Source organism: Cupriavidus pauculus (genome assembly GCF_002858765.1).
Lineage (GTDB): Bacteria > Pseudomonadota > Gammaproteobacteria > Burkholderiales > Burkholderiaceae > Cupriavidus > Cupriavidus pauculus_B.
On record NZ_PJRP01000025.1, the window covers coordinates 1 to 57,671 of the forward strand.

The 57,671-nt window shown below is 66.4% G+C and carries 47 protein-coding genes (1 of these 47 running past the window's edge); 21 read left to right on the plus strand and 26 right to left on the minus strand.

Annotation, left to right across the window (positions count from 1 at the left end):
- Positions 1-821, minus strand: an 821-nt coding sequence (gene imuA, locus CYJ10_RS31325; protein ID WP_101685392.1) for a translesion DNA synthesis-associated protein ImuA, incomplete at its 3' end; no start/stop codon positions are given.
- A gap of 224 nt (positions 822-1,045) precedes the next feature.
- Between imuA and CYJ10_RS31330 the strand changes: the two genes are divergently transcribed.
- On the plus strand, positions 1,046-1,369 hold the full coding sequence (locus tag CYJ10_RS31330) for a hypothetical protein (protein ID WP_257993616.1): 324 nt from the start codon (positions 1,046-1,048) through the stop codon (positions 1,367-1,369).
- 54 nt (positions 1,370-1,423) lie between these two features.
- Here CYJ10_RS31330 and CYJ10_RS31335 read toward each other — a convergent pair whose 3' ends face one another.
- Positions 1,424-2,026: a nitrogen fixation protein NifQ gene (locus tag CYJ10_RS31335; protein ID WP_101685339.1), complete on the minus strand. Its 603-nt coding sequence runs from the start codon at positions 2,024-2,026 to the stop codon at positions 1,424-1,426.
- Between the two features lie 111 nt (positions 2,027-2,137).
- Complete coding sequence (locus CYJ10_RS31340) at positions 2,138-2,635, minus strand: DUF1579 domain-containing protein (protein ID WP_101685340.1); 498 nt, start codon at positions 2,633-2,635, stop codon at positions 2,138-2,140.
- 259 nt (positions 2,636-2,894) lie between these two features.
- Between CYJ10_RS31340 and tehA the strand changes: the two genes are divergently transcribed.
- Entirely contained in the window at positions 2,895-3,917 is a 1,023-nt protein-coding gene (gene tehA, locus CYJ10_RS31345; protein WP_101685341.1) for a dicarboxylate transporter/tellurite-resistance protein TehA, read from the plus strand.
- A gap of 18 nt (positions 3,918-3,935) precedes the next feature.
- On the opposite strand, the gene CYJ10_RS31350 is transcribed toward tehA, so the two are convergent.
- The 10 genes from CYJ10_RS31350 to CYJ10_RS31395 all read right to left on the minus strand — a co-directional run bounded on the left by CYJ10_RS31350 (position 3,936) and on the right by CYJ10_RS31395 (position 17,936).
- Positions 3,936-4,301, minus strand: coding sequence for a DUF2880 domain-containing protein (locus CYJ10_RS31350; RefSeq protein WP_257993617.1), 366 nt, complete (start codon positions 4,299-4,301; stop codon positions 3,936-3,938).
- Positions 4,302-4,395: 94 nt separating this feature from the next.
- Entirely contained in the window at positions 4,396-7,512 is a 3,117-nt protein-coding gene (locus CYJ10_RS31355; RefSeq protein WP_101685343.1) for an efflux RND transporter permease subunit, read from the minus strand.
- Positions 7,513-7,518: 6 nt separating this feature from the next.
- Entirely contained in the window at positions 7,519-8,676 is a 1,158-nt protein-coding gene (locus CYJ10_RS31360; protein WP_101685344.1) for an efflux RND transporter periplasmic adaptor subunit, read from the minus strand.
- 2 nt (positions 8,677-8,678) lie between these two features.
- Positions 8,679-10,061 carry a TolC family protein gene (locus CYJ10_RS31365; protein WP_101685345.1) on the minus strand — a complete coding sequence of 461 codons (1,383 nt, stop codon included), beginning with the start codon at positions 10,059-10,061 and terminating at the stop codon, positions 8,679-8,681.
- Positions 10,062-10,254: 193 nt separating this feature from the next.
- Positions 10,255-10,701 (minus strand): auxiliary protein of the heavy metal cation-transporting efflux system HmyCBA, encoded by a 447-nt coding sequence (locus CYJ10_RS31370; protein WP_101685393.1) that lies wholly within the window; start codon positions 10,699-10,701, stop codon positions 10,255-10,257.
- Positions 10,702-10,947: 246 nt separating this feature from the next.
- Positions 10,948-11,919: a cyclase family protein gene (locus CYJ10_RS31375; RefSeq protein ID WP_101685346.1), complete on the minus strand. Its 972-nt coding sequence runs from the start codon at positions 11,917-11,919 to the stop codon at positions 10,948-10,950.
- Positions 11,920-11,937: 18 nt separating this feature from the next.
- Positions 11,938-13,074: an alkene reductase gene (locus tag CYJ10_RS31380; RefSeq protein WP_101685347.1), complete on the minus strand. Its 1,137-nt coding sequence runs from the start codon at positions 13,072-13,074 to the stop codon at positions 11,938-11,940.
- A gap of 201 nt (positions 13,075-13,275) precedes the next feature.
- A complete protein-coding gene (locus CYJ10_RS31385) occupies positions 13,276-15,099 on the minus strand; it encodes a tannase/feruloyl esterase family alpha/beta hydrolase (protein ID WP_101685348.1) in 1,824 nt (607 codons plus the stop codon).
- 227 nt (positions 15,100-15,326) lie between these two features.
- On the minus strand, positions 15,327-16,130 hold the full coding sequence (gene dkgB / locus CYJ10_RS31390; RefSeq protein ID WP_101685349.1) for a 2,5-didehydrogluconate reductase DkgB: 804 nt from the start codon (positions 16,128-16,130) through the stop codon (positions 15,327-15,329).
- 126 nt (positions 16,131-16,256) lie between these two features.
- A complete protein-coding gene (locus CYJ10_RS31395; protein WP_101685394.1) occupies positions 16,257-17,936 on the minus strand; it encodes a long-chain fatty acid--CoA ligase in 1,680 nt (559 codons plus the stop codon).
- Positions 17,937-18,138: 202 nt separating this feature from the next.
- Here CYJ10_RS31395 and CYJ10_RS31400 point away from each other — a divergent pair, with 202 nt between their 5' ends.
- Complete coding sequence (locus CYJ10_RS31400; protein ID WP_257993619.1) at positions 18,139-20,910, plus strand: LuxR C-terminal-related transcriptional regulator; 2,772 nt, start codon at positions 18,139-18,141, stop codon at positions 20,908-20,910.
- A gap of 78 nt (positions 20,911-20,988) precedes the next feature.
- Here CYJ10_RS31400 and CYJ10_RS31405 read toward each other — a convergent pair whose 3' ends face one another.
- Genes CYJ10_RS31405 through CYJ10_RS31430 form a run of 6 tightly spaced genes read right to left on the minus strand, consistent with a single transcriptional unit; the run spans position 20,989 to position 26,694 of the window.
- Entirely contained in the window at positions 20,989-22,137 is a 1,149-nt protein-coding gene (locus tag CYJ10_RS31405; RefSeq protein ID WP_101685350.1) for an acyl-CoA dehydrogenase family protein, read from the minus strand.
- Between the two features lie 28 nt (positions 22,138-22,165).
- Positions 22,166-22,996, minus strand: a complete 831-nt coding sequence (locus CYJ10_RS31410) for an SDR family NAD(P)-dependent oxidoreductase (RefSeq protein WP_101685351.1) — start codon at positions 22,994-22,996, stop codon at positions 22,166-22,168.
- Positions 22,997-23,015: 19 nt separating this feature from the next.
- A complete protein-coding gene (locus tag CYJ10_RS31415; RefSeq protein WP_101685352.1) occupies positions 23,016-23,432 on the minus strand; it encodes a MaoC family dehydratase in 417 nt (138 codons plus the stop codon).
- Positions 23,429-23,884, minus strand: coding sequence for a MaoC family dehydratase N-terminal domain-containing protein (locus tag CYJ10_RS31420; RefSeq protein ID WP_101685353.1), 456 nt, complete (start codon positions 23,882-23,884; stop codon positions 23,429-23,431). The genes CYJ10_RS31415 and CYJ10_RS31420 overlap by 4 nt, the downstream gene beginning before the upstream one ends.
- Positions 23,885-23,895: 11 nt before the next feature.
- Positions 23,896-25,080 carry a lipid-transfer protein gene (locus tag CYJ10_RS31425; RefSeq protein ID WP_101685354.1) on the minus strand — a complete coding sequence of 395 codons (1,185 nt, stop codon included), beginning with the start codon at positions 25,078-25,080 and terminating at the stop codon, positions 23,896-23,898.
- 54 nt (positions 25,081-25,134) lie between these two features.
- A complete protein-coding gene (locus tag CYJ10_RS31430; RefSeq protein WP_101685355.1) occupies positions 25,135-26,694 on the minus strand; it encodes a long-chain-fatty-acid--CoA ligase in 1,560 nt (519 codons plus the stop codon).
- A 213-nt stretch (positions 26,695-26,907) separates the two neighbouring features.
- Between CYJ10_RS31430 and CYJ10_RS31435 the strand changes: the two genes are divergently transcribed.
- The 4 genes from CYJ10_RS31435 (at position 26,908) to CYJ10_RS31450 (ending at position 31,948) form a co-directional block, all read left to right on the plus strand.
- Positions 26,908-28,107 (plus strand): CaiB/BaiF CoA transferase family protein, encoded by a 1,200-nt coding sequence (locus CYJ10_RS31435; protein ID WP_101685396.1) that lies wholly within the window; start codon positions 26,908-26,910, stop codon positions 28,105-28,107.
- A 23-nt stretch (positions 28,108-28,130) separates the two neighbouring features.
- On the plus strand, positions 28,131-29,117 hold the full coding sequence (locus CYJ10_RS31440) for a tripartite tricarboxylate transporter substrate binding protein (protein ID WP_101685356.1): 987 nt from the start codon (positions 28,131-28,133) through the stop codon (positions 29,115-29,117).
- 170 nt (positions 29,118-29,287) lie between these two features.
- Entirely contained in the window at positions 29,288-30,250 is a 963-nt protein-coding gene (locus CYJ10_RS31445; protein WP_101685357.1) for a Bug family tripartite tricarboxylate transporter substrate binding protein, read from the plus strand.
- 165 nt (positions 30,251-30,415) lie between these two features.
- A complete protein-coding gene (locus CYJ10_RS31450) occupies positions 30,416-31,948 on the plus strand; it encodes a class I adenylate-forming enzyme family protein (RefSeq protein ID WP_101685397.1) in 1,533 nt (510 codons plus the stop codon).
- A 42-nt stretch (positions 31,949-31,990) separates the two neighbouring features.
- Here the strand turns inward: CYJ10_RS31450 and CYJ10_RS31455 are convergent, their stop codons facing one another.
- Complete coding sequence (locus CYJ10_RS31455) at positions 31,991-32,893, minus strand: LysR family transcriptional regulator (protein ID WP_101685358.1); 903 nt, start codon at positions 32,891-32,893, stop codon at positions 31,991-31,993.
- Between the two features lie 173 nt (positions 32,894-33,066).
- On the opposite strand from CYJ10_RS31455, the gene CYJ10_RS31460 reads away from it, so the two are divergent.
- The gene (locus CYJ10_RS31460) at positions 33,067-33,861 is read left to right on the plus strand and encodes an enoyl-CoA hydratase/isomerase family protein (protein WP_101685359.1); all 795 of its coding nucleotides are present in this window, start codon (positions 33,067-33,069) and stop codon (positions 33,859-33,861) included.
- An 86-nt stretch (positions 33,862-33,947) separates the two neighbouring features.
- On the opposite strand, the gene CYJ10_RS31465 is transcribed toward CYJ10_RS31460, so the two are convergent.
- Together CYJ10_RS31465 and CYJ10_RS31470 are read right to left on the minus strand one after the other, a co-directional pair.
- On the minus strand, positions 33,948-34,931 hold the full coding sequence (locus CYJ10_RS31465) for a tripartite tricarboxylate transporter substrate binding protein (protein ID WP_374703327.1): 984 nt from the start codon (positions 34,929-34,931) through the stop codon (positions 33,948-33,950).
- On the minus strand, positions 34,928-36,457 hold the full coding sequence (locus CYJ10_RS31470; RefSeq protein WP_101685360.1) for a class I adenylate-forming enzyme family protein: 1,530 nt from the start codon (positions 36,455-36,457) through the stop codon (positions 34,928-34,930). Before CYJ10_RS31470 ends, CYJ10_RS31465 begins: the two co-directional genes overlap by 4 nt.
- Before the next feature lie 221 nt (positions 36,458-36,678).
- Here CYJ10_RS31470 and CYJ10_RS31475 point away from each other — a divergent pair, with 221 nt between their 5' ends.
- The 8 genes from CYJ10_RS31475 to CYJ10_RS31510 all read left to right on the plus strand — a co-directional run bounded on the left by CYJ10_RS31475 (position 36,679) and on the right by CYJ10_RS31510 (position 43,862).
- Positions 36,679-37,872, plus strand: coding sequence for an acyl-CoA dehydrogenase family protein (locus CYJ10_RS31475; protein WP_101685361.1), 1,194 nt, complete (start codon positions 36,679-36,681; stop codon positions 37,870-37,872).
- A gap of 17 nt (positions 37,873-37,889) precedes the next feature.
- Complete coding sequence (locus CYJ10_RS31480) at positions 37,890-39,005, plus strand: acyl-CoA dehydrogenase family protein (protein ID WP_101685362.1); 1,116 nt, start codon at positions 37,890-37,892, stop codon at positions 39,003-39,005.
- 37 nt (positions 39,006-39,042) lie between these two features.
- Complete coding sequence (locus CYJ10_RS31485; protein ID WP_101685363.1) at positions 39,043-40,209, plus strand: thiolase domain-containing protein; 1,167 nt, start codon at positions 39,043-39,045, stop codon at positions 40,207-40,209.
- Positions 40,210-40,223: 14 nt separating this feature from the next.
- Positions 40,224-40,631: a Zn-ribbon domain-containing OB-fold protein gene (locus CYJ10_RS31490; protein WP_101685364.1), complete on the plus strand. Its 408-nt coding sequence runs from the start codon at positions 40,224-40,226 to the stop codon at positions 40,629-40,631.
- A 13-nt stretch (positions 40,632-40,644) separates the two neighbouring features.
- The gene (locus CYJ10_RS31495; RefSeq protein WP_101685365.1) at positions 40,645-41,538 is read left to right on the plus strand and encodes a MaoC family dehydratase; all 894 of its coding nucleotides are present in this window, start codon (positions 40,645-40,647) and stop codon (positions 41,536-41,538) included.
- A 39-nt stretch (positions 41,539-41,577) separates the two neighbouring features.
- Positions 41,578-42,870 carry a CaiB/BaiF CoA transferase family protein gene (locus CYJ10_RS31500; protein WP_101685366.1) on the plus strand — a complete coding sequence of 431 codons (1,293 nt, stop codon included), beginning with the start codon at positions 41,578-41,580 and terminating at the stop codon, positions 42,868-42,870.
- Between the two features lie 12 nt (positions 42,871-42,882).
- On the plus strand, positions 42,883-43,551 hold the full coding sequence (locus CYJ10_RS31505; RefSeq protein WP_101685367.1) for an AraC family transcriptional regulator: 669 nt from the start codon (positions 42,883-42,885) through the stop codon (positions 43,549-43,551).
- Between the two features lie 77 nt (positions 43,552-43,628).
- On the plus strand, positions 43,629-43,862 hold the full coding sequence (locus tag CYJ10_RS31510; protein WP_101685368.1) for a hypothetical protein: 234 nt from the start codon (positions 43,629-43,631) through the stop codon (positions 43,860-43,862).
- A gap of 26 nt (positions 43,863-43,888) precedes the next feature.
- Here the strand turns inward: CYJ10_RS31510 and CYJ10_RS31515 are convergent, their stop codons facing one another.
- From CYJ10_RS31515 to CYJ10_RS31525, 3 genes are all read right to left on the minus strand, one after another.
- Positions 43,889-44,797, minus strand: a complete 909-nt coding sequence (locus CYJ10_RS31515) for a LysR family transcriptional regulator (protein WP_101685369.1) — start codon at positions 44,795-44,797, stop codon at positions 43,889-43,891.
- A gap of 298 nt (positions 44,798-45,095) precedes the next feature.
- Positions 45,096-47,294 (minus strand): metallophosphoesterase, encoded by a 2,199-nt coding sequence (locus CYJ10_RS31520; RefSeq protein WP_101685370.1) that lies wholly within the window; start codon positions 47,292-47,294, stop codon positions 45,096-45,098.
- 202 nt (positions 47,295-47,496) lie between these two features.
- Positions 47,497-49,479, minus strand: coding sequence for a PhoX family protein (locus CYJ10_RS31525; protein WP_101685399.1), 1,983 nt, complete (start codon positions 49,477-49,479; stop codon positions 47,497-47,499).
- Positions 49,480-50,446: 967 nt separating this feature from the next.
- Here CYJ10_RS31525 and CYJ10_RS31530 point away from each other — a divergent pair.
- The 4 genes from CYJ10_RS31530 to CYJ10_RS31545 all read left to right on the plus strand — a co-directional run bounded on the left by CYJ10_RS31530 (position 50,447) and on the right by CYJ10_RS31545 (position 54,432).
- Positions 50,447-51,874, plus strand: a complete 1,428-nt coding sequence (locus tag CYJ10_RS31530; protein ID WP_101685371.1) for an L-lactate MFS transporter — start codon at positions 50,447-50,449, stop codon at positions 51,872-51,874.
- A 15-nt stretch (positions 51,875-51,889) separates the two neighbouring features.
- Complete coding sequence (locus CYJ10_RS31535) at positions 51,890-52,021, plus strand: MFS transporter small subunit (RefSeq protein WP_101685372.1); 132 nt, start codon at positions 51,890-51,892, stop codon at positions 52,019-52,021.
- Positions 52,022-52,107: 86 nt separating this feature from the next.
- Positions 52,108-53,477 (plus strand): IS3 family transposase gene (locus CYJ10_RS31540; RefSeq protein ID WP_374703210.1). Its coding sequence is split into 2 segments (ribosomal slippage): positions 52,108-52,576 and positions 52,576-53,477, totalling 1,371 coding nucleotides; the frame shifts between segments, so codons are not numbered across the junction.
- Positions 53,478-53,637: 160 nt separating this feature from the next.
- Entirely contained in the window at positions 53,638-54,432 is a 795-nt protein-coding gene (locus CYJ10_RS31545) for an SDR family NAD(P)-dependent oxidoreductase (protein ID WP_101685373.1), read from the plus strand.
- A 14-nt stretch (positions 54,433-54,446) separates the two neighbouring features.
- Here CYJ10_RS31545 and CYJ10_RS31550 read toward each other — a convergent pair whose 3' ends face one another.
- Positions 54,447-55,448 (minus strand): SDR family oxidoreductase, encoded by a 1,002-nt coding sequence (locus CYJ10_RS31550; RefSeq protein ID WP_180863127.1) that lies wholly within the window; start codon positions 55,446-55,448, stop codon positions 54,447-54,449.
- Positions 55,449-55,696: 248 nt separating this feature from the next.
- On the opposite strand from CYJ10_RS31550, the gene ligD reads away from it, so the two are divergent.
- Positions 55,697-57,671, plus strand: the 5' portion of a protein-coding gene (gene ligD / locus CYJ10_RS31555) for a DNA ligase D (RefSeq protein WP_101685375.1). The gene runs 764 nt beyond the window's last position; 1,975 of the gene's 2,739 nt are visible here — the first part of the coding sequence; the start codon lies at positions 55,697-55,699; the stop codon falls past the right edge of the window.

Consider the following 57,671-nt stretch of genomic DNA (forward strand, 5'->3'; position numbering starts at 1 on the left):
ATACCCGCCGGCACGGCGGGTGTGGGAACGGCAGGCATGCCCGTGCGCCGGGGCACATGGGCCATGCCTTCGAGTGGCAACAGCAACGGCGTATCGCGCACCGGGCCGCGCCGCTTGTGGAAGACGATCGACATCAGGTTGCCGGGCTGCGGCGACAACGCCAGCCGCAGCACTGCCGGCGACGAGTCGTGCAGCACCCGCATGGGCCGCAGCACCCACACCACGGTATCGCCGGCCTGCGCCAGCACCTGCAGGCGCCGCAGCGCCTCGGGCCGCGCGCCGGCCAGCCAGACCAGCACCGCGCCGAACGCCTGGCTGCGCAGCATCTGCTCGGCGGCCCAGAGCATGTCCGTGCGCTGCGAGGCCATCGTGGCGGCCACCGGCGGCCGCACCCAGTAGAGCTGCCGCGCGGGCAGGCGGCCATCGTCCAGTCCGCCCGCCGATCCGCTCGCCAATTCGCCAGCATTCGGCAGGCAAGGCGGATTGACCAGCGCGATGCGCCGCCCACCGGCCGCCAGCGTGCGCAGCGCCGGCATCAGCAGACGCAACTCGCCCGCCCCGTCCTGCGTCAGCAGCAGTTCCGTCACCGCACCGGCTGGCCAGCCGCCACCCGGCAACTCGGCGGTCAGCGCGTCATAGCCGGTCGGGCAGACGGGCAGCCGGCCGGCACGGCCCAGCTGGCCCGCACGCCACAGGCCAGGATACCGCTGTTCGAGTTCGCGCACCGATTCGCGGGGCGGCTCGGCGAGCGCAGGGGATAGGGATGGGGGCGCATGGTCCTCTGCCAGAAGCGAAGGCTGCCCATGCGGGGCTGGAATCATGGTCGGATCGTCGGCCCACGCCAGCATCGGCGCGGACATAGGTATTCATTGAATACTGTATGTTTATACAGTATCGAGACCGACGCAAGGGGTACGCTATCCAGGTGTCTAAATCGACGCTTCCGAGGGGATTTTTGCGTCCTTGCCACAGTTGCAAGCGAAGGATTGCAAACAAGTGTCAAGTGTCATTGTGAAGTGTCAGGCAGTACGGAAAAATGCGCAGCATGAAAAGGAATACGCGCGAATGCGTGCATCTGCTGATCGAAGGCTTGCAACGTCAGGGCCCGCTGCGCCGTGACGGGCTGGCCGACGCCTGCGGCTTGTCCGCCGAGGAGACCACGCGCGCCCTGAAAGCCGCGCGGCAGATGAGCGTGATCGACCATGTGCCCTACGGCCCCGGCACACCGCCGGCCGCCGTCTTCTATCAGCTGACCGGACGCCAGTTGCCGGCAGCGCGCAAGAGCACGCGGATTGCGCCGGCCCCCGACGACCGTTTCCAGCCACTGCTGGAAGCCTGGTGGAACAGCAGCGAACTGGACCGCGCCTGACCTATCAGCCGTAGCTGACGCGGTGAACGCGGCGAGCGCCTGGCGCCAGCAAGCTCAGGCCTGACGCAAACTGACCGGCTGCATCAACACGATGGGCGCCTCGGCGCCATGGCACGCCGCGTAGTGGTCGCACCCCTCGCACGACGGCTCGGGACACGGATGAATGTCCAGCCGCTCGCAAACCCGGTGGTAGAAGAACTTCTTCCACTTCATTTCCGTGGTGTTGGCCGCGAACACCGGTGCGAAAACCTGCTGCAGCAGCGCCGACACATCGTCGCGCCCCGACAGTCCCATGTCCTGCCACAGATGCGTATGGCCGAAGCAGCCCGACGCCAGTGCATGCGCGGCCCAATGGACGTCCGGGCCATACTGGCCCGGCGTGTGGCCGTCTTCCAGCATATCGACCAGATCGGCGAATTCGCACGGCAGCGCGTCGGCATCCTGCGGGGGTGCGTCGGGCTCCCAGCCAGCGGCCGCGGCGCCTGGGAAATGACGATCGAGCATGCGCCGGAACTCCGCCGGCGGCAGACCCAGCCACTGCGCAAAGCGCGGCAGGCGCCCCGCGCAGGCACTTTCCAGCACGCCTGCCAGGGCCCGCGTGACGGGGTCTCCGGGCTGGGCGGCAAACGCATCGAGCAACAGTAACGAGCGGTTCATCTTGGGACGGCAAGTGTGGCGCGCCCGCCCGGACGGCGGGCTTCGCAACGCAATATAGTCCCGTATATAGCGATGGGTCAAACCGCCCGGCTGTGCGGGCAGATGGCCGGGCTACCTGTCCCGCCGGTAGCGGGCCTGCATGATCTGGATCCACTCGCCGTTGTCGGCCTGCATGAACGATGTCAGTGTGCGGTTATCGTCACCCTGGAACGCAACCACATCGCGATATTTCGCCATCTTGCCCGGCACCACGGTGCCATCCGGGCCGAACGCCGGGCCATCGGCGCGCAGGGTCAGCGTCTTGCCGTCGGCTTCCAGGTCGCCCTCGTAGACCCACATGTGGGTCATCATCGAGCCGACGAAGGTGCCCACAAAGTGCTTGCGGGCGGGGTCGTAGCCCAGCGTCATGACCGTCACGGCCGGCCCGCAGCCAGGGAATTCCCCTTCTGAGCGGGTCTGCACCCAGGTATCGCCAATCTTGCTCACCTGTTCGGGAATCTTCCACTTCTCGGTGGGGCCGTCCGGGCCCATCTGCGCTTCGCCTTCCGCCGTCCAGTTGCCAACCAGTCTGTGCAGCCAGCGGTGTTCGTGGGTGGTTTCGACATGCATGCCTAAGTCTCCTGTTGATACGTTCAGATCGTGTCGCTGCATTGTGTACATCGTACACAAATCCTAGGAGATGAACGGATCGATGTCCACATCGGCTTGGCTGCATGACAGAAACTTAATCTTGAGGCGCCTGCATCACCTCATACGGCGCCGGACGTGTTGAGACGGACGAGCAAGACATTGCGCCGCCCGCGTCTGCGGCCCCGCCCAGGTGTGCGTACTATTCGATACATCAACCCAAACCGAATACGAGCCGATCATGGGCGCCCCCACCCTATCCTCTCCCCCATCCACCACGGTCCGGACCATTCCGCTGTCGTTCTTCGGCATGGCCGTCGGCGCGCTGGCGCTGGCCAATGTCTGGCGCGGCGCCATTCACGTATGGGCCCTGCCCGCGCTGCCGGCCACGGTTCTGGCCTGGCTGGGCCTGGGCATCTGGGGGGTGCTGCTGGGTGCCTATGCGCGCAAATGGCTGGTGACACCGGCGGCTGCCCGCGCGGAAATGGCCGATCCGGTGCAATCGTCGTTCGCGGCGCTGATTCCGACTTCCACGCTGCTGGCCACGCAACTGGTGCATCCCTATGCGCCGCAGCTGGCGGTTGCGCTGTTCGTCTCGGCGACGGTCGGGCAACTGGCGCTGGGCGCCGTGCTGCATGGCCGGCTCTGGCAGGGCGGCATGCGGCCCGAAGCCGTGACACCGGCCGCCTACCTGCCGGCCGTCGCACCGGGGTTCGTGGGCGCCACATCGGCCGCGCTGCTTGGATGGCAGACCATCGGGATGCTGCTGTTCGGCGCGAGCCTGCTGTCGTGGATCGCCATCGAATCGGTGCTGCTGAACCGCACGGCCGTCAACGCGCCGCTGCCCGAGGCACGTCGCGCGCTGCTGGGCATCCAGATTGCGCCGCCCGTGGTGGGCGGCACGGCCTACCTGGCGCTGACGCACGGTCAGCCCGACCTGTTCGTGTACGCGCTGCTGGGCTATGGGCTGTACCAGGCGCTGCTGATGCTGCGGTTGCTGCCGTGGATCGGCACGCAGCGTTTCTCGCCGGGCTACTGGGCGTTCAGCTTTGGCGTGGCCGCCCTGCCCGGCATGGCGATCCGCATGATCACCCGGGGCGCTGGCGACCTGGATGGCGCCGCGTTCGCGCTGTTCGTCGCGGCCAACGCGATCATCGGCCTGCTGGCCTGGAAGACCGTGGCGCTGCTGCTGCGTGGCACGCTGCTGCCCACGCCGGCGGTGCCCGCCGCCCCCGCGCCCGTGCGGGCCACCGAGACGGCCTGACCGACCCCTGCCTGCCGATTACTGCGGCAGACGGACCTTCGGCACGATGAACTGGTTGCCCGGTGCGCGCATCACGTCACACTGGGCTTCGCCCTTGCGCGCCTCGCCGGCCTGGTTCACGAACTCGATGCTGCCCACCACGCTATAGACGTCTTCCGCCACGCGGCGCGAGGTGCCCTGCACCCAGCGGAACTTGTCGGGATTCGGCAGCTTGGCCTTGACGGCCTCCATGCAGGCCACCGGCGCCTCGGGCGCTTCCGGCCGGCCGCCACGCTGGCCCATTTCGACGTTGACCGGCGCATCGGCGGCGGCTGCCACCATCGGCAGCCCGATGGCCACGCAGGCCAGGGACGTCACGAGCTTGCGGCGCATGTGTGTTGTCACAGGTGTACTCCAGAACGAAAACGGCCGGCACGCGCGATGCATGCCGGCCGGTTGCCATTGTACTGCGGCGTAAATCCCTTACGCGCTCACGCCATTACACGGACATGTCGCGCGGTTCGGGCTTGCGGTCGTCGAACCAGCGGTACAGCGTCGGCACCATCACCAGCGTCAGCAGCGTCGACGTAATCAGCCCGCCGATCACCACCACGGCCAGCGGCCGCTGCACCTCGGAGCCCGGGCCGTCCGAGAACAGGAACGGCACCAGGCCCAGCATGGCGATGGTGGCGGTCATCATCACCGGCCGGAAGCGCTGCGTGGCGCCACGCACCACCGCGTTGCGCAGCGACATGCCCGATTCACGCAACGTGCGGATGTACGACACCAGCACCACCCCGTTCAGCACCGCCATGCCCCACAGCGCGATGAAGCCCACCGATGCCGGCACCGACAGGTATTCGCCGGTGACAAACAGCCCGATGATGCCGCCGATCGATGCAAACGGCAGCACCGTGATGATCAGCGTGGCAAAGCGCAGCGAGTTGAACAGCAGGAACAGCAGGAAAAAGATTGCGGCGATGGTGATCGGCACGATCAGCTTCAGGTGGCCCATGGCGCGCTCCATGTTCTGGAACTGGCCGCCCCACTCGTAGTAGTAGCCCTCCGGCAGCTTGACCTTGGCCTCCGTGGCCGACTGCAGTTCGGCCACGAAGCCGCCCAGGTCGCGGTCCTTCACGTTGATCATCACCACCACGCGGCGCTTGGCCATTTCGCGGCTGATCTGCGCGGGGCCGTCGCTGACCTCGATCTTCGCCACGCTCTGCAGCGGCACCTGCACGCCATCGGGCGCCTGCACCAGCAGCTGCCGGATGGCCTGCACGTTGCCGCGGAACTCCTCCGGCAGGCGCACCGCCGCCGCAAAGCGGCGCTCGCCCTCGAAGATGTCCGTGGCGCGCTTGCCGCCGATGGCAATCTCGATGATGTCGTGGATGTCCGACACGTTCAGCCCGTAGCGCGCAATCGCCTGGCGATCGATCTCGATCGACAGGTACTGCTGGCCCGAGATCCGCTCGATACGCACATCCTCGGCGCCCTTGATGCCGCCCGCCACGCGGGCAATCTCGCCGGCCAGCCCGCGCAGCTTGTCGAGATCGTCGCCAAAGATCTTCACGGCGATGTCCGACCGCACGCCGCTGACCATCTCGTCCACACGATCCGAAATCGGCTGCGCCATCACGACCTGCACGCCCGGAATGGCCTTGAGCTTGTCGCGGATGGCGTTGGCGATGTCGTCCTGCGTCCAGCCGTCGGGCCACTCGTCGCGATCCTTGAGGCTGGCGATCGGCGTCGACTCGTTCTGGCCCTGCGGGTCGGCCGGGCTTTCGCCACGACCCACGCCGGACACCACCGACTTCACGCCCGGCACCTCCAGCACCAGCTTGTTGGCCTGGCGTTCGAGCTTGATCGACTCTTCCAGCGAGATGTTCGGCACGCGATCCAGCGCCGGCACGATCGAGCCTTCCTTCATTTCCGGAATGAACGACGTTCCGAGCATCGGTACGATCATCACCGTGGCCACGAACAGGCCCACCGCCGATAGCACCGTCTTCTTGCTGTTGAGCAGGGACCAGTGCAGCATGCGCAGGTAGTGACGCTTCATGAACGCGATCACGCGCGTGTCATGCTCGGCGCCGCCCTTGAGCAGGTACGACGACAGCACCGGCGACAGCGTCAGCGACAGGAACAGCGAGATCGCCAGCGCAATCGAGATCGTGACGGCCAGCGGCGCGAACATCTTGCCTTCCATGCCCTGCAGCGTCATCAGCGGCAGGAACACCAGGATGATGATGCCCACGCCCACGATCACCGGCGTGGCCACTTCCTGCACGGCCTTGACCAGGATCTGGTTGCGGGTCAGCCCCGACTTGTCCGCATGACCCAGTCGCTCGAACGCGTTTTCGACGACCACCACCGAGCCGTCCACCATCAGGCCAATGGCGATGGCCAGCCCCCCCAGCGACATCAGGTTGGCCGACAGGCCAATGCGGTTCATCACCATGAACGTCAGCAATGGCGTCAGCACCAGCGTGGCCAGCACGATGACCGACGAACGCACGTCGCCCAGGAACAGGAACAGCACGATCACCACCAGCACCACGCCTTCGAGCAGCACCTTGGTGACCGTCCACAACGCGGCGTCCACCAGTTCGCTGCGGTCGTAGTACGGCACGATCTGCAGGCCGCCGGGGATCATGCCCTTCCCGTTGATCTCCGCCACGCGCGCCTTGACCCGGCTCACCACTTCCTTGGCGTTGCCGGCGCGCATCATCATCACGATGCCGCCCACGGCTTCGGTCTGGCCGTTCTTGACCACGGCTCCCTGGCGCACCTCGTGGCCGATCGTCACCTGCGCCACGTCGCGCACGTAGACCGGCGTGCCGTTGACCTCCTTGAGCACGATGCTGCCGATATCGTCCACGCCCTTGGCCAGGCCCACACCGCGGATCAGGTACTGCTCCGCGTAGTGCGGCAGCACGCCGCCGCCCGAGTTGGCGTTGTTGCGCGCCAGCGCCTGGTACACCTGCTGCAGGCTGACCCCGTAGTGACGCATCCGCTCCGGGTTGACCAGTGCCTGGTACTGCCGCACGTAGCCACCCTGCGAGTTGATTTCGGCCACGCCCGGGATCGAACGCAGCAGCGGGCGCACCACCCAGTCCTGCGCGATGCGGCGCTCGGCCAGCTCATCCTGCGTCAGTTCGCGGTTACCGTCGTCGGGGCGGTCCAGCGTGTACTGGTAGACCTCGCCCAGGCCGGTGGACACCGGCCCCAGCACCGGCGTCACGCCTTCGGGCATGCGGCCGGACACCTCGATCAGCCGCTCCATGACGAGCTGCCGCGCGAAGTAGACGTCGGTCTTGTCGGTGAACACGAGCGTGATCAGCGACAGCCCGGCCTTGTTCAGCGAGCGCATCTCCTCGAGTCCGGGCAGGCCCGTCATCGACATTTCGATGGGCACGGTGACAAAGCGCTCCACCTCTTCGGGCGAGCGGCCGGTGGCTTCGGTGGCGATCTGCACCTGGACGTTGGTCACGTCCGGGAAGGCATCGACCGACAGCTTGCCAGCCGCGCGCAGGCCAAAGAAGAACAGCACCACCGCCACCACGCACACCACCAGCCGCTGCTTGATCGCGGCTTCCACAAGCGATGTCATCATGGCGGCTTACCCCTGTTCCAGGCGCTTGCGCTCGTTGTCGAGGTGGAACGCGCCCTCCACGACCACGCGGTCGCCCGCCTTGATACCGCTCTGCACCACTCGCATGCCGTCGCTTTCCGATCCCAGCTTCACCTTGGTCAGGCGATACTGGCCGGGCGCGGTTTCCACGTAGACCTGCTCGTCGTTGCCGTCGCGCACCACGGCGGAACCGGGCACCACCAGCGTATCGATGGGCTTGCCCGCAATCAGCATGCTGGCCAGCATGGCCGGCTTCAGGCGCCCTTCCTTGTTCTCCAGTTCGGTACGGACCAGCACCGTGCGCGATTGCGGATTCACGGTGCGGCCCACGTAGATCAGCTTGCCCGTGATGCGGCCGTTGGTGTTGGCCAGCGACGGCACCTCGATGTCGACGGCCTGGCCTTCGGCCACCTGGGCGGCCTGCTGCTCGGGCACCTCGGCCACCACCCAGACACGCGACAGGTCTGCCACGGTGTACAGCGCGTCGGCCGGCTGCACCACCTGGCCTTGCGCCACGTTGCGCTCCACCACCGTGCCGCTGATGCTGGAAAACACCGGCGAGTACGACTCGATGCTGCCGTTTTTCGCCAGCGTGGAAATGGCCTGCGCCGACATGCCCAGCACACGCAGCTGGTCGCGGTAGGCGCGCATTTCGGCGGCGGCAATCGCGTATTCGCTCTGGCGGCGCTGCAGTTCGGCACGGCCGATCACGTCGGCGTCGAACAGCTGGCGCGCGCGCTCGGCATTGCGGGCCTGCAGGTCGTTCTGGGCTTCGGCCTTCAGGAAGGCCATCTGTGCGGCACCAAGTTCGCTGCTGTGCAGGCGGGCCAGCACCTGGCCGGCCTTCACTTCGTCGCCCAGGATGGCGTAGAGATCGGTCACACGGCCGGTGACCGTGGCGCCGATGCGCGACACGCGCTGTTCATCGAAATCGATACGGCCCGACACGCGCAACATCTCGCTGAACGGAGACGTAGCCAGGGTTGCCACCTTGAGGGTCTTCTGCAGGTTTTCTTCGGCCTTGACGATGCCGGGCGGCAGCTTGGGCGCCTCGGCAGCGGCTTCGGGTTCCTTGGAACAGCCGGCCAGCGACATCGCCAACACGGCGGCAGCGGCAATGGAAAGCAGGGAATGAGAGGGACGCATGTTCAGTTCAGATTCTGGGAGACGGGCCGGGAAGGCACGACGGCGGCAGCACCAGGCGTGGCCGACATGAGCTTTTCGATCTGGATGGCGGCGATCTGCAGTTCGTACTGCGCGTTGATCAGTTCGCTGCGCGCATTGCGCAGCACGCGCTGGGCGTCGAGATAGTCGAGAATGCCGCGCTCGCCAAAGCGGTAGGCGGCTTCCGCCACGCCCAGCGCCGACTCGGCTTCGCGCACGATGCCCGATTCCAGCGCGGTGACCTGTGCCTGGGTGATCTCGTACTGCTGGTAGGCGGTATCCAGTTCCTGCGCGAGCTCGAACTCGCGCGCCTCCAGCGCGGTACGCGCCTGCGTGGCCTGTGCCGTGGCTTCGCCCACCGGGCCGCTGCGGCGGTCCCACAACGGGATCGTCATCACCAGGCCGATCTGCGAGACGTTGTTGTCCGGCTGGCGGTCGGTGCTGGCGCGCAGCGACACCTCGGGCCAGCGCAGCGAGCGCTGGTAGTCCACGCCAAGGCGGGCGCGTTCCAGTTCGCTGCGGCGCTGGTTCAGCTCGGCGTTGTTGGCCTGCATGCCGTCGCGCAGCACGGCCAGGTTCGGCACGTCGGGCGTATTGGCCAGGCTGCCCGTCAGCCCGAAGCGCGCCGGCATGGCGCCGCCCACCTGCTGGCGCAGCGTGGCCTTCGACTGGTCGACGCGCAGTTCGGCCGTCTGCAGCGTCTTCTGTGCGGCCAGCAGTTCGGTATCGGCCTTGATCAGCTCGTAGCGTGGCGCCTCGCCCACATCCACGCGCACCTTGGCGCGCTCCTGGATCTGGCGCATCAGGTTCAAATCCTCACGCGCGGCGGCCAGTTCGGTCTCGCGCCGCAGCACCTGGAAGTACGCCGTCTTGACCCGCGCGGCCAGTTCGGCCCGGAAGGTCTGGCGCTGGGCCTCGGATGCCTCCAGACCACGCCCGGCCATCTGCTGGCGCAGGTTGCGCTGGTTGGGATAGTCGAACTTCTGCACGACGGCGTATGACGGCGCGTTGCCGCTGGTCACGCCTGGCTGCTTGCCGGACAGCCGCCCGTACATCACTTCCACCTGCGGGTTCGGGTACGCACGGGCGCTGCTGATCGCGGCAGTGGCCGCGTCCACATTGGCCTGCGCGGCCTCGGTGCCCTTGTTGGTCGATTGCGCGATTTCCAGCAACTGCGACAACTCGAAGGATTCGGCCGCGGGCGTGGTGGCGCGCGGCATGGCCTTGGCCGCCAGCTTCATGCCCGGCGCGGCAGCGGTCGTGGTGGGTGTCGCGGTCGCGCTGGCCGGCATGGGCTGGGCAGCCCAGGCCGGTGCCGTCACCAACGACAGCGACGCGACCCAGGTCAACGATTTCTTGGTCTTCATGTCTGAATGGTTCAAACGGTACGGCTGCCCGGCAACCCACGACACGCGCGCCGCATGCCGGCCGGCATCGGAACACCGGGGGCAAACGGCAAACGCTTTCAGCCGCGACACAGGGCGGTCGCGGGCAGTACGGGGCGCAAGGGCAAGGAATGAGCGCACCGTCCGGCGTCAGCCGGGACGGTGGCGTGGAGACTCAGACGAGGAGATTGGGCGGCCGGAACAGGCCTTCGGACTCGAACGTCGTACGCGCCGTGGGCGCCTGGAACAGGTCGCTCACCGATTGGGCGAGTGCGAAATTGGGCAGGACAAAGAGTGCGCTGGTTTCATCGACCGCATCGAACAGATCGAGCGGATCAAGCAGGTCAGCCGACCAGATATTGCAGTAACCGGGTGGCGGGCCGTCGTCGGCGACCTCATCGTCGGCACCGAAGTCGGGGTCGCCGGGCAGCACCAGCTGGGCGAGGTCGTCGCCGTTGGCCAGCATTGCATAGTCGGGGGCTTCGGTCGCCTGGGACGCCTGCGCCGCTTGGGCGCTTTCGGCCGTATGTGCCGCATTCGACACCTTCATCACCCGCTCCGCCTTCGGCACGGCCGCACGCACGTTCGCCGCTGCCGAAAACGACAGCGCGGACAGGCACATGGCAGTCAGCAGGAAGAGGACGAAACGTAACAAGATGGGGGCGCGATTGCAGACATTTGGCAGACAATGCCGACGGCATTGCTGCGGTACAGCATTGTAACCGAACGCAACAATTGACTCGGGAAACGGCTATGAGTTCCTTTCAATCCGCCTGCGCTCCCCGGCGGCGCCTAACATCAGCCGCCTGCTGGACGCCTGCCATGCCCCGCCGGCATGCCCATCAAGCCACGTCGCCGTGCGCCGGCCTCACCGCACCGCCACCGGATTCACATTCACCTGCGTCGACCCCACATACAGCGGCTGGCCCAGCACAAACAGGAATTCCCAGGCCTTGTCGCGCACCAGGGCGCGGCTGTCGATCAATTCCAGGTTGTAGATGCCCCGCTTGGCCAGCATGAACTGGTTGACCGGAAACTCGTCCTTGCCGTGCGGGTTCGGGTAGACCTCCGACGCCCAGGTGTCGCCCCCGAAGGCGACGATGCCCTGGTCGGCCAGCCACCTGGCCGCTTCCATGCCGATGCCCGGTTCCACCTCCAGGAATTGCTGGTTGTCCTTGCCGATCAGTTCGAGCCAGCCCGTGTTGAACAGCACCACGTCGCCTTTGCGCAGCGTCAGGCCCTGCTTCCGGAGCACCGCCTGGATGTCGGCTACCGTGAACTCGGTGCCGCCCGGCACGATGGCCTTGCCATAGTGCGCGGTCATGTCCAGCACCACGCCACGCGTGACCATCGGGGGCACCTTCTCCACGCCAAGCTTCTTCACGCCGTCGACCGTGACGAAATCGGCGGCCTTGTTGCCGTTGTAGTAGACGTTGTCGATGCCGATATGGCCGATGCCGTTGAGCTGGGTGCCCACGCCCGTCCACGCGTTCACCAGTTCGTCATTGAACGTGAACTTGTTCGGCCCCAGCGACTTGCCGGCCTGCTGGCCGACCTGCACGTTATAGAGCCGGAAGCTGCGGTGCCGGAACGCCGGCAGGTTCTTGTTGACGGGCACGGCCAGCGGATAGGTCCTGCCGGTCTTGACCAGCGTCACCGCCTGCCTGACCACCTCTGGTGTGAGCAGGTTCGCAGCGCCGATCTCGTCATTGGCGCCGTACACCGACGGGCTCCAGTCAGCGGCCGGGGCGGCCGGCTCGGCGGAAGCAGCCGAAGCCGCGGCGGCGTGGATGGCAAACGGCAATGCGGCGGCCAGGGCAAGTGTCTTCAGTGATGTCATCGTCAGTGTCCCGGTGTCTCAGGCGGCCTTGGCAGCCAGCGCGGGATAGTCGGTCAGCCCCTGCGCCCCGCCGCCGAACAGTGTGTTGCGGTCGTGGGGGGTGAGCGGGGCGCCGGCGCGCAGGCGCTCGGGCAGGTCAGGATTGGCCACGAACGGGCGGCCGAAGGCGATCAGGTCGGCCCATCCTTCGCCCAGCGCGGCGTTGGCGCGTTCGGCGGTGTACTTGCCGGCATAGATCAGCGTGCCAGGAAACACGTCGCGCAGGCGCTGCTTGAACGCCAGCGGCATGTGCGGGGCATCGTCCCAGTCGGCCTCGGCAATGTGGATGTAGCCCACGCCCAGTTCGCCCAGCAGTTTTGCTGCTGCCGTATAGGTGGTTTCCGGATCGGCGTCGACGCAGCCGTTCAGCGTGGTCAGCGGCGCCAGGCGAATGCCGACGCGGTCCTTGCTGCCCGTGCCGTCGATCAGCGCCTGGGCCACTTCGCCCAGGAAGCGCAGGCGGTTGTCCAGCGATCCGCCGTATTGGTCCGTGCGGGTGTTCGCGCCGGAATCGATGAACTGGTTCACCAGGTAGCCATTGGCCGCGTGCAGTTCCACGCCGTCAAACCCGGCCGCCATCGCGTTGCGCGCGGCCTGGCGGTATTCGTCGACGATTGCGTGGATCTCGTCCACGGACAGCGCGCGCGGCTGCGATGCCTGCACGAAGCCTGGCGTGCCGTCACGCTCGGCCACGAAGACATTGACGCCCGCCGCCTGGATGGCCGACGACGATACCGGCGACTGGCCGTCGAGCAGGCTGATATGGCTGAGCCGCCCCACATGCCAGAGCTGCGCAAAGATGCGGCCGCCGGCGGCATGCACGGCGCGCGTCACCTTGCGCCAGCCCGCCACCTGCTCGGGCGTGTGAATGCCCGGCGTCCATGCATAGCCCTTGCCCAGCGGTGAAATCCACGTGCCTTCGCTGACGATCAGGCCGGCACCGGCGCGCTGCGCGTAGTACTCGGCCATCAGGTCGTTGGGCACATCACCGGGCTGGCTGGCGCGCGAACGCGTCATCGGCGGCATCACGATGCGGTTGGGCAGTGTCAGGTCGCCCAGCGCCCAGGGCTGGAACAGCGGTGCTTGCGAAGCGGTGTCGATCGAAGGATTGCTCATCGGAAACTCCTGTGTGGATCGATCGGAAGGATCGGAATGGACACAGTGTGCCGATTTGTCGTTTGCAGATTAAGCCGTGAATCGACGAAATACCTTTGAACTGGAATCAACAATTAAACGACGATTCGACCGGCAGAAATGACAAGGCGCGGCACCGGAAACCGGCGCCGCGCCTGCTGGCTTGCCGTTACGGTTACCGGGTCAGGGTGCCGCTACCCCCCGCGTCTGCGCCGCGTACGGCGTGTAGAAGCTCGACCCCGCCCACGGCGCGGTGGCCACGTTGTACAGCGCGGCGCCCTGCGTGTAGTTGGCGCCGTCGTGCCAGTCGCCCGAGCCCTTGTATTTGGCAACCGCCGGGTACGGATACACGGGCCGCGACGCGGTGACCGCGCTGGTCATCGCATCGGTCTGGTACGTCATCACGTCGTTGGGTGCCGTGCCCTGCTCCACCCAGGCGGTGACACGCGACACCAGGTCGATATTGGGATTGCCCTCGCCGCCGCCGCAGTGGCTGACACCGGGAATCAGGTACATGCGCGCAAACCCGTCGACCGCCGATGCCCCCATCGTGCTCTGCATCGCCTCGTAGTAGGCAATGGTGAACAGCGGCGAGATGTGCTGGTCGGCCCAGCCGTGCCACAGGATCAGCTTGCCGCCGGCCTTCTGGAATGCAGACAGGTCGGGGTTGGTCGCGTCGTTCAGCGAATGGTTGGCCAGCAGGTAGTCGGTGAAGAAGTTGGCATCGTGATAGCCGAACGTGTTGATGTTCGGCATGGTGGGCGCGCCCGTAAAGATCAGGTTGTAGGCACCCGTCACGATCATGTTGCTGAACAGGCCCGTCACCGGCACGGCGGGGTCGGTCGAATTCGAGCTGGGCACTTCCACGCCGATCCAGTTGGCTTCCGAGCCGAATTGCGGCGAGCCGGCCAGCATGCGCTTGCCGTTGGTGGTATCGAACGGGCCGCTGTAGATCTGGTTCGCGGTGGCCACCTCGGCGGCCGTCAGGCACTTGCTCGTGTCGGCGGCGCCTGGCGCGCACTGGATCGAGACCGGATTGAAGTGGCATACGCGCGGGTCGGCCAGCAGCCCGTCGGGCGCACCGCTGGTGCCGCCGCACGCGGCCACCACGGCCTGATGCAACACCTTGGCCTTGTCGGCATAGAGCACGACATTGCCGGTGTTGTCGCCGGTGGTGCTGTTCGAGATCACGTTCCAGCCGTGATAGAGCGAGTTCTGCGTCTGGAAGTGGGCGGCCGGCGCGCCGGCGATGATGCCGTTGTAGTCCGTCGGATACCGTTGCGCGGCCATCAGTGCCTCGCGGCCGCCATCGGAGCAGCCCACGAAGTACGCGTATTTCTGCGGCTGGCCGTAGTAGGTCTGAATCAGCTTCTTGGCCGCCAGCGTGGTGATGTGCTGGCCGCGATAGGCAAAGTCGGCCTGCTTCTGCGGGTCTGACGACCATGTGGCATCCGCGCCGGTGTGGCCCATGTCGGTCGCCGCCGTGGCAAAGCCGCCCTGCTGCACCAGCGGGCAGTTGTAGCTGAAGCTGAATGCACTCTGCTTGGTCGGATCGCTGAGGTTGCCGCACAGGCCGCCGCAGCCCAGTTCGGCAAAGCGCTGCGTCCAGGTGCTGACCGGCAGTGCCACCTCGAACGTGTTGGCCGGCGCCAGCGTGCCCTTGACCGTGCAGAACTGCACCGATGCGCCGTTGACGGTTGCGGTGGTGACCGTGGCCGATGCGATGGTGCTGCCCGTGCCGCCGATGTCCGTCAGGTCTACCGCCGCCAGCTTCGCGCAGTCCACCACGGGTGCCACCACCTGCAATGTGGTCGTGGGCGTTGCCCCCGTGCCCGGCGATGTGGTGGCCGTGCTGCTGCCCGATGACGCGGTGGAACTGCCGTCGCCGCCGCAGCCTGCCAGGCCCACGGTTGCCACGCAGAGGGTAAGCCACGCCAGCAATGACGTGGCCGATGAACGAGCGAATGGGGCGAGCGCGAGCCGCCCGGCACGAAGCCGATTTCTCATGGATGTCTCCTGGAACGGTCGCCTCTTATTGAGGCGGGGCCGGCAACCAGCGCCGCCTCGCCACGACAGTGGGCGATGAGTGAGGTGTCGGCGTCGAACCTGCACCACGGCACGCACCAACGAGACGAAGGATGCGCGGAACCGACTCGCGCGCGGTTGCAATGTGACGCACCCTCCGTTGCCGTTCGCTTATTGGAGACGACGGCCCTTGTGTAACCGCTACGGGATCAGTCCCACGCCGGCGCCAGCCCGTCGGGGCTGACCTCGCGGCCGTTGCGCTCCAGCGCGGCGATGGCCGCCATGTCGTCGGCATCGAGCTTCAGGTCGCGCGCCAGCAGGTTGCTGGCCAGGTTCTCGCGCTTGGTCGACGACGGAATCACCGCATAGCCCAGTTGCAGCGCCCAGGCCAGCGTCACCTGGGCCACCGTGGCGTTGTGCCTGGCGGCAATGCGCGCCAGCACCGGGTCCTTCAGCACCTTGCCGTAGGCCAGCGTCATGTACGACGTCACGGCGACGCCCTGCTCTTTCAAGAACGCGGTGAGCTTGCGGTTCTGCAGGTACGGGCTCAGTTCGATCTGGTTGGTCGCGATCTCGCCCTGGCCCACCACGTCGATGGCCTGCTGCGTCAGCGCGATATTGAAGTTCGACACGCCGATCTGGCGGGTCAGGCCACGTGCCTTGGCCTCGGCCAGCGCGGCCATGAACTCGGGCAACGACACGCCGTTGTCCGGGGCCGGCCAGTGGATCAGCGTCAGGTCCACGTAGTCGGTGCGCAGCTTGTCCAGGCTCTCGCGCAGGCTCGGCACGAGCTTGTCGGCGGCGTAGTTCGCGGTCCAGATCTTGGTGGTCACGAACAGCGCGTCGCGCTTGACGCCGCTTGCCTCGATAGCCTGGCCCACATCGGCCTCGTTGCCATAGATCTGCGCGGTATCGACAGCCCGGTAGTCCAGATCCAGCGCGTTACGCACCGAATCCACGGCGGCCTGGCCAGTCAGACGAAACGTGCCAACACCAAAAGACGGGATGCTCATCGGGTAACTCCAGTGAAATTGCGAACTCGGTCCTGTTCGGAATGACCGCAGTATGCCGAAGCTACCTTTGCCGATTAAGCCGTGTATTGGCGAATAACTGTTGATCTGAAATCAATAGTATACCGATCAGTCATCCATCTCCTGCAGCACCCGCCACTGGATCTTGCCGGTACCGGACTTGGGCAACGCATCCACGAAGCGCACGATACGGGGCACCTTGTAGGTCGCCATGTGCTCTCTGCACCATGCGATGATCGCCGCCTCGTCGGTGCCGGGCACACCGTGCCGCCCCGGTTTCAGTACCACTACCGCCTTGACCGTCTCGCCCCGGCGCGCGTCCTGTGCGGCCACCACGCAGGCCTCGTGGATGGCCGGATGCCCGTAGAGCAGGCTCTCCACTTCGGCCGGCCACACCTTGTAGCCGTTGGCGTTGATCATGCGCTTGAGCCGGTCGCGCATGAAGAAGTAGCCCTCGTCGTCCACGTAGCCAAGATCGCCCGTACGCAGGAAGCGCTTGCCGTCCATCTCGATGAAGGTTTCGGCATCGGCCTCGGCATTGCGCCAGTAGCCGTGCATGATCTGCCCGCCGTGCAGCACGATCTCGCCCGTCTCGCCGGCCGGCAGCACCGCGAACGTGGCCGGGTCCACCACGCGGGCGTCCACGCCGAAGGTGGCCACGCCCAGACACTCGCGCTTGGCGCGATGGCGCGGATTCGACAGGATGAACGCGGCCGTCTCGGTCATGCCATACGCTTCCACATAGGGCAGGCCGAAGCGCGTTTGCAGCGTGGTAGCCACCGCTTCGGGCATGGCCGCGCCACCGCCGCCCAGGAACGCCAGGCTCGACAGGTCGCGGCCATCGATACCGGGCTGCGCGAAGAAATCCACCAGCATCGCCGGCGGCGCATTCCAGTTGCTGACCCGGAAGCGCTCGATCAGCGCCGCCGCCAGCGCCGCATCCCAGCGCGGCATCAGGACGATGGTCGCGCCCAGATACAGCGGCGCGTGCATGCCGTTCTGCAGCCCGAGCATGTGGAACATCGGCGCCACGGCTAGGAACACGCTTTCCGGCCCGTTCGCGCGCCAGACCTGCGAGCCGGCCGCCGCGCACATCAGCGAGCGATGCGTATGCATGCAACCCTTCGGCCGTCCGGTGGTGCCCGATGTATAGGCCAGCAGCGCCAGCGTTTCCGGGCCGGCCTGATGCGCCGACGGCGACCGCTGCGCTGCCATCGCCGCCATCCAGGTCGCGGCCGGGCCAGTCATGGCGGACGCGGGCAGCGGCGTGCGTTCGCGCGCCCAGCCGGGCACCGGCAGGCCGCCGTCGTCATCCAGCGCGTCCGCATAGGCAAAGGTGACGACCCGCTCGATGGCCCGGCCATGCAGCGGCGCCACCTGCGCGTAGAGGTCTTCGGCAACGATGGCCACGCGTGCGCCGCTATCGTCCACCACATGTTCGATCTCGCCGGTGAGCCACATCGGGTTGGCCGGCACCAGCACGGCCTCGGCACGCAGAATTGCGTAACTGGCAATGATGTATTGCGGGCAGTTCTGCGCGCACAGCAGCACGCGGTCGCCCGGTTGAACGCCGCAGTCCTGCTGCAGGTAGCCGGCCAGCCGCTCGATCTCTTCCAGCAGCCGCGCATACGCGATGGCGGTGCCGAAGTACTGGATCGCCGTCTTGCCGGGGTAGCGGCGTGCCGCGTGTTCGACGTTGTAGACCAGGCTGGTGGCCGGTACTTGGATGGCGCGCGGCAGGCCGGCGGGCCAGTGCGGCGGGACGGAGGATGTCGATGCGGGCACCATGGATGCAAGGGTCATCGTGGAGTCTGGAAGTCATCGGGAAACACGGCGACCAACGATAGTACGGGGGCGCCGCATTGCGTATTTGCGATTTGCGAATCGGGCCTTCGCCTGCCGCAAACCGGGGCCGCCCCGGGTATCCATGCGCGCAAAACCCATGTAACAATCGCGTCCACAAGAACATCGAATCAGGAGACTTTCCGCCATGCAGCCCAGCCCGCCGGGTGCGCGGCGGCACGACGCCGATGGCACCACGAGGCCGCTGGCGATGCCGACGATGCCGACGATCGTTGTGTCGAAACTGGTGCCACCGGCCAGTGCCGATTCCCACCTGGCGCGACCGCATCTGGTCGACAGCATGCTGACCGCGCACAGCGCGCGACTGCTGCTGATCCGGGCGCCGGCCGGTTTCGGCAAGACCACCCTGATGCAGCAATACGTGGCCGCGCGACAGGCGCTGGGACACACCACGGCGTGGCTGCGGCTGGACGCCGCCGACAACGACCTGCCGCGTTTTCTGGGGCATCTCGGCGCCGGGCTGCGCGCACTGGTGCCCGACACCCCGCAGGCATCGGCATCGGCCGAACGGCTGGCAGCCAGCGTCATCGCGACCGTGGCATCGCAGAAGACGCCGTTCGCGATCCTACTGGACGACTTTGAAACGATCCAGAGCGAATCGGTGCTGAACTTCGTGCAGTTGCTGCTGGAGTCGCTGCCGCCCATCGGCACGCTGGTGGTGGCGTCGCGCACCACGCCTGCGCTGGGCCTTGGCCGCCTCCGCGCCCGTGGCCAGCTGCTCGAACTCCATCCCGGCGCACTGCGCTTCACCTTGCCCGAGGCCACGGTGTTCATCCGGGAGAAATGCGGCATTCCGCTGGGCGATGCCGAAATCTCCAGGCTGCACCGCTACACCGAAGGCTGGGCCACCGCCATCTTCCTGGCCACGTTGTCGCTGCGCCAGCGCACCGACTACGGCCGCTTTGTCTCGTCGTTCTCGGGCTCGAATACCGAACTGGCCGAGTATCTTGCCGAGGACATCCTGGGCGGGCAGAGCGACGCGGTGCGCAGCTTCCTGCTCGAAACCAGCATCCTGTCGCAACTGTCGGCGCCGCTCTGCGATGCCATCCTGGGGCGCACCGACAGCCAGGCCATGCTGTCCACGCTGGAGCGCAACAACCTGTTCCTGTTCCCGCTCAACGGCGAACTCGACGAATACCGCTACCACAGCCTGTTCGCCAGTTTCCTGCAGCACCGGCTGCACGCCCTTGACCCGGTCCGCGAAACCGCGCTGCACGCCGCCGCCGCACGCTGGTATCTGGCGGCCGATCGCCCCGTCCCCGCCATCGATCATCTGCTGCGTGCCGGCCTGCACCACGAAGCCATCGGGCTGATGGCGCTGCACGCCGACGCGCTGCTCAACAACGGGCGCGTCAGGCTGCTGTCCCGCTGGTTCGATCTGGTCCGCGACAAGCTGCGTACCGCCGACCCGCGCGTACGCATCAGCGCCGCATGGGCCCTGCTGCTGAACCGCCGCTTCGACGAAGCCATGGCCACCGTGCAGCAGATTGCCGACGATACCGTTGCCGACGCCGCGCGCGAGGCCGTGCTGCTGCAGGCCGAGACGCTGCGCTGCGTGCTGTTCGCCATGACCGACCAGATCGATGCCTGCCGCCGCACCGGCCTGCCGCTGCTTGATCGTCTGCCACCCGACGACTCGTTCCAGTACTGGATGCTGGCCAACTCGGTGGCGTACGGCCTGGTGTCCGCACGCCGGCACGACGAAGCGCGTCAGGTGCTGGCCCAGGCCGGCGCCAGGGAGCGGCACGGGCCAGCACCCGGTGCCGCATTGCTGCGCAGCGTGGCCGACTGCCTGGAGAGCATCATCGATCTGATCCACGGCCGGCTTGGCCGTTCGATGGCCCGGCTGCGCACCGCGCAGCAGGCGTGGCAAGAACGCCCGGACGCAGTCACCGGTGGTCGCGCCGCAGCCGGCGTGATCCTGGGCCTGCTGCTCTATGAATCGGACCAGATCGATGAAGCCGCGCGCTTTGTCAACGACACGCTGCCGTTTGCCAAGATGACGGGCCCGGTCGATTCGATGACGACCTGCCACATCCTCAGCGCGCGGATTGCCCTGGTGCGCGGCGACCGCGATCTCTGGCACCGCCGCCTGCACGAACTCGATGAACTGGGTCGCCAGGTGCAATCGCCCCGCGCGATCTGCTCGGCGTGGCTCGAACGCGCACGCGTCGCCACGCTCGACGGCGCACTCGATGCCGCCGCACAGGCCCTGGATGCCGCACAGGCGCACAGCGCGTGGGAAGCCCTCGATGACGCAGGCTACGGCAATGAGGTCGATACTCCGACGGTTGCGCGCTGGCGGCTCGACATTGCCCGCGGCGCCGATCGCGCGGTGTGCGATGCGCTGGCCACGGCCATCGCCATGGCCGCCGCGCAGCAGCGCCATTGGCGCCTGGTCAAGCTGCGGTTTCTGCATGCCATGGCACTCGATTCGGTGGGCGAGGCGCGCGCCGCCTTCGAGGCGCTGACCGCAGCATTGCGCCTGGCCAGCCACGAGGGACTGGTCCGCACCTTCCTCGACGAAGGTGACCGGCCTGCCAGCCTGCTGCAGCGGTGGATGGCCACGCAACGCGCCAACGCGGCATCCGGCGTGGCCGTGGCGTTCGTGCCCGCGCTGCTGGCCCGCATGGGGGTGTCGGCGGGCACTGCCACGCCCGCCCCATTGCCAGTCGAAAACCATGCCTCGCCGGACGGTGGCCTGGACGCCCTGACGGCCCGCGAACTCGATGTCCTGCGCATGCTGTCGCACGGTCACCGCAATCGCGCCATTGCCGAAAAGCTGTTCGTATCCGAGCTGACCGTGAAGTCGCATCTGCGCCGTATCAGTGCCAAACTCGGCGCGCAAAGCCGCACCGAGGTGGTGGCGATTGCGCGGGCAAAGGGGTTGCTGGATTGAGCGGATGGCGAATCCAGGCATCACCGGGTGGGCTCCCCTCTCCCATTGCATGGGAGAGGGGAGAAAAGCCAAGCCCACCTACAACGTCCGCGCAATCAATTCTTTCATGATCTCGTTCGAGCCGCCGTAGATCTTGCCTACCCGGGCGTTGACGTAGAGCCGGGCGATCGGGTACTCAGCCATGTAGCCGTAGCCGCCGTGCAGTTGCAGGCATTCGTCGATGATCTCGCAGCTCTTCTGCGTACACCACCACTTCGCCATGGCAGCGGTCTCGGCGGTCAGCTCGCCGCGCAGCACCTTGCCCATGCAGTCATCGACAAAGGCGCGCGCCACGATCGCATGCGTCTTGCACTCGGCCAGCTTGAAACGCGTGTTCTGCATCTCCAGCAGCGGCGCGCCGAAGACCTGGCGATCGCGCACATAGTCCACGGTAGTCTCCAACGCGCGCTCCATCGACCCCAGCGCACCCAGCGCGATGACCATGCGTTCCTGCGGCAACTGCTGCATCAGCTGGTAGAAGCCGCGCCCCTCCTCGTCGCCCAGCAGGTTCTCGCAGGGCACGCGGACGTTGTCGAAGAACAGCTCGGCCGTGTCCTGCCCCTTCTGGCCGATCTTCTCCAGCACGCGGCCGCGCCGGAAGCCCTCCAGCCCCGCCGTCTCCACCACCACGATCGACACGCCCTTGGCGCCTTTGTCCGGGGCAGTCTTGACCACCACCAGGATCAGGTCGGCCAGCAGGCCGTTCGAGATGAACGTCTTCGAGCCATTGATGACGTAGTGCGCGCCATCGCGCACCGCCCGCGTCTTGACGCTCTTGAGATCCGAACCCGCGCCGGGCTCGGACATCGCAATGGCGCCCACCATTTCCCCCGTAGCCATCTTCGGCAGCCACCGCTGCTTCTGTGCCTCGGAGCCATAGCGCAGGAGGTAGTGCGCCACGATGGCGCTATGGACGTTGGTGCCCAGGCTGGTGGCCATGGCGCGAGCCTGCTCGTAGGCAATGATCGCCTCGTGCGCGAACGACCCGCCCCCGCCGCCATAGGCTTCGGGGATGCTGGCGCAGAGCATGCCGACCTCGCCCGCCTTGCGCCAGGTTTCGCGGTCCACATGCTGCTGCTTCCACCAACGCTCCTCGTGCGGCACGAGTTCGCGCTCGATGAACTTGCGGATCGCGTCCTGGAATATCGAAAGATCGTCCGTGATCCACGGGCTCTGGCTTGTCGGCATGTCCGTGCTCCTTTGGATGTCGTGCGGTTCAGGGACGGCCGCCGCCCACGACCAGCACCTGCCCGCTGATGTAGTTCGACTCCGGAATGCACAGCAGGTAGACCGCGCCGGCGGCCTCGGCCGGCGTGCCACCGCGCCCCACCGGGATCATCGCCTCGACGTTCTTCATCAGCTGGGCGTTGACGCCCACCTTGATTTCCTTGCCCGCGATGTCGATCGTCGCACTGTTGCCGTCACCGGCCACGGCTTCGGTCAGACGCGTCTTGATCAGGCCAAAGGCCACGCTGTTGACGTTGACCTTATATCGGCCCCACTCCTTGGCCAGCGCGCGGGTCAGCCCGTTGATGGCAGCCTTGGCAGCCGAATAGTTGGCCTGCCCCGCGTTGCCCATCACGCCCGACACCGACGAGATATTGACGACCTTGCGGAAAATCTCCTGCCCGGTCTCGGCCTCCGCCTTGGCGGTCTCCTTGAAATGGTCGGCCGCGGCACGCAGGATGCGGAACGGGGCCGTCACGTGTACGTCCATGATCGACGACCATTGCTCGTCGGTCATCTTCTGGATCACGTTGTCCCACGTATAGCCGGCGTTATTGACGATGATGTCGAGCGCGCCGAACGACTGCAGCGCGGTCTGCACGAAACGCTGCCCGAAATCGGCCTCGGTGACGCTGCCCGTGCAGGCCACGGCCCGCCCGCCAGCCGCCACGATCTCGCGCACCACGGCATTCGCCGGCTCGGCGTCCAGGTCGTTCACCACGACCGCAGCGCCTTCGCTCGCCAGCTTCAGCGCAATCTCGCGCCCAATGCCCCGGCCCGAACCCGATACGATGGCGACCTTGCCATTCAACTTGCTCATTGTGTTGTCTCCTTGATGTTCAGCGGTCGGGCGCGATCAGCGCCTCGCCCGTCAATTTGATGTCGCCCTGCTGGTTGCGCGTGGACAGCGCGATGCGCACCGTCCCCGCCGCCTCGTCCTTCTCCGTGACCACGCCCGTGCACGAGACCGCATCGCCCACCTGCGTGATGGCCGCGAAACGCACCGAGAACTCGCGGATCGCGTGCTGCGGCGCCCAGTTGGTCAACAGGCGGCCCAGGTAGGCCATCGACAGCATGCCGTGCGCAAACACGTCGGGCATGCCGGCGCGTCGGGCAAAGTCCGTGTCGACGTGGATCGGGTTGTGGTCGCCGGATGCCCCCGCATAGAGCGCCAGCGTGAGCCGGCTCAGCGGCTCGGCGGTGAACGGCGGCAGCGTGCTGCCCACCTCCAGCGCCTCGAATCGAATCGGATTCATGCGGTCTCCAGGCTGTTGCGCACGACAACCACGCTGCGCAGGTCTGCCACGGCGGCGCCATCGGCATCGGTCACGCGGGTCTCGCGCACCACGAAGCCCAGGGCCCCACCCTTCTTCTCGTAGATGTCGGCGATGCGAATCTCGAAGTGCAACCGCTCGCCGGCGAATGCCATGCGGTGATAACGGAAGGCCTGCTCGCCATGCAGGACGCGGCCGATGTTGATGCCCAGCAGGTCCAGCGTGGCGCGCGGGTTCGGCGCCTCCATTTCCAGGCAGAACAGGAATGTGGGGGGCACCGGCAGCGCCGGATATCCCGCTGCCCTGGCCGCCTCGGCATCGATATAGCTGGCGTCTGCCTGCCCCGTGGCCTTGGCGAAGAAGCGCAGGCGGCCGGCCTCCACCTCTGCCACGTGGCGCGACACCACGGTGCCAATGTGTTTCGTGTCCAGCATCGGCGTGCTCCTCACTGCCGCTCGTACAGCGTCACCACGCAGGCGCCGCCGAGACCGAGGTTGTGTTGCAGCGCCAGCCGCGCGCCCGGCACCTGCCGGTCCTGCGCCTGGCCGCGCAGTTGCCAGACCAGTTCGGCACATTGCGCCAGGCCGGTGGCGCCAAGCGGATGCCCCTTCGACAGCAGGCCGCCGGACGGATTGGTCACCACGCGGCCGCCATACGTGTTGTCGCCGTCGACGATGAACTTCTCGGCGGTGCCTTCGGCGGTCAGGCCGAGCCCTTCATAGGTAATCAGTTCGTTGGCGGTAAAGCAGTCGTGCAGCTCCACCACGTCGATGTCGGTGGGTGCCACGCCGGATGCCTCGTACACCGCCTGCGCCGCCGCGTGGGTCATGTCGTAGCCCACGACCTTGCGCATGTCGCCTTCGTCGAACGTGCTGTTGCGGTCCGTGGTCATCGACTGGGCGCGAATCGCCACGCGGGTATCCAGGCCGTGCCGCTTCGCAAATTCCTCCGAGCACAGGATGGCCGCCGCCGCGCCGCAGGTGGGCGGGCAGCATTGCAGGCGCGTCAGCGGATCGAACACGGCCGGCGACGCCATCACCTCTTCCAGCGTGACCGTGTTGCGGAATACCGCGAACGGATTGCGCGCGGCGTGCTGGCGGGCCTTGACCGAGATGCGGCCGAACGTGTCCGGCCGGATGTCGTACTCCTTGATGTAGTCGCGGGCCGCTCCGCCAAAGAACTGGGTGGCGCGGGGCGCGGCGTCGTCGAAGCCCTGGATGTCGCGCATGGCGTCGACAAAGCGGGCCATTGGCGATGGGCGGTCGGTGTAGGCGCCCTTCAGCGCGCCGGGCACCATCTGCTCGAAGCCCACCGCGATGGCGCACTCGATGGCGCCGCTGGCCACCGCCTGGCGCGCCAGGAACAGCGCCGTCGACCCGGTGGCGCAGTTGTTGTTGACGTTGATGACCGGGATGCCGGTCAGCCCCACGCCGTAGATGGCAGCCTGCCCGGCCGTGGAATCGCCGTACACATAGCCCACGTAGGCCTGCTCCACCAGCGCGTAGTCGACGCGCGCATCGGCCAGCGCCGCGCGGGCGGCGTTGGCGCCCATGACCGGGTAGTCATCGCTGGCACCGGGCTTGGTGAACGGAATCATGCCGACACCTGCAACCAACACTTTCCTGCTCATGTTCGTTTCCTTGAAGATTGGGGGACTTGGGGAATTGGGAATTTGGGAACGGATTCAGCTCACCTGGCGGCCCTGGCCGCGCCAGTACTGCTCGCGCAGATCGCGCTTGAGGATCTTTCCGGCGGCCGACAGCGGCAGCGTCGGCCGGAACTCGAAACTCTTGGGGCACTTGTAGCTGGCCAGCGCGGCGCGGCAGTGCTCGCGCAGCGCCACATCGGACGGCGACTTCCCGGCGCGCGGCACCACCACCGCATGCACGGCCTCGCCCCAGCGTTCGTCGGGAATGCCGATCACCGCGCAGCTGGCCACGTCCGGGTGCAGCGACAGCACGCTCTCCACTTCGGCCGAATACACGTTCTCGCCACCGGTGACGATCATGTCCTTGAGCCTGTCGACGATAAACAGGTAGCCGTCGTCATCCATGTAGCCGCCGTCGCCGGTGTAGAGCCAGCCGTCGCGCAGCGCCTGCGCGGTCTCTTGCGGGCGGTTCCAGTAGCCGCGCGTGATATTGGCGCCGCGCACGGTGATCTCGCCCACGGTGTTGCGCGGCACCTCGTTGCCCAGCGGATCGACGATGCGCATCGTCACGCCGAAGCCGGCGCGGCCAGCCGATCGGTACAGGCCGCTGGCGCGGCCCGCCGTGCCATGGTTGTCGGGCGGATTGACGCTGATGACCGGCGATGCCTCGGTCATGCCATAGGCGTGATAGAACGCGACGTGCGGCATGGTCGCCAGCGCGCGGTCCAGCACCCCGGCTGCAATGGGCGAGGCGCCGTAGTAAATGCGCTGCAGGCTCGACAGGTCGTGGTCGCCAAAGGCCGGATCGTCGAGCACGGCCTGCAGCATCGTCGGCACCATCATCAGTTCCTCGATGCGCTCGCGCTCGATGGCCTGCAGCACCGCCGCCGGGGCAAAGCCCGGATGAATCACCTGCACGTCGCCGGCCACGATATGCCCGACCGCCCGCGCCATCGCGGCGGTATGGAACAGCGGTGCCACATGCAGCGACACGAAAGTGCCATGCCCGGCGCGAAACTCGGCCATGCGCGAGACCGCCGACGCCCATAGATTCAGGTGCGACTGCATGACGCCCTTGGGCTTGCCGGTGGTGCCACCGGTGTACATGATCGTGGCCAGGTCCTCGCCGCCACGGAACACGTCGGCCACCGGCGCGGCCCCGGCGATCAGCGCCTCGTAGTCGAGCATGCCGTCCGGCGCTTCCTGCTCGCCGGCGTAGAGGATGCGCGGCGGCCGCTTGGCGGTGGCCACGATGCCGGCCACCATCGGCACGAACTGGTCGTCGACGATCAGGATGCCGGTATCGCAGTCGTCCAGCGAGTAGACGATTTCCGGCACGCTCCAGCGGATATTGACCGGGTTCAGCACGCCGCCGCCCCACCACACCGCCAGCATGTATTCGATATAGCGGTCCGAGTTCAGCGCCAGCATGCCCACGCGATCGCCGGGCGCCATGCCCAGTGCCCGCAGCGCCCCGGCCAGCCGGGCCACGCGCTCGTGCAATGCCCGGAACGTGCGGGTGCGGCCGCCAAAGACGGTGGCACGGCTGTCCGGCGTCTGCTGCATGCAGCGATGCAGCCCCTGCGTCAGATACATGTCTCGTCTCCTTGATGTGATGCGAACGCCTGGTGCATTGCCGGGCGATGGGTGCCATGTCTCGGGAGTCGACTGTACGGACGCCCCCGCGCCGTGTCGTGCTCCGAACGAACCAATTTGCATGCTGCAGTGCGATTGGTCCGAACGGACCAAGACAGCCCCCGGCCCCGATGAAAGAATCGGCCGGACTTCAACACCACGGGTGACATGGGCATGAGCGGACCGCTGGCAGGACTGAGGATTCTCGATTTTTCGACGCTGCTGCCCGGGCCGTTCGCCACCCTGGCGCTGGCAGACCTGGGGGCCGACGTGATCCGGATCGAGGCGCCCACGCGTGCCGATCCCGTGCGGCGGCTGGCGCCGCAACGCCATGGCGTTGCGGCCGTTCACGCCTGGCTCAACCGGAACAAGCGTTCGCTGGCGCTGGATCTCAAGCAGCCGGAGGCCATCGGCATCGTGCATCGGCTGCTGCGCACGCATGACGTCGTGGTCGAGCAGTTCCGTCCCGGCGTCATGGCGCGCCTGGGCCTGGGCTACGACCAGCTGCGCGCCATCAACCCGGCGCTGATCTACTGCTCCATCACCGGCTACGGCCAGGACGGCCCCTACCGCGACCGGGCCGGCCACGACATCAACTACCTGGCCATAGCCGGCGCGGCCAGCTACAACGGCCACGACAAACCCGCCCCGCTGGGCATCCAGGTGGCCGATATCGCTGGCGGCAGCCTGCACGCCAGCGTGGCCATCTTGGCGGCACTGGCGCACCGTCACCGCACCGGCGAGGGCCAGCATGTGGATGTCAGCATGACCGACGCCGCATTCAGCCTGAACGCCATGTCGGGCGCCGCCTACCTGGCCGGCGGCCGCGCGCCGCGCCCGGGGTCCGAACGGCTCAACGGCGGTGCCTTCTATGACTACTACGCCACCGCCGACGGCCGGCATTTCTCGGTCGGCAGCCTGGAACCGCAGTTCCTGCAGCGCTTCTGCGATGCAATGGGGCACCCCGAATGGTTCGCGCTGGCGCAGTCCGACATGCCGCGCCTGAAGCACGAGATCGCCAGCGCGTTCGCCAGCCAGCCCTTTGCACACTGGTGCGCGCTGTTTGCCGAGGCGGACTGCTGCGTGGAGCCCGTGCTCACGCTGGAGGAATCGGCCTGCCATCCGCAGTTGCGCGCGCGCCGCATGGTGATCGACGTGCCGGTGGCCGGCACGGCCGACGGCGGAAACCCAGCCGACACGCTGCCCCAGATCGCCCATCCCGTGCGCTACTCGGCAACGCCGCCGGCATACCGGCACGCCGGAGAGACGCTAGGCCGACAAAGCCGGACGATCCTGGCCGAACTGGGCTACGGCGATGCCGATGTGGCGGCACTGGCCGCAGCAGGCGTGATCGCGTCGGGCGAAACCCCATGACAGACCAGACCAAGGAGACTGACATGCAGCACAGCAGGAGACACTGGCTCGGCCAGGCCGCGGCATTGGGTGGCGCGGCGGCGCTGGCAAGCTGGCCCGCGCGGGGCGACAGCGCCTATCCGGGCCGGCCGTTGCGGCTGGTGGTGCCCTATCCGGCGGGTGGCGGCACCGACACCATCGCGCGCCTGATCGGGCAGCAGCTGGCGCAGGCCTGGAAGCAGCCCGTGGTGGTGGACAACAAGCCCGGCGCCAGCGGCATCCTTGGCAACGATATCGTCGCCAAGGCCGCGCCCGACGGCTACACGCTGCTGCTGGCCATCACCGCGATGATCCAGTCGCCCAGCCTGTACCGGAAGATGCCCTACAACGTGGAGCGCGACTTCCTGCCCGTGTCGCTGGTGGCGCGCTCGTCCGACCTGTTCGTGGTGCCAACCCGCGTGCCGGCCCACACGCTGGCCGAATTCATCGCGCTGGCCAAGGCAAGCCCCGGCAAGCTCAGCTATGGTTCATACGGCAACGGCACGTCGTCGCACCTGCATGGCGAGCAGTTCAAGATCCAGGCCGGCATCGACATCGTCCATATCCCGTACAAGGGCGCGGCGCCGCTGGTCAGCGACATTCTTGGCGGACAGGTGGATTCCGCGTTTGTCGACGTCACCTCGGCCAACAGCTACCTGGCCGGTGGCAAGTTCCGCGTGCTGGGCATCACGGGCACGCAGCGGCACGCGGCGCTGCCGGCCGTCCCCACGTTCTCGGAAGCCGGCCTGCGCGGATTCGAGCCCAATGGCTGGTTCGGCATCTTCTTGCCCGCCGGCACACCGCGCCCGATCGCCGACCGGCTGGCCGCCGAGATCGGGCGGATCGTGAAGCAGCCCGAGGTGTCGCAGCGACTTGCCGCCATGGGCCTGCAGCCGGTGGCCTCCAGCCCGGCCGAACTGGCCACGGTGGTCAGCAGCGACACCCCGAAATGGGCGGAGATCGTCCGCACCGCGCGCATCCAGCTCGACTGAAGGCCCGACTGAAGGCTCGGCTAAGGGCTTGACGGGCAAGGCAGGACGGGGGTCGGCGCCCCCGCTATCGCTTCAACAAAGCCCACCTTCAACAAATGCAAATTGCCTGACCGGCGGGCGTGTCGCAAAGTCTCTCCAACAACAGCCTGATACAGAAACAGGAGGAGACGATGCTGCGAATCATGCTTGCCGGCGCGGTGCTGGCGCTGGCCCACGGAGCGGCCCTGGCCGACACCTATCCCTCGCGCCCGGTGCGCCTGCTGGTCGGCTATGCGCCGGGCGGCCCCGTGGACACCGCCGCGCGCATCTACGCGGACTACATGGGCCGCGTGCTCAAGCAGCCGGTCATCGTCGACAACCGCGCCGGTGCCAGCGGCGCTATCGCGGCCGGCATGACCACCAGCGCCAAGCCGGACGGCTACACGCTCTATTTCGTGGCCAGCCCCACGATGACGATGACGCCGCTGATCCAGAAATCGGTCAGCTTCAAGCCGGCGCAGGACTTCAGCTACGTGGGCCTGATCACCGACTACACCAACGTCCTGCTGATCAACAAGGATTTCCCGGCCAAGAACGTGGACGAACTGGTGTCGTACGCGCGCAAGCATCCGGGCGACGTGAGCTTCGGCTCGGCCGGCATCGGGGCGTCGAACCACCTGTCCGCCGAACTGCTGGCGCAGATGACCGGCGTAAAGATGCTGCATGTGCCGTACAAGGGCAACGCGCCGGCCATGGCCGACGTCATCAGCGGCAAGGTCACGTTCATGTTCGATATCACCGGCACGGCCATCGGCCATATCCAGGGCGGCAAGGTGCGCGCGCTGGCCGTGACGTCCAAGACCCGCAACGCTGCGCTGCCGACGGTGCCCACGCTGATCGAATCTGGGCTCAAGCAATATGACCTGACAGGCTGGTACGGCCTGGTGGGTCCGCTCGGCATGCCCGCCGATGTCACCGACCGGCTGGTCAAGGCCCAGCAGACCGTTGGGCAGGACCCCGCGTTCCGCGCCCGCATGACCGATGGCGGCTACGACCTCAACATTACAGGCCCGGCGCCGCTGCAAGACCGCATCAAGAAGGAACTGGCCCTGTGGGGCAACGTGGTCAAGACGGCCAATATCGAGGTGGAATAAGCCGGCCGGCCCGGGCAGCACCGTTCCGCCCGGGCGAAGTACCGCTTTCCCGATGACGAATTGCGCAGCCTTCGGGCTGGCCATACACTGCGACGAGCCGGTATCCGCCTGACGGCGAAGCCGGCGCCACTCCGAAATCCACTCTCTGCAAAGGACTTGAGCGAGATGCCGCAGGACCGAGCCATCGCGAATCGCATCAGCGACATTCCCCGCCATTGGGCAGCCCATGCGCCCGACCACGTGGCCGTGCATGAAGGCGAGCGCACGGTGAGCTTTGCGCAACTCTGGGAAGGCGTCGGGCTGGCGCGGCAGTATCTGGAATCCCAGGGGGTTGGCACCGGCGACCGCGTCATGATTACCGGCGAGAACTGCCTGGCCGTCATCACGCTGGTCTTTGCGCTGTCCGAACTGGGCGCGTGGCCGGTGGTGACCAATGCCCGGTTGACGGCCCGCGAGATCGAGGAAATCCGCGCGCACTGTACGCCCCGGCTGATGCTGTTCACGCACGCGGCGTCCCCCGATGCCCTGCGCCACGGCCTGCGCTACCGCGCCCGCGAGATCGCGCCGCCGGGGCTGGGCCCGCTGATGGCCGCCGATGTGGACGACCGCAGCGAGCGCGAGCCGCAGGCGCTGGCGCACGAGGTGGCCGCGCTGATCTACACGTCCGGCACCACGGGCCAGCCCAAGGGCGTGATGGTCACGCATCGCGGCCTGCTGCACTATGCGCGCGTCACGGCCGACACCCGCAAGATCGGGCCGGGCGACTGCGCCTACGCCGTGATGCCGATGTCCCATATTTTCGGGCTCGCCACGCTGCTGCTGGCCACCTTCCAGGGCGGCGGCAGCCTGTACCTGGTGGCCCGGTTCAACGTCACCGACGCGTGCGCCGCGCTGCAACGCGAGGCCATCTCGATCCTGCAGGGCGTGCCGGCCATGTTCAGCCGTATCCTGGCGCACCTGCAGAAGCAGGGCATCGCCACCCTGCACCCCAAACGCCTGCGCTATCTCTATACCGGTGGCGGGCCGCTGGAGCCCACGCTCAAGCGCAACGTCGAAGCCGTGTTCGGCCAGCCGCTGCACCATGGCTATGGCATGACCGAATACGCGGGCTCGCTGTTCATCACCCGCATGGACCGCCCGCGCAGCGACTGCTCCGCCGGCGAGATTGTCGAAGGGGCCGAACTGCGCATCGTGGGCGCCAACGGCGAAACAGTGCCGCCGGGCACGGCTGGCGAACTGTGGGTGAAAGGCCCCGGGGTCATGCGCGGCTACTATCGCGATCCGGCGCAGACGGCGGAAGCCCTGCGCCCGGAAGGCTGGCTCAACACGGGCGATATTGGCCGACTGGGGCCCGATGGCGCGCTGTATATCGTCGGGCGCACGCGCGACCTGATCATCCGCTCAGGCTTCAGCGTCTATCCGATCGAGGTGGAATCGGTCATCAACACGCACCCGGCGGTGCGGCTGTCCGCCGTGGTCGGCAGGCCGGCGGCCGATGGCAACGAGGAGATCGTGGCGTTCGTGGAGCTTCGAGAGGGCGAGACGTTCGATGCTGGCGAACTGCACGCCTATCTTGCGGAGCGGCTGTCGCCCTACAAGCGCCCCGTGCAGATCGTGCGCGTACCGGCCATTCCCACGACCGCCAGCGGCAAGCTGCACAAGCACCAGTTGCGCGGCATCGTCGCCGAGATGGCCTAGGGTTCAGGCATTCGGGCATTCGGGCACCCAGGCACCCGGCCATCAGGCCGGGTTGCCGGTGCCGTCTTCCACCAGCAGGTCCACCAGCTTGCGTGCGAACACCGGCAGCGCGTCCAGGTCCGCCACGCAAATCTGCAGCTTGCGCTCGGCCCAATCGTCCTCGATCTGCACGATATTGAGCGCCATGGTCTGCGCATGGCGGCGCGCCGTGCTCTCCGGCAGCACGCCGATGCCAACGTTGGCCTCGATCATGCGCCCCGCCGTCTCGAAATTGCTGACCTGGATGCGCCAATGCAACTGGCGCTGCAGGTCGGAGGCCGCGCGTTTCAGGAAGTTGTGGATCGCGCTGTCCTCGGGCAGGCCGATGAAGTCGTAGTCGAGCGTCTCGACAAACCGCACGCGCTTGCGCTGGGCCAACGGGTGGCTCAACGCCGTGGCCAGTACCAGGCGGTCCAGCCGGTAGGGCATCACTTCGAGTCCTTCCATGTTGACGCCGCTGGCAGCGATGCCGATATCGACCATGCCTTCCTGCACGGCCCGTACGATGTCCGGGCTGAGCCGCTCGCGGATGTCGACGGTCACGTCGGGATGATTGACCAGGTACGTACGCAGCACCCCCGGCAGGAACTCGCTCATGGCCGTGGTGTTGGCGAATACGCGCACATGCCCCTTGATGCCCGACGCATACTCCTGCAGGTCGCCGCTCAGTTGCTCGATCTGCCGCAGCACGCGGCGCGCGTGGGCCAGCAGCGTCTCGCCGGCGGGCGTGACCTTGACGCCCTGGCTGCTGCGGCTCAGCAGCTTGACGCCCACCTGCTCTTCCAGGTTCTTGATGCGCGTGCTGGCCGCCGGCAGCGACAGGTGGCAACGTTCTGCACCGCGGGTCAGGCTGCTGGCTTCCGCAATATGCGTGAAGAGATTCAGATCGACCAGATCGAAGCGCATTGTCGTTGTCTCCAGGGTAGCCGACGATTATCCCCCGAACGCCGGCATTTTTTCCATTCTCGCAATTACGGAGGTGTCTTCACTGCCGGCGAATGCCGGATTCAAAACATGCAAATTGCCGCGCGGCCGCGCATGGGTCAAGCTGTGCCATCGAACCCTCATGGAGACACCCGATGGCAGAAGAACAGACCCTGCTGGTGGACATCGCGGACGGCATTGCCACGCTGACGCTGAACCGCCCCCAGTACAAGAACGCGCTGAACGGGCCGATGCGCGACGCCCTGCGCGAAGCCGTGCAGCAGATCCGCGCCGACCGTACGGTACGCGCCGTGGTGCTGCGCGGTGCCGGCACCGACTTCTGCTCGGGTGGCGATATCCGCGCCATGAACGTCACCGATGCCGCATCCGGCCGCAACCGCATGGACGACCTGCACGGCTGGATCGCCCTGCTCGTCGACCTGGACCGCCCGGTCGTGGCGGCGGTGGATGGCGTGGCGTACGGTGCCGGCTTCAGCCTGGCACTGTTGGCCGATTTCATCGTGGCCACGCCGCGCGCACGCTTCTGCATGCCGTTCATGAAGGTTGGCCTGGTGCCCGATTGCGGCGCGCTGTACACGCTGCCACGCGTGGTGGGCATGGCGCGCGCCCGGGACCTGGTCTTCAGCGCGCGCGAAGTGGGCGCGGAAGAAGCCAGGCAGATCGGGGCGGTGTTCGAGATCGTCGAGCAGGAGCAGCTTTACGCCCGCGCCGACCAGCTCGCACGCGGCCTGGCGGGCGCGTCGCCCGTGGCGTTCGCGCTCACCAAGCGTGCGCTGAACCAGTCGAATGCCGCCGACTTGCGCACCATGCTGGAACTGGAATCGCTCGGTCAGGGCATCGCGTTCACCACCGACTACCACCACGAGGCCGTGCGCCGCTTCAAGGAAAAGGAAACGCCACTGTTCCAGTGGCCAACTTCGGCAGACTGAGGATTGCTCCCCTCTCCCGCCCGATGGTGTGCGCCCTTCTCCCACTTCATGGGAGAAGGCTGCGCATGGTCACGGCCTTCGCTCTCTCAACCCGCCGTAATCCCTGCCGTCTGGATCACCTTGCGCCACTTCTCGATTTCGCTGTGCAGGCGCTGGCGCATCTGCTCCTGCGTGCCGGCATCCGCCTCGGCGCCAGCCTGCAGCAGCCGTTGCTTGACGCCGGCGTCCTTCATGGCGACGTTGAAGTCGGCATTGATCTTGTCGAGGATCGGCTTCGGCGTCTGGGCCGGCGCGAACAGCGCGGCCCAGGAATAGGCCTCGTAGCCGGGCAGTCCCGATTCGGCGACGGTCGGCACGTCGGGCAGCATGCCCGAGCGCTTGCGGCTGGCCACGCCCAGCACCTTGATACGTCCCGACTTGATATGTTGCAGCGCGGTAGGCGCGTCGCTGAACATCAACTGCACCTGGCCGCCCAGCAGGTCGTTCATGGCCGGGCCGCTGCCCTTGTACGGCACATGCTGCAGCTTGGTGCCCGCCTCCATGTTGAACAGTTCGCCCGCCAGGTGCGTGCCGCCGCCGTTGCCGGACGACCCGTAGGCCAGCGTGTGGCCGCTCTTGGCGTAGGCGATCAGCTCCTTGATGCTGCTGGCCGGCACCGAGGGATGGGCGACGACGAACACCGGGAACATCGCGGCAAAACTGACCGGCGCGAAGTCCTTTTCGATGTCGTACGGCAGCTTGCCCATCAGCGACGGGTTGACCGCGTGATGGATCGACCCCAGGAACAGCGTGTAGCCGTCGGGCGCTTCCTTGGCCGCGATGGTGGCGCCAATGGTGCCGCCCGCGCCAGCGCGGTTGTCGATGACGATCGGGTTCTTCCAGATCTCGCCCAGCTTCTGGCTGAAGATGCGCGCCGTGCTGTCCACCGGACCGCCAGGCGGAAATGGCACGATCAGGCGCACGGGCTTGGTCGGCCACGTTTCCGTGGCAAACGACGCAAACGGATACGCTGCGGCGCCGAACAGGCCGGCGGCCAACAGGCGCCTGCGCATGGCGGACGATGGGTTCATGCTGGGTCTCCTTGGGTCGACATCGAACCGGCCTGCTCCTGCAGCACACGCTTGAGGATCTTGCCGTTGTTATTGGTAGGCAGTTCGGCCAGCGCCACAATGCGGGCCGGGCGCTTGTACGGGGCCAGGCGGCTGTGCAGGTGGCTGCGCAGCGCCTCCGGTTCCAGCGCCGCGCCGGGGCGCAACTCGACGAAGGCGACGATTTCCTCGTTGCCGTCGCCCTCGGCCACGCCAACCACGGCAGACCGCTGGATGCTCGGATGCGTGTTGAGCGCCCCCTCCACCTCGGCCGGATAGACGTTGAAGCCCGAGCGGATGATCATCTCCTTGAGGCGGCCGACCACGAACAGCGCGCCATCGGCGTGCATCTCGCCCAGGTCGCCGCTGGCGTACCAGCCGCCCTCGCGCATCACGGCTTCCGTCGCCGCGGCATCGCGGAAGTAGCCCGGCATCAGCCCCCTGCCCCGCAGCCAGAGTTCGCCGCGCTGGCCCAGCGGCAAAGGCTGACCGGTCATGGGATCGGTCACCTGCACCTCGGCCTCGGCCACGGCATAGCCGGCGCTGGTATCGGGGCGCTGATCGCCCAGGCGCGTGACGTGGACCGATCCGGCGTATTCGGATAGCCCATAGCCATGGTGCAGCGTCAGGCCGAACGTAGCCTCCACGCGCGTCTTCAGCGACAGGTCGAGCGGACCCGCGCCGGTGTAGAGGTAGCGCAACGCCGGCGCCACCGGCTGCGCGATGCCCTGCTCCTGCAGATAGGCCAGCAGCCGCGAGAACAGCGTGGGCGGCCCCTGCAACTGCGATACGCCGTGATGGGCCAGCGCGTCGAGCAGATCGGCGGGATCGAACTGCGGCCGCATCACCAGCTGAGCGCCAGCCAGCAGCGAACTGAGCAGCACCGTGCCAAGGCCGAAGATATGGGTCATCGGCACGAAGGCATAGCTGCGGTCGGTCGGGCCCAGTGCACGGGCCTCACGGGTCACCCGCGCGAAATGGATCAGCGCGTCGTGCGTCAGCATCACGCCCTTTGGCTCGCCCGTGGTGCCGGACGTGAAGATCAGGGCGGCCACCTGGTCGCGCAACGGCGCCGGTTCCTGCATCGCATCGGCTCGCACGGCAGAACGATGCATGCCGGGCAGCGCCGATGGCGCGGCCCTGAAGCGTTCGGCGTGCCCGGCGGCGGCGCGCGACGCCGTGGCGGTGAAGTACACCACCCTGGCATCGGCCCGGGCGGCGAAGGCGTCGATTTCGCCCGCGGCCATGCGCGCATTGACGCCACACGACCATGCGCCCACGCGGCTGCAGGCCAGGATCAGCGCGGCGTGCTCGGGACAGTTCTCGGCCACCACCATCACGCGGTCACCGGGCCGCACATCAAGCTCGCGCAGTTCCGCTTCGGCCGTATCCGTCAGCGCGCCCAGCGCGGCAAAGCTGACGCTGCGGCCGTCCGGCAGGTGGAGAAACGGTTGATCGGGGGCCTCGGCCAACCAATGGTCAAGCAGCTCATGAATCCGGGTGGTCACGCTAGCCGTCCTTGCTGAATGCGGTGAAGAGGTCCGCGCAGCATGGCGCCAAAGCCGGGCCGGCGCCATTCGTAAATCACAAGGGTCGGCTTCGCTGGCCTGAAACCGCGCTGCGGAATGCGGCGCCGTGCATTTCGGTATCCGGAAGGCTGGATTCGGCAATCTCGAACCAGCGTGGCGTGCACGCCCATAGAATCGTTTTCACTGACCGGAGACAGTTCATGGACCTGCGTTTCACAAGAGAAGAAGAATCCTTCCGCGAGGAAGTCGGCGCCTTTGTGCGGGCCAGCCTGCCCGCCGACATTCGCGACAAGGTGCTGGGCCATCGCCGCGTGGAGAAGGACGACTACGTGCGCTGGCACCGTATCCTGCACGCCCAGGGCTGGGGTGCCCCGACGTGGCCCACGGAATGGGGCGGCACCGGCTGGAAAGCGCTGCAACGCCTGATCTTCGAGATCGAGACATTCCGCGCCGGCGCGCCGCGCATGCTGCCGTTCGGGCTGACGATGATCGGCCCGGTGCTGATGAAATACGCCAGCGCCGAGCACAAGGCGCGCTTCCTGCCGCGCATCCCGACCGTGGACGACTTCTGGTGCCAGGGATACTCCGAGCCGGGCGCCGGTTCCGACCTGGCGTCGCTGCGGACCCGCGCAGTGCGCAAGGGCGACAAGTACATCGTGAACGGCCAGAAGACCTGGACCACGATGGCGCACTTTGCCGACTGGATCTTCTGCCTCGTGCGCACGGACACCGAGGTCAAGCCGCAGGAAGGCATCTCGATGCTGCTGATCGACATGAAGTCGCCCGGCGTGACGGTGCGGCCGATCAAGACGCTGGACGGCGGCCACGACGTGAACGAGACCTGGTTCGAGGACGTGGAAGTGCCGGTGGAAAACCTGCTGGGCGAGGAAAACAAGGGCTGGACGTACGCCAAGTACCTGCTGGGCCACGAGCGCACCGGCATTGCCGGCATCGGCCACTGCTATCGCGAGCTGCGCCAGCTGCGGCACTACGCGGCCGAGACCACCGACGGCCGGGGCCGCCCGCTGATCGAGGACGTGCGCATGCGCGACAAGATCGCCCGCGTGGAAATGGATCTGCTGGCGCTGGAGATGCTGCTGTTGCGTGTGGCGACCCAGGCCGCCGGCACGCCGGGCCCCGAGGCCTCCATGGTCAAGATTCGCGGCTCCGAACTGCAGCAGGACATCGCGATGCTGCAGATGGAAGTGGCCGGCCCCAATGGTTGGCCGTACTCGCCGGACTGGATGGAGCCCGGCGCGCCGCAACCCGTGAGCGGCCCGGACTGGGCCGCCCCTGCGGCATCGACCTACTATGACATGCGCAAGACCACGATCTACGGCGGCTCGACCGAGGTCCAGAAAAACATCATCTCGAAGATGATCATCGGTTTCTAACGCAGGGGACGACAGGCATGGATTTCACCTACAGCGAAGAACAGCAGATGCTGGCCGACAGCCTGCGCCGCTTTGTCGCATCCGAGTATGCGTTCGAGCATCGCCGCCGCAATGCGCGCGAACAGGGCGGCTTCGACCGCGCCACGTGGCGGCAACTGGCGGAGATGGGCGTGCTGGGCCTGACCGTGCCGGCCGACCATGGCGGCTTTGGCGAAGGCCCGACCAGCCAGGTGGTGGTGCAACGCGAACTGGGCCGTGGGCTGGTGCAGGAGCCGGTGATTCCGGCGGCCATCGCCGCGGCCATCCTGGCGCACCATGCGCCGGTCGCGCAGCAGGCCGAATGGCTGCCGGCCATCGCCGATGGCAGCAAGATCGTGGCACTGGCTTACCTGGAACCCGCCACGCGCTATCGCCTGGACACCGCCCAGACCGTGGCGCGCCAGCGCGAGCCGAATGGCTACGTGCTGCGCGGCACGAAATCGGTGGTGTGGCATGGCGGGGCCGCCGACACCTATCTGGTCTCGGCCATGCTCGACGGCACGCTGGCACTGTTCCTGGTCAGCCACGACGCCCCGGGGCTGAGCGTGACCACCTATCCCACCATCGACCGCCTGTCCGGCGCCGACCTGCAACTGGCCGACGTGCCGGCCACGCTGGTGACCGTCGACGGGCTCCGGGCGCTGGAACTGGGCATCGACCACGGCATTGCCGCGCAATGTGCGGCGGCGGCCGGCGCGATGGAGCGGCTGATCGAGATCACCGCCGAATACCTGGGCGCGCGCAAGCAGTTCGGCAAGCCGCTGGCATCGTTCCAGGCGCTGCAGCACCGCATGGCCGACATGCTGGTGCAGAAGGAACTGGCGCTGTCGATGGCCTACGTGGCCGCGCAGGGGCTGGACGCCACCGATGCCGACGAACGCCGCCGCAAGGTAGCGGCCGCAAAGGTCGTCACGGCGCGGGCGGCACGCTTTGTCGGCCAGCAGGCCGTGCAATTGCACGGCGGCATGGGCATGACCGACGAACTCGAGGTGGGCGACTACTTCAAGGCCCTGGCCATGACCGATGTGCTGCTCGGCGACACCGACCTGCACATGGAGCGCTACACCGCCACCATGGCCGCGATCGCGGCCTGACGAACACCATACGGAACACCAGACGGAAGACACACCGATGACAATCAATGGCAAGGCATATATCGTCGGGGCCTACGAGCACCCGACCCGCAAGGCACCGGACAAGACCGTGCCGCAACTGCACGCCGAATGCGCCCGTGGCGCGCTGGAAGACGCCGGCCTGACACTGGCCGACGTGGACGGCTATTTCTGCGCCGGCGACGCACCCGGCCTGGGCATGGTCAACATGGTCGACTACCTGGGCCTGAACGCACGCCATGTGGATTCGAGCGAAATGGGCGGCTCGTCCTATATCGCGCACGTCTCGCACGCAGCCCAGGCGATTGCCGCCGGCAAGTGCAATGTGGCGTTGATCACGCTGGCCGGGCGCCCGCGCTCGGAGGGTTCCAGCGGCACGCAGGCCCGCAACTGGGGCGCGAACCTGCCCGACCAGCCGTTCGAGGCGCCGTTCAGCCCGGTGACGGTCAACCTGTATGCGATGGTGGCGCAGCGCCACATGTACGAGTTTGGCACCACGCCCGAGCAGCTTGCGTGGATCAAGGTGGCTGCCTCGCACCACGCCCAGCACAACCCGAACGCAATGCTGCGCGAGCTGGTAACGGTGGAAGACGTGCTGAATTCGCCGATGATCTCCGACCCGCTGCACCGGCTGGACTGCTGCGTGGTGTCCGACGGTGGCGGCGCGCTGATCGTGGCGCGCCCCGAGATCGCGGCGAAGCTGAACCGGCCGAAGATCAAGGTGCTGGGCGCGGGCGAACACGTGAAGGGCCTGCTGGGCGGCCAGGTGGATCTGTCATGGTCCGCCGCGCGCGTGTCCGGCGCGGCGGCGTTCGCAGAGGCGGGCGTTACGCCATCCGACATCCAGTACGCGTCGATCTACGACAGCTTCACCATCACCGTGCTGATGCAGCTGGAAGACCTGGGCTTCTGCAAGAAGGGCGAAGGCGGCAAGTTCGTGATGGACGGCAACCTGATTGCGGGCGTGGGCAAGCTGCCGATCAACACCGACGGCGGCGGCCTGTGCAACAACCATCCGGCCAATCGCGGCGGCATCACCAAGGTGATCGAGGCCGTGCGCCAGTTGCGTGGCGAGGCCAACCCGGCCGTGCAGGTCAAGAACTGCCAGCTTGCGCTGGCCCAGGGGACCGGCGGCTACATGGGGTCGCGCCATGGCTCGGCCACCCTGATCCTGGAACGCGAATAAGCGCGAGGCTACCGATGACCACTCCCTACGTTCCCACCGTTTTCAAGGCCCCGGACGAACTGCCCGACAACGCGCCGTTCTGGCAAGCCGCCCGCGAAGGCCGCCTGCTGGTGCGCCACTGCAAGTCGTGCGGCAAACCCCACTGGTACCCGCGCGCACTGTGCCCGTTCTGCATGGGCGACACCGACTGGAAAGACGCCAGCGGCCTGGGCGAGATCTATTCGTTCAGCATCACGCGCCGTGCCGGCCCCCATCCGTTCTGCATCGCCTATGTGAAGCTCGATGAAGGCGTAACCATGCTGACCCATATCGTCGATACCGACCTGGACAGCGTGCGCATTGGCCAGCGCGTGAAGGTGCGCTTTGCCGAGACCGAGGGCGGCGCGCCAGTGCCTGTCTTCGCGCCGGCCGAAGCGGCCTGAAGCGGAGCACCCGATGGCGATCCGCTACCAGCACCTGCGCAACCGCGACTTTTCCCCGGTGCGCCAGCACTACACCCTGCGCGACACCATGCTGTACGCGCTAAGCCTGGGCCTGGGCAACGACCCGATGGATGCGTCGGCCCTGCCCTTCGTCTACGAAGGCACGCCGGGCGGCCTGCGCGCACTGCCGTCGCAGGCCGTGGTGCTGGGCTATCCCGGCTTCTGGGCCCGCGAGCCCGATACCGGCATCGACTGGGTCAAGCTGCTGCACGGCGAGCAGCGGCTGCGGCTGCATCGCCCGCTGCCCGCCGATGCCGAGGTGGTGGGCCACAACCGCATTACCCACCTGACCGACAAGGGCGCGGGCAAGGGAGCCATCATGGTCACCGAGCGCCGGCTGGAAACCGTGCAGGGCGAACTGCTGGCGACGATCCAGCAGGTGTCGTTCCTGCGCGGCGACGGCGGCTACAGCCAGCAGGACGGCGGCCAGCCCAGCGACGAACCGTTGCCGGCGCTGCGCCCGGTGCCCGAAGACCGTCCGCCCGATTTCGTCGATACCCAGCCCACGCGCCCCGAAGCGGCGCTGCTGTACCGGCTTATGGGCGACTTCAATCCGCTGCACGCCGATCCGGCCGTGGCCAGCGCCGCCGGGTTCGAGCGACCGATCCTGCACGGCCTGGCCAGCTACGGGCTGGTGGCCCACGCGCTGCTGCGGCAATGCGCGGGCCATGACCCGGCACGGCTGCGCGCGTTCGATATCCGCTTTACCGCGCCGGTCTTTCCCGGTGAAACGCTGGTGACCGAGATCTGGCGTGATCCGCAGCATGCCGGCCAGTTCCAGTTGCGTGCCAGGGTGCTGGAACGCGACAAGGTCGTGCTCAGCCATGGCTGGGCCGAGATTGCGTGAACGCCCTCCCCCTGATTCGCTTCGCCTGATTCCTTTGCTATGACCGCTTCCCACGAATCCACCCCCGGCCTGCCGCCGCCGTCGCGGCAGACGGGCGCACTCAGCCATCTGCGCGTGCTCGACCTTTCCCGCGTGCTGGCGGGCCCATGGTGTACGCAGAACCTGGCCGACATGGGCGCCGACGTCATCAAGATCGAGAAGCCCGGCGCCGGCGACGACACCCGGCACTGGGGGCCACCGTACCTGGATGGCGACGACGGCCCGACGCGCCAGGCCAGCTACTTCGCGGCGTGCAACCGCAACAAGCGCTCGGTGACCGTGGACATTGCCACGGCCGAAGGACAGAAGCTGGTGCGCGAGCTGGCGCAGCAGAGCGACGTGGTCATCGAGAACTACAAGACCGGCAGCCTCAAGCGCTACGGGCTCGACTACGAGACGCTCAGCGCGCTGAACCCGCGCCTGGTCTACTGCTCGATTACGGGCTTCGGCCAGACCGGACCCTACGCGGCCCGGCCCGGCTATGACCTGCTGGTGCAGGCCATGAGCGGGCTGATGAGCATCACGGGCCAGCCCGATGGCGAACCCGGTGGCGGGCCGCTGCGCGTGGGCGTGGCGGTGATCGATCTATTCACGGGCATGTATGCCACCACCGCCATCCTTGGCGCGATCGAGGCCCGGCATCACACCGGGCGCGGCCAGCGGATCGACATTGCGCTGCTCGACGTGGCCATGGCGGTACTGGCCAACCAGGGTGCCGGCTATCTGAATGCCGGCGTGGTGCCGACGCGCCAGGGCAATGTGCATCCCAGCGTGGTGCCATATCAGGACTTCCCGACCCGGGACGGCAACATGCTGCTGGCCATCGGCAACGACGGCCAGTTCGCGCGCTTCTGCGAGGTGGCCGATGTCGACTGGGCACGCGACGAGCGCTACGCCACCAACAGTGCCCGCGTGACCCATCGCGACACGCTGATTCCGATGATGAGCGACGTCACTCGCGCGAAGTCGACCCACGAATGGATCGGCCTGCTTGAGGCGGCTTCGGTGCCATGCGGCCCGATCAACAACATCGGGCAGGCATTTGCCGACGAGCACGTCCAGCATCGCGGGCTGCGCGTGGAGCAGTACCGCTATGCGACGGCCGACCGCCCGGCAGAGGATACCGTCAACCGGATCTGCTCCACGGCCAGCCCGCTGCGATTGTCCGACACGCCGCCCACGCTGCGCCACGCGCCGCCCGCGCTGGGCCAGCACACGGACGAAGTGCTGCGGGATTGCCTGGGTCTCGGTCCGCAAGCCGTAGCGGACCTGCGGACCAAGGGCGTGCTGTAGCCGGCTGCCGACATGCGGCTCAGCATCGAGTCGGCATCGCATCTGCGCCTGGCGCGGCTCGTGCCGGCGTTTCCGATGACGGTGACGGCCACGCGCGGCACGGCCGTGATGCGGCGTAACGGCTTCGCGCGCACGCTGGTGCCCGGGCTGCCCTGCATCGTCGAGCCATTCCATGGCGTCGACCTGCTGGTGACCGGTTGCGCGGGGCAGCCGGCCGGATGTCGGATCGAGATCGCGCCGGCCAGCGACACGGGCGACCACCGTCTGCTGCATCGCGCGCTGTCGCGGCGAATCTTCCTGCAGCCGGACTTGCCCTGGAGCGCCGATTTCGCGGCCGAATTGCTTGGGGAGTCGCCCAGGCAAATCCGGCGCACGCTGTTTGCGGAGGGCGCAGCCTTCGGCGACCTGTGCCGGACACAGCGCCTGATGCGGCTGCTGTTTGAGTCCACGCACGGGCATCGCGGGCATGCCAGCCTGGGTTCGCTGAAGCGCCGCATGGGATGGCCGGCGAGCCATGATCTGGAATCGTCGTTTTATGACCGGTTTGGCATCACGCTCGACGTGCTCCGGCACGTGACAGATGGCGGCGACGCTTCGCCCGGCACCGGCGCCCGCGCCAACCCTTCCGCCCGGCTTGTGCCTCCAATCGCGCACTATTGGCCCAGCCTATCCCCCGCATAACAAACCGGTCTTGGACGCTATACCCGGAAACGGGGATCATCGGCAGCAACGGTTTCCCCCACCCACCGGAGTCTTCAATGAAGTCCGCCCTGCTCGCCCTGTGTGGCGCAGCCTCCCTCCTTGCCTCGCTGTCCGCCGTTGCCGGTCCCGACTTTGCCGTGATCGAACGCGCGCGTGCCAACGCCCACCAGCGTCAGCAGGTCAAGCCCGCCGCATGCCATTGCGACACCGCAACAGGCCCCGGCACCGCCACGGGCATCCCGTCGGCCAGCGCGCCGAAGGCCGCCCTGGCGCCGATTCATACCAGCTGAGTTGGCCCGGCGAGCAGATTCGCTGCTCAGACGTCGGTCAGCCCCGCCACGCGTCCCGCTTCGGCCACGAAATCGATGAACCGACGTACGCGCACCGGAATATGGGTGCGGTGCGGGTAGTACATATAGAGGCCGACGTTGTGGCTGTCGAACTGCCGCAGGATCGGTATCAGGCGGCCAGCAGCCACGTCGTCACGAATCAGGAACATCGATAGCTGGCCGATGCCCATGCCGGCCCGCACGGCGGCGATCTCGGTCTGCACGTCGTTGAACGTGGCCACGGCCGGCACATCCTGGAACACCAGGTCGCCGTCGATGCCCAGTTCCCAGGGCACCATGCGGCCCGTCACGGGCCGCCGGAACCCGGTGCAGGCGTGCTGCAGCAGTTCGTCCAGCGTGCGGGGCTCGCCATGGCGCTCCAGGTAGGCGGGCGCCGCGCAGATCCCCATCGGCAGATCGCAAAGCCGGCGCGCCACCAGGTTCTGGCCCGGGCTCGTACCCGAACGGAAGCCAATGTCGATGCGTGACTCGACCAGATCCGTGAAGAGATCACTCAATTGCAGGTCGAAGGTAATGCCCGGGTAGATGGCGCGGAACTGATGCATCAGCGGCACCAGCACGTGCGTGCCGACCGATGGCGGCGCGGTCAGCCGGATCAGGCCATCGTCCTCGCTTTTGGCAATGCGCACCTGCGCCAGAGCCTCGTCCAACTGACGCAGCCCGGGGTCGGCCAGCTCGAACAGGCGGGCGCCTTCGTCCGTCAGGCTCAACTTGCGGGTCGTGCGATGCAACAGCCGCACGCCCAGATCCTCTTCCAGCGTCCGCACGGCCTTGCTGACGGCCTGTGGCGTCACGCCGGCCTCCACCGCGGCGCGGGCGAAACTCCTGGCCCGCACCACGCCCAGAAACAGTGTCAAGACGCGTGCCCTGTCCATGATCCTTGTGTTGTATTCACAACCGTTGGTTGGCAATGGCGCAAGGATAACTGAGCGGCAAGCCGCCGCGGACGTCTGAATGTCCGCGGTCGCTTTACGAGAGCATTCACTTCGGCGCTGGCGGGCCATCGGGGAACATCGGTGCCATCCGCATCAATCTCTAGGAATCCAGCGCCATGTCCGCCTGCGGCAGCCAGCAGCCTACAAGGCGTAGCGCGGGCCATCATTCGCCACGGCAGGATGCAAAACGCCACTCCCGTGGCGGGAGTGGCGCGGTGACCAGCGGCAGGGATGCCCGTCAGAACTTCGACGGCTCGTTCGTCAAATCGGTCAACTGATTGGACTTCAGGTCGATCGTGAAATGGCGCGTCGGCGCCCCGTTGGCGAGCTTGAGCATGATCGCCATCAGCGGCTTGAAGCGCGCCTGATACAACGCCGCCACCGTGTTGCTGTTGTTGACCTGCTCGCCCGCCAGCGTGATGCTGGACGACGTGGCCTGCAGCGCCTGGGCAATCAGCTTGTACTGGCGTGCACGGGCGTCGGGAATATCCGCGAACGCGAGATCGCCGGCGTTGGCAAGCCGCACGAAGTCACCGGCCAGGTCCAGCGCCTTCCACTGGTCGAAGTCTTCGAGCTGCATGCCGTTGGCCTGTGCCAGCGCGCGGGCCTTGGCTTGTGCCGTGGCATAGTCGGTCGCGTACTGAGGATTGGCCGTGCCGGCGCCGCCTGCATCCGCCAGGCAGTTGAAGAACGCCGTGGACAGGTTGTTGCGCGTGCCGGTATTCGCCAGTTCCTTCAGCGTGACCGTCGTCTGCAGTTGCGACAGGATCAGCATCTCCGATCCCGTCAGCGGGCTCTTCACGAGTTCGCGCATCTCGCAGCGCCAGTCGTCCTTCAGCAACCGCAGGCGCACCAATTCCGACATGTAGCGCGTGTTGAAGTCGGCGTAGTTCGTGGCGTTCAGGATCGAGGCATCCCACAGTTCGCCGCCGCCCGGGATCATCGCCGGGAAGTCGGTGAAATAGCGGTGTTCCTCGCGATAGTGCTCGAACAGCTCGTCGTAACGCGGCACGTTGTCCAGCCGGACGGTCTGCACATCCACCACGTCATTGCGGCCGATGGTCAGCACCTTGTACGCCGGCACATACGCCGCCATCGACGGCGCCTGGATGTTGACCAGTGCGTGCTTGCCGTCGTAGTTGCGAACGCCCGTGTCGTTGAAGTGCATATGCCCGCCCACATGCACCTGCAGGCCGGTGTCTGCCAGGGCACGTGTGACGTCCTCTTTCGGACGCCGCACCATCTGCATCTTTCCTGCGCCCAGCAGCGCGATGATGTCGTCCGAAGCCCCGTTGAAGAACTCGCTCATCGGGAAGTGGCTGAAGGCCACGACCTGCTTGCCGGCGGCCTTGCCACGCGCCACCACGTCCGTCAGCCAGGTGATCACGTGTTGTTTGTGCGTCAGCATCATGTTGTAGCCGGCGTCGCCCGAGCCGTTGAAATCGTTCTGGCCCGGCCCGGTCGGCACGTACACATTCGCATCGATGCCGACCAGCCAGAGACCTTCAACCGGCTCCACCAGATAGGTGGTATCGGGCACCATCTTGCAGAAGGTATAGGCCGGCTTCTTGAACTGGCCGCCGGTGCCTTCCTTGCAGATCTCGTACTGGCGGTTCGCCCAGTCAGCCTGCTGCAATGCGGTCTGCAGCGAGTAGTTCGACTGCGAATACCGACTGTAGGGCGTTTCAAAGTAACGGTACGACCCCTTCGGCATCAGGCCGTGCTGCTCGATCGCATTCATGACCGTCGCGTAGCCGCCTTCCTGGATCTCTTCGGTGCAGTAGCTCGTGTTGACCTTGGCCCATTGCCCCGAATAGCCCGACGAACAGTCCGCGTTGCCGCCACGGCTATAGACCGGCTGCGGAAAGCCGACGCGGCCATTGGACGAATCGATGCCCAGGAAGTCTGACTTGCCGCCGGCACGCGCAAGCGGGCGGTTCGGGTCGTGGTTGCCAGGGGCCGCGAAGAACTGGATGCCGTAGCGTTCGCTGTACTGGTCCAGCACCTTCTTGAGGCCACGCATATGCACGGGCTGGCCGTCGTCGGAGAAGTCGCCGGGCAGTGCAATGAACTTGATGCCGCGCGCCACCGCGTCGTCCAGCGCGGCCAGGAAGGCAAAGTAATTCTCGTTGAACAGGCGCGTCGACGTCATCTGCGCCTGCATCAGGCGGATGGTCGCATTGCGGCCCGATTTGCTGTTGGGCACGCCCGGAAACGACCCGTCCTGGAACGTGGCATACACGTCGTGGAAGTGGATGTCGGGCATGAAGGCGACCTTCGTGGTCGCTGCCTCGGCGGGCTGGCTCGGCGTCGGGCCTGCTGCCGGCGGGTTCGTCCCCGCATTGGGATTGTCGTCGCTGCCGCACGCTGCGAGCAGCAATGCCGACGCTGTCATCAGCGCGGCCAAGGGATGGTGAAACGGCTTCTTCCGGGTCATACAACTCTCTTGTTCACATCTTATGGCCTGCGCCGTTGCACCCTTGGGCGCAGGGGCTCTAACAGCCCGACGATGGTAGAGAGCGAAAGTGACGCAGCCGTGACTCAATGTGCGGAATGTCCGGGCCTTCTGACGGGACCCTCGAAAAAAACGCCGCGGACCGGATGGCCCGCGGCGCCTTCATGACTGACGGCAGCCAGTCTTACTTGCCCAGCTTCACGCTCGTGGCGTCGGCGGTCAGGTAACCCACCGATGCGCCCAGGCCGTTCTTGTAGTTGGCGAACACCAGCGGCTCCACCTGCGTCTTGACCTGCGTCTTGATGCCATCCCCGGCGTGCTGGAAGTTGCTCATGATGTAGGTCCAACCGTTGATCTCGTCGACGGCGTGCAGGCCCGTCGATTCCGCACCAGCCGGCACCGACATCAGGCGCGACAGCTTCTTCGTGTCGACGTTGTACGCCCACAGGAAGTTGTTGGTGTGGCGACTGCTGTCCTCGCCGATGAACAGCGTGCGCAGCTTTTCCGAGAACTTCAGGTTGTCCGGGTTGCCGATGGTTTCCGGATCGGACGTATTGCCCAGCGCGTCAGCGGTGATGTCCTTGCCGACGATCAGCGCCTGGGTATGCACCGGCATCCATTCGCTGTTGATGGCGGCACCCGACGTATCCGACTGGCCGCCGGCCAGCTTGTGCTGCATCACGCCGCCCGAATTGATCGCGGCAGGCACGCTGATGTTGCTTTCGGCATACCAGCCCTTGGCCGTGTTGTTGAGCACCATCGAGTCGACGATGTTCTGCAGCGCAGAGTAGGCGATCTTGTCCTTGATGTTGACCGTCGTGCCTTCCATCTTGGTGAAGCCCATGCTGCCGCCCATCAGGGCTGCGTAACGGTGGGTTTCCAGGAATGCGGCAACCAGTTCCTTGCCGGCCTTGACGCGGACCCACTGTGCGGCGCCGCTGTACATGATCTTCTTGTACGTCGTGTCGCCCGGATCGGTGGCCGAGTAGTCCATGATGTCGGCGAACGTGTGCGACTTCGCCCAGGCTTCCACCTGCGCGCTCGTCGCGTGGCCCAGCTTGATCCACGTGATATCGGCGCCGGCCGCGGCGGGGTCCACCGAGAAGCCAGTCCCCACCTTGCCCACGTAGAGCGTACCGGCCGACAGGTCCTTTTCCTTGTCGGCGACGAACACGAACAGGCCGCTGTTGGTGGCGTCATCGCCCATCAGCACCGTGCGGTTGTCCGGCATCACCTGCACCAGTTCGTGCGAGATGCGGCCCACGCAGTAGTGCTTCTTGATCGAGCCCGTGCCGTCGGCGTTGACCGTCACTTCCGGCAGGTGGCCGTACAGGTACGGGTTGAACGGGACCGACGCGGTGCCGTACAGGTTCAGTGCATAGTCGAGGCACTGCGCGTTCGTGGCAGCGGTGCGCGCGTCCGGCTCGTACTCTTCGCTCGACAGGTGGGTGTTCCACGGCGACAGGCTGGCGCCGCAGGTGATCCACAGGCCGTTGGCGCCCGACGTATCCACGTTGTGGTACTTCACCAGCGACAGCTTGCCGGTGGCCGGGTCCTGGTCCAGTGTCAGCACGGCGATCGGCGACGGCAGGCGGCCGTACATGTCCTTGACCTTGGCCTGGTCCCACGTCGTGTACTCGAACTGCACCACGGCGAAGACCGTGTTGCCCTTCACGCCGGCAACCTTGGCGCCTTCGATCTTCAGCAGCGACGTGCCGTCCGGCGAATCGGAGAAGAACTGCTTGTTGCCAGCCACCGACGGATCGATGATCGGGCTGTTGTTGATGTTGAAGTAGCCGCCGGCCAAGATCTGGCCGCCGTTGCCGTCCGGCACCAGGTCGCCGGTCATGAAGAACGGCTGGTACGCCAGCTTGTAGGTCTGGGTGCTGCCGTCGCTCAGCTTCACCGACAGGCTGGAGCCGACCGTGGTCGTGGCCATGGCGGCCGGGTTGCTCAGCGAAGGTGCCGGCATGGCCGTGAACTCGGCCGAAGCGAAGCTCGGGGTAACGGTGCCTGGCGTACCGCCCGGCGTCACCGCTGCAGGCGCATCGTCGCCGCCGCCGCAACCGGCCAGCAGCGACGTGGAAGCCAGGCCCAGAGGCAGCATCGGCACGCCGGCCAGGAGTTTCAGTGCCTTGCGGCGCGAAGCGTCAGGTTTTTCAAACATCTGTATGGTTCCCGTCTGGTTGTTATCGAACGCGCCCTGCCAATGGCCGGTCATTCGCCCTTGTGAGGTCGGCGGCACAAAGCCGCGCCGGAACGCATCCTATTGGGCGTTTATGACAACAAGTTGAACCCGACATGAATGAGGCATACATCCAACTATCTGTTGCATGTCCGGCCGCTGCCCGGTACAAATCGCGGGCAAAAAAAAACGCCGCAGCCAGGTTCTGGCCGCAGCGCGTCAATGCGCCGGTCCGCGCGACACCCACTATGTCGCCCGTTGCACCCCATTTCTGGTTCGACCGGCTTGTCCTTTCATGGCAGAGGAAAACCGCCACGGGAACGGATCGTAGTGACTGTCCATGTCCATTTCATGACAGCCTGTCTTGACATACGACCAGGCAAATCCATGGCTGATGTTTGCGCCGGCGGCCCGCCGGCGAGGGCCAAACCGGCCGCCCAATGGCTACCGGAGTGTGGTGAAAATCAAACGAATACTGGAAACCACTCCGAATTTTTTCTCATGAGCACCATAAATTCAGGTATCTGGGGAATATGTCATCTTTAGCCTATTGAAGTGATCAATCCGGGCGGCTATGGTTCTGCGCATAATATTTTCCACGGCAATATATGCAACCTCCTGCATATATTGTTCGCCCCAGCCGGAAAAACAATGATCCATTCCATGATGGGACGCAGCACGCGTCTCCAGCCGCCCTCATTCCCGGCCCCTTCGGGTCTCGCCGGCGCGCGTCCGCGCGCCCGAATTCCGTCTATCCGTTTTGTAGCAACCCCGTAGCAACTGTCGCTATTCCCGGGCCAAAACGTCTCTGAAAGCCCGGCACGGCGACAACCTCTGGAGGTAATCCAACCCAGGGTGTGACGGGGTCAACCGACGGGCTAACCAGACCCGGCGGGCGCGCCAGACTGCACGGACGGATTACCGAGGATCCACGACTGGAGAACATCCAATGAGCAGTGTTATGAATGAAGGTGGCATGCCGTCCCAAGGGTCGGCGCCGTTCTTCTCGAAAGAAGCCACCTACGCCAAACCGGGATTTTCCCGCTGGATGGTGCCGCCGGCCGCGCTTGCAGTGCATCTTTGCATCGGCCAGGCCTATGCGTTTTCGGTATTCAATGCCCCCCTTTCCAAGGTGATCGGCATTACCGAATCCGTGGCTGATGACTGGAAGCTGACCACGCTGGGCTGGATTTTCTCGCTGGCGATTTTCTTCCTGGGCATTTCGGCCGCATTTGCCGGCAAATGGCTCGAACGTGTCGGCCCGCGCCGCACCATGTTCACGGCCGCCTGCTGCTTTGGTGGCGGTTTCCTGATTTCCGCGCTGGGCGTCTACACGCACCAGATCGTCCTGCTCTACCTGGGCTACGGCGTGCTGGGCGGCATCGGACTTGGCCTGGGCTATGTGTCGCCGGTGTCGACGCTGATCCGCTGGTTCCCGGACCGCCGCGGCATGGCCACCGGCATGGCCATCATGGGTTTCGGCGGCGGCGCGATGATCGCCGCGCCGCTGTCCGTGGCACTGATGAACTACTTCAAGAGCGCCACCTCGGTGGGCGTCACCCAGACCTTCCTGGTCATGGGCGTGGGCTATTTCATCTCGATGACCATCGGTTCGCTGGCCATCCGCGTTCCGCCACCCGGCTGGAAGCCGGAAGGCTGGACCCCGCCCGTGGTCGAGAACAAGATGATCACGCGTAACCACGTGCACATCGACGAAGCGCTGAAGACCCCGCAGTTCTACCTGCTGTGGCTGGTGCTGTTCCTGAACGTGACGGCCGGTATCGGCGTGCTCGGCCAGGCTTCGCTGCTGATCCAGGAAAGCTTCAAGGGTTCCGTGAGCGCCGCGGCCGCCGCCGGCTTCGTGGGCCTGCTGTCGCTGTTCAACATGGGTGGCCGCTTCTTCTGGGCCTCGTCGTCCGACTGGATCGGCCGCAAGAACACCTACTTCGTGTTCTTCGCGCTGGGCGCCGTGCTGTACTGGCTGGTGCCGCAACTGGGCGCCAGCGGCAATATCGCGCTGTTCGTGCTGGGCTACTGCGTGATCATGTCGATGTACGGCGGCGGCTTCGCCACTATCCCGGCCTACCTGGCCGACATGTTCGGCACCGCCTTCGTCGGCGGCATCCACGGCCGTCTGCTGACCGCCTGGGCAGCCGCGGGCATTGCCGGCCCGGTGCTGGTGAACTACATCCGCGAATACCAGGTGGCGCACGGCGTGACCGGCGCCTCGGCCTATGCCATGACGCTGCACATCATGGCCGGCCTGCTGGTGGTGGGCTTCATCTGCAACCTGGTGGTGTCGCGCGTCAACGCCAAGCACCACATGAGCGATGCCGACGTGGCCAAGCTGGGCGCCAGCGCCGGCGCGGCCCACTGATCAGGAGTCATGCAAATGGAAAACCAGAACCTCAACGCACAACCGACCAACAAGGGCCTGCTGGCCGTCTTCTGGCTCTACGTGCTCGTACCGCTGGTGTGGGGTGTGTCGAACACCATCACCCAGGCGATGAAGCTGTTCCACTAAGCGCCTGCCCTTCCCGGGCACGCACCGAAGGCCGCAAGCGATGAACTGCACCCCAAAAGTTGGACACCAACTTTTGGGGTGTTTTCATGTATAGGTACACCGAGCAGTTCAGACTGTCGGTCATCAAGGAGTATCTGACCGGGCACGCAGGGGCCGGCGCGCTCGCCAAGCGCTATGGGATTGACGAGGGGACGGTGCGGCGGTGGGTTGCAGCCTATCGGCTGCATGGCCAAGCCAGTCTCAAGCGCAGGTACAAGACCTACAGCGCAGAGTTCAAGCTCTCCGTGCTTGAGCGGATGCGCCGCCAAGGCTTGTCGCATCGGGAAGTGGCGGCGCTGTTCGACATCCGCGGTAGCGGCGCCATTGGCGTGTGGGAACGCCAGTATGATGCTGGGGGTTTAGAAGCTCTGACGCCTCGCCCCAGGGGACGACGGCCCAGCAAGATGCCACAACGGACTCCCAAGACAAAGCCATCGCGGTCATCAGGCGACCTGACGCGCACGCGCGAAGAACTCCTTGAAGAGTTGGACTACCTGCGCATGGAGAACGCGTACCTAAAAAAGCTCGACGCCTTGGTTCAAGCGAGCAAGACATCTGCGCAACCCAAAAAGCGCAAATAGTGCTTGAGCTGAGGCAGCAGTACCCGTTGGCCGGCTTGCTGAGGGTGGCAGGACTGGCGCGCAGCACGTTCTACTACCAGCAGGCCGTGCTGCAGGCCCACGACAAATATACGGAGCTGAAAGCGCGCATTCGCGAACTCTTTGCCCGGCACATGGGCCGTTATGGCTACCGCCGCATCACGGCGGTAATCCGGCAAACCGGCACGATCGTCAACCACAAGACGGTTCAGCGCCTCATGAGAGAGATGGGACTGAAGTCGTTGGTCCGGCCGAAGAAATACCGCTCCTACAAGGGCACGGTAGGCCGTGTCGCACCCAATGTTCTGCAACGGCAATTCCAGGCCAGGCGTCCGAATCGGAAGTGGGTAACCGACGTGACCGAATTCAACGTGGCCGGCGAGAAGCTGTACCTCTCCCCGGTGCTGGACCTGTACAACGGCGAGATCATCGCCTACGAGACTGCCCGTAGGCCCACCTTCGAGATGGTGAGCAATATGCTGAAGAAGGCGTTCCGCCGCCTCAGCCCGAAGGACCGACCGCTGCTGCATTCCGATCAGGGTTGGCAGTACCAGATGCCGGCCTATCAGCGGATGCTCAAACAGCGCAGAATCCGTCCCAGCATGTCCCGCAAGGGCAATTGCCTCGACAACGCCACCATGGAAAGCTTCTTCGGCACCCTGAAGTCCGAGTTCTTCTACCTGAACAAGTTCGCCAGCGTCGAGGAGCTACAGCAAGGCCTGCGCCAATACATTCACTATTACAATCACGACCGCATCAAGCTCAAACTTAAAGGGCTGAGTCCCGTGAAGTACAGGACTCAGCCCTCTCTAGCCTAGCAAATCAACTGTCCAACTTTCTGGGGTCAGTTCAGCGATTGCGGCCTTTTTCGTTTTTTTGCGGCAACGCACGCCAGGAATGCTGCATTCCAGCCGTCCGGCTTGCACATTGCCTCCGACTTCATACACTTGACGGGCCTACCCCAACCCTGGAGTTCACATGAAGATCGAATTGTCGGGCAAGACCGCCCTGGTAACTGGGTCCACCGCCGGCATTGGCTTTGCCACCGCGCGCGGCCTGGCCGAATCGGGTGCACGCGTGATCCTTAACGGCCGCAGCCAGGCCAGCGTCGACAAGGCCATCGCGGCGTTGAAGGCCGCCGTGCCCGAGGCCGACGTGACGGGCTTTGCCGGCGACCTGGTCGACGCCGCAGTCAGCGACACGCTGGTCAAGACCCATCCCGACATCGACATCCTGGTGAACAACCTGGGCATCTTCCAGCCGCAGGACTTCTTCGAGATCCCGGACAGCGAATGGTCGCGCTTCTTCGAGGTCAACGTGCTGACCGGCGTGCGGCTCTCACGCGCCTACGCGCTCGGCATGGTCCAGCGCAAGTGGGGCCGCATCGTGTTCGTGGCGTCGGAATCAGGCGTCAATATCCCCGTGGAGATGATCCACTACGGGTTCACCAAGACCGCCCAGCTGGCGGTGTCGCGCGGCCTGGCCAAGCGGCTGGCCGGCACTGGCGTGACCGTCAACTCGGTGCTGCCCGGTCCGACGCTGTCGGAAGGCGTGGAAGCCATGCTCAAGGATGAAATCGCGAAGACCGGCAAGTCGGCCGAAGAGGTGGCTGCCGATTTCGTCAAGGCGCACCGCAGTACGTCGCTGATCCAGCGCGCGGCCACCGTCGACGAGGTGGCCAACATGATCGTCTACGCGTGCTCAAAGCAGGCCTCGGCCACCACCGGCGCGGCATTGCGCGTCGACGGCGGTGTGGTCGACATCATCATCTGAAGGCTCCCCGCCCCCTACCCGCGCCGGTGGCGCATCAGCGCGGCCATGGCCGCCGATGCGCCCACCACCAGCGCGGTGGTCAGTATCGGGTGGCGGGTGGAGGCCGTATAGGGGCACGACTTCAACGCCCGGCGGTCGCCCGTCCGCTCCACCAGGCTGTTGCCGGCCGCATGCAGCGTGTTGTCGTCGCGCGGCCCCGCCGGCATGTCGGTTTGCTGTGCGCGGCCCATGAAGCGCCGCATGAAGCGATCGAACGTGTGCGGCGCGTAGTACGCCGCCGCCGAGAACGCCTTGGCGGACGCGCCCACGAACAGGTCGCGGCGCGGATGCTCGGCAGCAAACAGGATGGCCTCGGCCGCCATCGACGGATCGTACAGGGGCGACGCCTGCTTCGGCTCCACGTGCAGGAAGTTCTTAGCGTGGGTGACGATCGGCGTATCCAGCCCCGCCGCCTTGATCAGGGTGACCGATACGGGCGCCTTTTCCTGCTCCAGTTCCAGCCGCAGGGTGTCGGTAAATCCCTTGATGGCATGCTGCGACGCCACGTACGAACTCTGCAGCGGCAGCGGACAGTCGCATGACTCGCTGCCCATGTTGATGATCGCCCCGCCGTTCTGCCGCAGGTGGGCCACGGCCGCCAGCGACCCGTGCACCACGCCCCAGTAGTTCGTTTCAAATAGCCGGCGGTGGTCCTCGAGCGGCACATCGTCATGGCGGCCGAAGATCGTCACGCCGGCATTGTTGACCCACGTATCGAAGCCGCCAAAGCGCTCGATGGCCGACTGCGCGATCTGCGCCACGTCCTCGTGCTTGCCCACGTCGGCGGTGACGGTGATGACTTCGGTACCGTGCTCGCGCAGTTCCTCGGCCAGCTTGTGCAACGCATCCTCGCCGCGCGCCACCAGCACCAGCTTGGCGCCCAGCACGGCGGCCTTGCGAGCCGTGATCAGGCCCACGCCGCTCGTGGCGCCCGTCAGCACGATGACCTGCGAGCCAATCTTCTTCAGCGTCTTCATGATGCCTCTCTTGCCTGGATGGGTTGAGTCGATGGAAGGGGTGGAGTCGGATCAGATCCCTGCCTGCCGTCGCACAACCCGTGCCCGCGCCGGCCATGCCCCCTGGCCGATGTGCGGCGCAGCAAATGCGGTCAGGAATTACAAACAAGGAAAAATGTCGCCTGCCGGTGTAGGACGGCCCCCGCTTTCGCACGCGGCGTGCGCTGCATAAGCTGAAGGCACCGCCACCCGCCCGGACGTGTCCGTTCATGGCCAAAACCGCTGCCTCCGCTGCCCCCGCCGCGTCAGATGCCCCGCTGGGCAAGTACCAGCGCAAGCGCGACTTCGCGGCCACGCCCGAACCCAGCGGCAAGCGCGCGCCCTGCGCCAGCAAGGCTGCCAGCGGCAACAATTCCCATGCCTTCGTTATCCAGAAGCACGCGGCGCGGCGCCTGCACTATGACTTCCGGCTGGAAATGGACGGCACGCTCAAGAGCTGGGCCGTACCGAAAGGGCCAAGCTTCGATCCGGCAGACAAGCGCATGGCCGTTCACGTGGAAGACCACCCGCTGGACTACGCCGACTTTGAAGGCGTGATACCCGCCGGCCATTACGGCGCGGGCACGGTCATCGTCTGGGATCGCGGCGTATGGATTCCCGACGCCGACCCGGAGGCCGGCTATCGGGACGGCAAGCTGAAGTTCGAGCTGCGCGGAGAAAAGCTCCAGGGCCACTGGGCGCTGGTGCGCATGGGCGGCAAGAAGGCGCCCGACGACAACGCCTGGCTGCTGATCAAGGAGCGCGACGCGTATGCGCGGCCCGCGTCGGAGTTCGACGTGGTGGACGCCATGCCCGACAGCGTGCTGGCCGGCACGGCCAAGGCGGCGGCGGGCAAAGCCGCCAGCGCGAAACGGAAAGCGTCGACCAAAGCGGGGGCGAAAGGGTCGACTAAAGGGTCGACTAAAGCGGCGGCGAAGGCGTCATCGAAGAAGGGCAGCGGCAAGCTGCCCCCGTTGCCGGCCGGGGCCAAGAAGGCGGCCCTGCCCCTGGCGCTGGCGCCGCAACTGGCCACGCTGGTCGACAAGCCGCCCGCAGACCCCACCCAGTGGCAATACGAGATCAAGTTCGATGGCTACCGCATCGTCGCGCGCATCGACGGCACGGATGTGCGCCTGTTCACGCGCAATGGCAACGATTGGACCTCGAAGCTGCGCGCGCTGGCCGCCGAGATCGCCAGCCTGGGCTGGCCCGATGGGTGGCTCGATGGCGAGATCGTCGTGGTGGACGCGCACGGCATCACCGATTTCCAGGCCTTGCAGAATGCCTTTGAAACGGCCCACGCCGAATCCATCCAGTACTACGCATTCGACCTGCCCTGGTTCGCCGGGCACGACCTGCGCGCCGTGCCGCTGGCGGAACGCCGCACCCTGCTGCATGGCCTGCTGGCCGGGCATGCGTCCAACCGGTTGCGCTTCAGCGACAACTTTGAAGGCGCTCCGGCCGACATGCTCGATGCGGCCTGCCGCATGAAGCTCGAAGGCATCATCGGCAAGCGTGTGGACGCCCCCTACGTCAGCGCACGCGCCAGCTCCTGGATCAAGCTCAAGTGCCAGAACCGGCAGGAATTCGTGATTGGCGGCTACACCGACCCCAAGGGCAGCCGCAGCGGGCTGGGATCGCTGCTGCTGGGCCTGCATGACGCGGACGGCAAGCTGCGTTACGTCGGCAATGTCGGCACCGGCTTCGACACGGCCATGCTCGATGCCCTGCGCAAGCAGCTGGACGCGCTGCGCACCGACGACACGCCGTTCGCGCCACTGCCGCGCGGCATCAAGGGGCACTGGGTCAAGCCCAGGCTGGTGGCCGAAGTGACGTTCGGCGCCTGGACGCGCGAGGGCCGCATCCGCCATTCCGTGTTCCATGCCCTGCGCACCGACAAGCCGGCCGCCGCGGTGACGCTGGAGGTGCCCGCCCGCTCCGATACGCCAACCGGCGCCCCGTGGGCAAAGACCGCCGCGAAAGCCACCACAAAGACCGCCGCCAGGGCGGGAACGAAGGCCGCCGCCAAGCCGGCCACCAAGTCGGCTTCCAGGACACCCGCAACCAGGGCCGCCAAGGCCGCCATTGGCAACGTCGTGGTCAGCCATGCGGACCGCGTGATCGACAAATCCACAGGCTTGACCAAGGGCGATCTGGTCGGCTACTACGCCCACGCCGCCGGGCTGATGCTGCCATTCCTGCGTG

What these genes read in the sequence shown, in the direction of transcription:
- CYJ10_RS31485 (WP_101685363.1), top strand. Translation starts at nt 39,043, where the DNA reads ATGACAATCAATGGCAAGGCATATATCGTCGGGGCCTACGAGCACCCG.
- CYJ10_RS31525 (WP_101685399.1), bottom strand. Translation starts at nt 49,479, where the DNA reads ATGTTTGAAAAACCTGACGCTTCGCGCCGCAAGGCACTGAAACTCCTG.
- CYJ10_RS31510 (WP_101685368.1), top strand. Translation starts at nt 43,629, where the DNA reads ATGAAGTCCGCCCTGCTCGCCCTGTGTGGCGCAGCCTCCCTCCTTGCC.
- CYJ10_RS31415 (WP_101685352.1), bottom strand. Translation starts at nt 23,432, where the DNA reads ATGAATCCGATTCGATTCGAGGCGCTGGAGGTGGGCAGCACGCTGCCG.
- CYJ10_RS31340 (WP_101685340.1), bottom strand. Translation starts at nt 2,635, where the DNA reads ATGCATGTCGAAACCACCCACGAACACCGCTGGCTGCACAGACTGGTT.
- CYJ10_RS31450 (WP_101685397.1), top strand. Translation starts at nt 30,416, where the DNA reads ATGCCGCAGGACCGAGCCATCGCGAATCGCATCAGCGACATTCCCCGC.
- CYJ10_RS31535 (WP_101685372.1), top strand. Translation starts at nt 51,890, where the DNA reads ATGGAAAACCAGAACCTCAACGCACAACCGACCAACAAGGGCCTGCTG.
- CYJ10_RS31545 (WP_101685373.1), top strand. Translation starts at nt 53,638, where the DNA reads ATGAAGATCGAATTGTCGGGCAAGACCGCCCTGGTAACTGGGTCCACC.
- CYJ10_RS31410 (WP_101685351.1), bottom strand. Translation starts at nt 22,996, where the DNA reads ATGAGCAAGTTGAATGGCAAGGTCGCCATCGTATCGGGTTCGGGCCGG.
- CYJ10_RS31395 (WP_101685394.1), bottom strand. Translation starts at nt 17,936, where the DNA reads ATGGTGCCCGCATCGACATCCTCCGTCCCGCCGCACTGGCCCGCCGGC.
- CYJ10_RS31460 (WP_101685359.1), top strand. Translation starts at nt 33,067, where the DNA reads ATGGCAGAAGAACAGACCCTGCTGGTGGACATCGCGGACGGCATTGCC.
- CYJ10_RS31380 (WP_101685347.1), bottom strand. Translation starts at nt 13,074, where the DNA reads ATGAGCAATCCTTCGATCGACACCGCTTCGCAAGCACCGCTGTTCCAG.
- CYJ10_RS31405 (WP_101685350.1), bottom strand. Translation starts at nt 22,137, where the DNA reads ATGCCGACAAGCCAGAGCCCGTGGATCACGGACGATCTTTCGATATTC.
- CYJ10_RS31500 (WP_101685366.1), top strand. Translation starts at nt 41,578, where the DNA reads ATGACCGCTTCCCACGAATCCACCCCCGGCCTGCCGCCGCCGTCGCGG.
- CYJ10_RS31330 (WP_257993616.1), top strand. Translation starts at nt 1,046, where the DNA reads ATGAAAAGGAATACGCGCGAATGCGTGCATCTGCTGATCGAAGGCTTG.
- CYJ10_RS31360 (WP_101685344.1), bottom strand. Translation starts at nt 8,676, where the DNA reads ATGCGTCCCTCTCATTCCCTGCTTTCCATTGCCGCTGCCGCCGTGTTG.
- CYJ10_RS31370 (WP_101685393.1), bottom strand. Translation starts at nt 10,701, where the DNA reads ATGTGCCTGTCCGCGCTGTCGTTTTCGGCAGCGGCGAACGTGCGTGCG.
- CYJ10_RS31550 (WP_180863127.1), bottom strand. Translation starts at nt 55,448, where the DNA reads ATGAAGACGCTGAAGAAGATTGGCTCGCAGGTCATCGTGCTGACGGGC.
- CYJ10_RS31420 (WP_101685353.1), bottom strand. Translation starts at nt 23,884, where the DNA reads ATGCTGGACACGAAACACATTGGCACCGTGGTGTCGCGCCACGTGGCA.
- CYJ10_RS31335 (WP_101685339.1), bottom strand. Translation starts at nt 2,026, where the DNA reads ATGAACCGCTCGTTACTGTTGCTCGATGCGTTTGCCGCCCAGCCCGGA.
- CYJ10_RS31375 (WP_101685346.1), bottom strand. Translation starts at nt 11,919, where the DNA reads ATGACATCACTGAAGACACTTGCCCTGGCCGCCGCATTGCCGTTTGCC.
- CYJ10_RS31465 (WP_374703327.1), bottom strand. Translation starts at nt 34,931, where the DNA reads ATGAACCCATCGTCCGCCATGCGCAGGCGCCTGTTGGCCGCCGGCCTG.
- CYJ10_RS31365 (WP_101685345.1), bottom strand. Translation starts at nt 10,061, where the DNA reads ATGAAGACCAAGAAATCGTTGACCTGGGTCGCGTCGCTGTCGTTGGTG.
- tehA (WP_101685341.1), top strand. Translation starts at nt 2,895, where the DNA reads ATGGGCGCCCCCACCCTATCCTCTCCCCCATCCACCACGGTCCGGACC.
- CYJ10_RS31505 (WP_101685367.1), top strand. Translation starts at nt 42,883, where the DNA reads ATGCGGCTCAGCATCGAGTCGGCATCGCATCTGCGCCTGGCGCGGCTC.
- CYJ10_RS31475 (WP_101685361.1), top strand. Translation starts at nt 36,679, where the DNA reads ATGGACCTGCGTTTCACAAGAGAAGAAGAATCCTTCCGCGAGGAAGTC.
- CYJ10_RS31490 (WP_101685364.1), top strand. Translation starts at nt 40,224, where the DNA reads ATGACCACTCCCTACGTTCCCACCGTTTTCAAGGCCCCGGACGAACTG.
- CYJ10_RS31425 (WP_101685354.1), bottom strand. Translation starts at nt 25,080, where the DNA reads ATGAGCAGGAAAGTGTTGGTTGCAGGTGTCGGCATGATTCCGTTCACC.
- dkgB (WP_101685349.1), bottom strand. Translation starts at nt 16,130, where the DNA reads ATGAGCATCCCGTCTTTTGGTGTTGGCACGTTTCGTCTGACTGGCCAG.
- CYJ10_RS31520 (WP_101685370.1), bottom strand. Translation starts at nt 47,294, where the DNA reads ATGACCCGGAAGAAGCCGTTTCACCATCCCTTGGCCGCGCTGATGACA.
- CYJ10_RS31480 (WP_101685362.1), top strand. Translation starts at nt 37,890, where the DNA reads ATGGATTTCACCTACAGCGAAGAACAGCAGATGCTGGCCGACAGCCTG.
- CYJ10_RS31530 (WP_101685371.1), top strand. Translation starts at nt 50,447, where the DNA reads ATGAGCAGTGTTATGAATGAAGGTGGCATGCCGTCCCAAGGGTCGGCG.
- CYJ10_RS31515 (WP_101685369.1), bottom strand. Translation starts at nt 44,797, where the DNA reads ATGGACAGGGCACGCGTCTTGACACTGTTTCTGGGCGTGGTGCGGGCC.
- CYJ10_RS31400 (WP_257993619.1), top strand. Translation starts at nt 18,139, where the DNA reads ATGCAGCCCAGCCCGCCGGGTGCGCGGCGGCACGACGCCGATGGCACC.
- CYJ10_RS31495 (WP_101685365.1), top strand. Translation starts at nt 40,645, where the DNA reads ATGGCGATCCGCTACCAGCACCTGCGCAACCGCGACTTTTCCCCGGTG.
- CYJ10_RS31435 (WP_101685396.1), top strand. Translation starts at nt 26,908, where the DNA reads ATGAGCGGACCGCTGGCAGGACTGAGGATTCTCGATTTTTCGACGCTG.
- CYJ10_RS31445 (WP_101685357.1), top strand. Translation starts at nt 29,288, where the DNA reads ATGCTGCGAATCATGCTTGCCGGCGCGGTGCTGGCGCTGGCCCACGGA.
- CYJ10_RS31455 (WP_101685358.1), bottom strand. Translation starts at nt 32,893, where the DNA reads ATGCGCTTCGATCTGGTCGATCTGAATCTCTTCACGCATATTGCGGAA.
- CYJ10_RS31355 (WP_101685343.1), bottom strand. Translation starts at nt 7,512, where the DNA reads ATGATGACATCGCTTGTGGAAGCCGCGATCAAGCAGCGGCTGGTGGTG.
- CYJ10_RS31440 (WP_101685356.1), top strand. Translation starts at nt 28,131, where the DNA reads ATGCAGCACAGCAGGAGACACTGGCTCGGCCAGGCCGCGGCATTGGGT.
- CYJ10_RS31430 (WP_101685355.1), bottom strand. Translation starts at nt 26,694, where the DNA reads ATGTATCTGACGCAGGGGCTGCATCGCTGCATGCAGCAGACGCCGGAC.
- CYJ10_RS31385 (WP_101685348.1), bottom strand. Translation starts at nt 15,099, where the DNA reads ATGAGAAATCGGCTTCGTGCCGGGCGGCTCGCGCTCGCCCCATTCGCT.